The sequence below is a fragment of the Sphingomonas sp. genome, from assembly GCF_036387595.1.
In the GTDB taxonomy this organism is placed as follows: domain Bacteria; phylum Pseudomonadota; class Alphaproteobacteria; order Sphingomonadales; family Sphingomonadaceae; genus Sphingomonas.
The window spans coordinates 1-54,735 of record NZ_DASVTL010000033.1; the positions used below are offsets into that span (position 1 = coordinate 1).

A 54,735-nucleotide genomic window follows, 5' to 3' on the forward strand; every position below is an offset into this window, starting at 1 on the left:
GCGAACAGCGGTTCCTTGCCGTTCCAGATCGAGAAGTGCGTGTGCATGCCCGATCCGTTGTCTTCCTTGATCGGCTTGGGCATGAACGTGGCGGTCTTGCCATACGCATGCGCGACCTGGTGGACGACGTATTTGTAGATCTGCATGCGATCGGCGGTGACCGTCAGCGTGCCGAACGTCAGGCCCAGTTCGTGCTGCGCGGCGGCGACTTCGTGATGGTGCTTGTCGCAGGGCAGGCCCATCTCGATCATCGTCGAGACCATCTCACCGCGGATGTCGACCGCGGAATCGACCGGCGCGACCGGGAAATAGCCGCCCTTCGCGCGCGGGCGATGGCCCATGTTGCCGCCTTCGTATTCGCGGCCCGAATTGCCCGGCAATTCGATGTCGTCGATCTTGTAATAGCTCGTCGAATAGCTGTTTTCGAAGCGCACGTCGTCGAACAGGAAGAATTCCGCTTCCGGCCCGACATAGACGGTATCGCCCACGCCGGTGGTCTTCAGATAGGCTTCGGCACGCTTCGCGGTCGAGCGCGGGTCACGCGCGTACAATTCGCCGGTGACCGGATCGACCACGTCGCAGAACACGATCAGCATCGGTGTCGCCGAGAACGGATCGGTATAGACCGCGTCGAGATCGGGCATGAGCGTCATGTCGCTCTCGTTGATCGCCTTCCAGCCCTCGATCGAGGAGCCGTCGAACATCAGCCCGTCGGTCAGTTCGTCCTCGCCAATCAGGCCGGCGACCATCGTCAGATGCTGCCATTTGCCCTTGGGATCGGTGAAGCGCAGGTCGATCCATTCGATCTCCTGTTCCTTGACCATTTTCAGAATGTCGGTGGCCGAAGCTGCCATTGAAATGCCCCTTGCTCTGCTTGAAGGTGGTTCGGCCGAAGCCGGGAATCATGTTGCGACGCCGGCCGACTTTTCCACGCAATGTTGCGCCGCGTCAAACAACGTCGGTGTGATCGATCGAAGCGGGCGGTGCGTCAGATCGCGGCATCGTCGCGTTCGCCGGTACGAATGCGCAGCGCGGATTCGACAGGAATGACGAAGATCTTGCCGTCGCCGATGCGCCCGGTCTGCGCCGCGTTCGCGATCGCCTCGACCACGCGCTCCGCCAGCGAATCCTCGACGACGACCTCCAGCTTCACCTTGGGGAGGAAGTCGACGACATATTCGGCGCCGCGATACAATTCGGTGTGGCCCTTCTGCCGGCCGAAGCCCTTGGCCTCGGTCACCGTGATCCCCGACACGCCGATCTCGTGCAGCGCCTCCTTCACTTCATCGAGCTTGAACGGCTTGATGATCGCTTCGACCTTCTTCACGTTGGTGCTTGCCCCCGCTCGTTATGAAACCCTCGCCCGCCTGAAAGCCTTGCACCGAACGTGCCAGTCGCGCGCCGCTGGGGCAACCGTGAAGAAAGGGTAAATTTCGTGCTCGCGAATCGGGCAGATTGTCGCTCGATGCCCGCTGTAGCAGCACGCATGGCGATTTCAGCCGAGCACAGCAGCGAAGCCGTCTTCATCGCGATCATCATCGGCATCGAAAGTGAGCGCCTTGACCCTTGCGCCGAACACTCGCCGGAAACGCTGCATCTTGTCGAGCATCCAGGCATGCAGGGCCGCATACTGGTCTGGCGAGGCGGGATCGACGTCGTCGAGGAATAACGCGATTCGACTCGCTCGCTTCGTCGGCAGTTCTTGCCAGTCAAGCGCCTGGCCCATCTCTGCCTCGATCGTTTCACGCTCCGCCGCCAACTGGCGTATGCCGGACTTGAGGGGGTCTCGGCTCAAGTAGAGTTCGACCCCAACGCGCTTCTTCTGCGTGCTGATTGTGGCGCTGATAACTACCCCGCCACGGCCAATACGAAATTCGAACCAGTGATCCCGATTATCTCGACGGATGACGAAGCTGGGGTCATTCTGGCGCAGATATTCGGCAAAGGCCGACCAATAGGCAAGCCGTACCTTGTGTCGCTCGCCTTGTGAGCCATCGCTTGCGGCAGGGCCAGCCGATCGAACCGTTTTCGTCCATCTGTTCGGCTTCGCAACCACATTGAAGAACGGCGCCGGCTGGCTATCGCCGATCTTCAGTGCCTCAATCTCAACCGCAAAGAAGCTGTAGTCTTCTCCTGTAGCTGCATTCAGCCAATCTATTGCGGCACGGTGATCGTCCTTGAAGCGTTCGGCCACCCAGATCACCGTCGCCCGACGGTTCTGGCTGGCGACATAACTGATGAGCTGGCCGAGATGGCGGTGATCGGTAGCACCGAACTGGTTCTCTATGAGCACGGCGTTCCCGGCGCTGTCCTCAGCCAGAATATCAAGACGAAAGTCACCCGCAGGAACTTCCGTTCCTTGAAGTTCGAGTTCATCGATACCCAGCGGTTCGGCCAACAGGTCTAGATTGGCCGCAAGCCAAGGCGTGAACACCGCTGCTTCGTGACCCCATACCTGTTGCGCGGGAAGGGTAACGAGCTTGCCGAGAACGGGGTGAGTCAAGGCTCGTCCTGCTTGGCCAGCCATTCCTCCAGCCACTTGATGGTATACGCCCCCGCTTGGAATTCCGGGTCTTCGATCAGCGCGCGGTGCAAGGGGATGGTGGTCTTCATCCCCTCGATCACGAATTCCTCCAGCGCGCGGCGCAGGCGCGCGATGCAGCGTTCGCGGGTGGTGCCGTAGACGATCAGCTTGGCGATCATGCTGTCGTAATAAGGCGGCACCTTGTAGCCGGCATATAGCCCGGAATCCACGCGGACGTGCATGCCGCCGGGCGCGTGGAACTGCGTCACCTTGCCCGGCGAGGGCGCGAAGGTGCGCGGGTCTTCGGCGTTGATCCGGCATTCGATCGCATGGCCGTGGAAGCGGACGCGGTCCTGGGTGACCGAGAGGTCGCAACCCTCGGCGACGCGGATCTGTTCGCGGACCAGGTCGATGCCGGTGATCGCCTCGGTCACCGGATGTTCGACCTGAAGCCGGGTGTTCATCTCGATGAAATAGAATTCGCCGTCTTCCCACAGGAACTCGATCGTGCCTGCACCGCGATAGCCCATGTCGGCCATCGCCTTGGCGACGACGCCGCCCATCCGGTCCCGCTCGGCAGGGGTGATGACCGGGGAGGGGGCCTCCTCCAGCACCTTTTGATGGCGACGCTGGAGCGAGCAGTCGCGCTCGCCCAGGTGGATGGCGTTCCCCTTGCCGTCGCCGAATATCTGGAATTCGATATGGCGCGGGTTGCCGAGGTATTTCTCCATATAGACGGTCGCGTCGCCGAACGCCGCCTTCGCCTCGGTGCCCGCCTGCTGCATCAGCGTTTCGAGGCTGTCCTCGGACGTGCACACCTTCATGCCTCGGCCGCCGCCGCCGGATGCCGCCTTGATGATGACCGGATAGCCGATCGCCTCGGCCAGCGCCTTGGCTTCGGCCAGGTCGTCGATCGCGCCGTCGGAGCCGGGGACCAGCGGCAGGCCGAGCGCGCCCGCGGTGCGCTTCGCCTCCACCTTGTCGCCCATCGTGCGGATATGCTCGGGCTTCGGCCCGACGAAGATGATATTATGAAGCTCGACGATCTCGGCGAAGCGTGCGTTCTCGCTGAGAAAGCCGTAGCCTGGGTGGATCGCGTCGGCGCCGGAGATTTCGGCGGCCGAGATGATGTTGGGGATGTTGAGGTAGCTGTCGGTGGCGGACGGCGGGCCGATGCAGATCGCCTCGTCCGCCAGGCGCACGTGCATGGCGTCGGCGTCCGCGGTGGAATGGACCGCGACGGTCTTGATCCCCATTTCGTGGCAGGCGCGGTGGATGCGCAGCGCGATCTCGCCGCGGTTGGCGATCAACAGCTTCTTGATCGCGGCCATTATTCCACCACGATCAGCGGCTGATCGAATTCCACCGGCTGGCCGGCTTCGACCAGTACCGCGGTGACCGTGCCTGCCGAGGGCGCGAGAATCGGGTTCATCACCTTCATCGCCTCGACGATCAGCAGCGTGTCGCCCGCCGCGACCTTCTGCCCCACGCCTGCGAACGCCTTGGCGCCGGGTTCGGGGGCGAGATAGGCCGTGCCGACCATCGGCGACTTCACCGCATGCGCGGTGGAGGCGGGGGCGGACGCCCCCACTTCGGCAGGCGCGGCCGTGAGCGCCGGCAAGGGCGCAGCGACTGGGGCTGCATAATGCGCGGGCGCGGCGTTCACCGCCGCCGCCTTGCGCGCGACGCGGATTTTGCGGTCGCCATGCTCGACCTCGATCTCGGTCAAGGCGGTGGCGTCGAGCAATTCGGCGAGTTGGCGGACGAGGTCGATATCGACCTTCATCGCTTGGTCTGTCTGATCGGTCATGTCAGCGCATCTGTCAGATGCGCGCCGCGGCTTCAAGCGCGAGCATGTAGGACTGCGCGCCGAAACCGGCGATCGTGCCGCGTGCAGCCTGGCCGACCAAACTTATGTGGCGAAAGTTTTCGCGCGCGTGCGGATTGGACAGATGCACCTCGATCACCGGAGTCTTCACGCCCTTGATCGCGTCGTGAAGCGCCACCGAGGTATGGGTGAACCCGCCCGCATTCAGGAGTACCGCCTTCACGTCGCGCGCCTGCGCCTCGTGCAGCCAGTCGATCAGATGGCCTTCGTGATTGGACTGGCGCAGGTCGATCTCCAGGTCCAGTTCGCGCGCGCGATCGTCGAGCATGTTGGCGATGTCGTCGAGCGTGTCGTGGCCGTATATCTCGGGCTCGCGCACGCCGAGCAGGTTTAGGTTCGGGCCGTTGAGGACGAAGACGGTGGCGGTCATGGCGCACGGACCTTTCGGTTGCGGGGGTTCGCTGCGGCTACCTATATGCGACGCGCCGACGCGGCAAACCGCCTGCGCCCCCGGAGTATATATGGCCCACGCCGATGGAACCGTCTCGATCACCGTCAACGGCGAGCACAAGCGCGTCGCCGCCGGGCTGTCGATCGCCGATCTCGCGAACGAACTGGGGCTGATCCCCGAAAAGGTTGCGGTGGAGCGCAATCTGGAAGTGGTGCCGCGATCGACGCTGGCGCGGGTGCAGGTCGAGGATGGCGACGATTTCGAGATCGTGCATTTTGTCGGCGGCGGCGACCACGTGAAGCCGGTCGATGCGGATACCTGGACGGTTGCCGGGAGGACGTTCCGATCGCGGCTGATCGTGGGCACGGGCAAGTACAAGGACTTCGCGCAGAACGCCGCGGCGCTGGAGGCGTCGGGGGCGGAGATCGTGACGGTCGCGGTGCGGCGGGTGAACGTCAGCGATCCCAAGGCGCCGATGCTGACCGACTATATCGACCCAAAGCGCGTCACCTATCTGCCCAATACCGCTGGCTGTTTCGACGCCGAATCGGCGATCCGCACGCTGCGGCTGGCGCGCGAGGCGGGGGGATGGGATCTGGTGAAGCTGGAGGTGCTGGGCGAGGCGAAGACACTGTATCCGGACATGGTCGAGACATTGCGCGCGACCGAGGTGCTGGCCAACGAAGGCTTTCTGCCGATGGTCTATTGCGTCGATGATCCTATCGCGGCCAAGCGGCTGGAGAATGCCGGCGCGGTGGCGATCATGCCGCTGGGCGCGCCGATCGGATCAGGGCTGGGCATCCAGAATGCGGTGACGATCCGGCTGATCGTCGAGGGCGCGGGGGTGCCGGTGCTGGTCGATGCGGGCGTCGGCACCGCATCCGACGCGGCGTTCGCGATGGAATTGGGCTGCGACGGGGTGTTGATGAACACCGCGATTGCCGAGGCGAAAGACCCGGTGATGATGGCGGCCGCGATGCGCCTGGGCGTGGAGAGCGGGCGGCTGGCGTATCGCGCGGGCCGCATGGGCAAACGGCGCTATGCCGATCCGTCCAGCCCGCTGGCGGGGCTGATCTGATCCGGAACCCTGGTCCGGCTGATCCGTTTTATTACGCGAGATCAAGCCGACGTGACCCTCACGCCGGCAGCTCGCGTGGAGGTTATCATGGGTGAGCTCACCGACAAGATCAAAGGCAATGTCAACGAGGCGATCGGCAACGCGAAGGAAGCGGTCGGCAAGCGCAATAACGACCCCGACCTGGCCGCCGAGGGCGCCGCGCAGAGCACGGTCGGCAAGGGCCAACAGTTCAAGGGCAAGGTCAAGGGCGCGCTGGGGGATGATATCTGACGCGCAGCGTGCGAGAGCGCGGCGATGCCGCGCCACCCACGCAAGCGCGGCCGGCCTCGCTAGCGAGGTCCGACGACGCGGCTTCGCCGCGGCGCGTGTATGCGAGAGGGCCGCTTCGGGAAACCGGGCGGTCCTTGGTGCATCCGCCGTACACCGTCCTCACCCATCGCCGCTTCGCATCTCTCCCTCTCCCGTCGAGAGAGGGAAGGGGCCCGCCGCCCTAGGCGGTGGGAAGGGTGAGGGCGGCTAGTCTTAGCGGTTCTACGCCCGCCTCATCTTCACCAGCGCGGTATCCAGCGCCTGCAGGAACCGCGAGCGATCGGTCTTGGCAAAGGGTGCCGGGCCACCGATCACGTCGCCGCCCGCGCGCAGGTCCGCCATGATCGCGCGGGTGGCGATGGCGCCGCCGATCGAGGCGGTGGTGAAGGGTTTGCCGTTGTGCGCCAGCACGGTCGCGCCGACCTTTAGCGCGCGGTCCGCGAGCAGGATGTCGCCGGTGACGACGATGTCGCTGGGGCCTGCGGTTTCGGCGATCCAATCGTCGGCGGCGTCGAAAGCGTCGCTGACGATTGCGCGGGTGACGAGCGGATGATCGGGGATGCGCATCCGCTGATTGCTCACGATCACGACGGCCGCGCCGTGGCGTAGCGCGACACGGTACACCTCGTCCTTGACCGGGCAGGCGTCGGCATCGACCAGGATGCGCAGCGTCACCGGGCGCTGATCGCGGTCAGCGTCGTGGCGGGGGAGATCGTCTCGACATCGGTTTTCAGGTGGAGCAGCCGCACTCCCCGCTGGGTGAGTGCGCGGGCCAGGGCGGGGCCGAACTCCTCGGTGCGCTCGACCGTCTCGGCCCAGCAGCCGTAAGCGCGGGCAAGCGCGGCGAAATCGGGATTGTGGAGCCGGGTGGCGGAGACGCGGCCGGGAAATTCGCGCTCCTGGTGCATACGGATCGTGCCATAGGCGCTGTTGTCGATGACGAGCACGAGGATGTCAGCGCCGTGCTGGACCGCGGTCGCGAGTTCCTGACCGTTCATCAGGAAATCGCCGTCGCCGGCCAGCGCGACGACCTGGCGGTCGGGGTGGCGCAGCTTGGCGGCCACCGCGGCAGGGACGCCATAGCCCATCGCGCCTGCGGTCGGTGCCAGCTGGCAGCCGGGGCCGGCGTAGCGCCAATAGCGGTGCCACCAGCCTGAGAAATTGCCCGCGCCGTTGCAGATGATGGTGTCGGCGGGCATCGCTTCGCGCATCGCCGCGACGCAGGGGCCGAGGTCCATCGCGACGTCGGGGCGCGGTGTGGGGGTGGACCAGGTCAGGTATTCGGCGTGGGCTTCGGCGCCAGCACCCGCGGTCATTGGCTGGAAAGACGACAACGCGTCGGCAAACTCCTCCATCCCTGAACAGATAGCAAGATCGGTCAGGTAGGTTCGGTCGAACTCCTCAGGGTCGGGGTGGACGTGGACTAGCTTTCGTTCCGACCCATCAAGCGACACGAGCGTGTAGCCGTCGGTTGTTGCCTCGCCGAGCCGCGCGCCCACCACGAGCAGCAGGTCCGCCGCCTTTACCCGTTCCAACAGCTTTGGATTGGGGCCGTAGCCAAGGTTGCCTGCCCAGGCAGGACTGTCGTTGGCTATCGCATCCTGTCGACGGAACGCGGATGCGACCGGGATGCCTGCATCCTCGGCCCAACCGGCGAACATGTCTCCGGCTGCCGCGGTCCAGCCTGCACCGCCGACGATCGCCAGCGGGCGCTCGGCCGCAATCAGCATGGCTTCCAACGGGCCGAGATGTGCAGTCTGCCGGACCCGCTCCACCCGCGGACGATCCACCGCCTCCACTTCGTCGAGCAGCATGTCCTCGGGCAGCGCTAGTACCACCGGCCCCGGCCGTCCGTTCATCGCCGTCGCATAGGCGCGCGCGACGTATTCGGGGATGCGCCGCGCGTCGTCGATGCGCGCTGCCCATTTCGCGAGCGGCGCGAACATCGCCTGGAAATCGACCTCCTGGAACGCCTCGCGGTCGCGGGTGCCGCGGTCGACGTCGCCGATGAAGAGGATCATTGGCTGGCTGTCCTGCATCGCAACGTGGACGCCGATCGAGGCATTGGTCGCGCCGGGGCCGCGCGTGACGAAGGCGATGCCGGGGCGGTGGGTCAGCGTGCCGTCCGCGCAGGCCATGAACGTGACGCCGCCCTCCTGCCGGCAGGTCACCAAGTCGACCTGCGGCGTATCGTGAAGCGCGTCGAGGACGGCGAGGAAGCTCTCCCCCGGCACGGTGAAGATGCGGTCGCAGCCTTGGGCCACGAGAGTGTCGACGAGGATGCGGCCACCGGTTCTAAGCATGCGGGGGATGTACCGCGACCGCCCAGTCGCTACCATCGTGAAAAACGGGATATGGAGAGCCTGCATGATCGAGTGGACGACCGTCGCCAGCGGCCTGCGCTTTCCCGAAGGCCCGGTTGCGATGCCGGACGGGAGCGTCATCCTGGTTGAGATCGAGGCCGGCCGCATCACCCGCGTGGCGCCCGACGGGGTCTGCACCGTCGTGGCGCGGCCCGGCGGCGGTCCCAACGGGCTGGCGATCGGCCCGGACGGAAAGCTGTATTGCTGCAACAACGGCGGCTTCGACTACCGCGAGGTGAGCGGCTTGCTGGTGCCGCATGCCCAGGCGTCCGATTATTCGGGCGGGCGGATCGAGCGGATCGACATCGCGACCGGCGCGATCGAGACCTTGTACCGCGATGGGGATTTCGGCTGCACGTTGCGCGGCCCCAACGACATCGTCTTCGATGCGCACGGCGGTTTCTGGTTCACCGATCACGGCAAGACGCGCGAACGGACCCGCGATGTCACCGGCATCTTCTATGCGAAAGCCGACGGCAGCCATCTGGAGGAGGTAATCTTCCCGTCCGAGAACCCCAACGGCATCGGCCTGTCGCCCGACGGCGGGCGCCTGTACGCTGCCGAGACCTATACCTGCCGCCTGATGGCGTTCGACATCGTCGCGCCAGGCAAGGTCGACCCGACGAGCGGGATCGGCGGTGCGGGTACGCCGCTTTACCGGCCGGCGGGCTATAAGTTCTTCGATTCGCTGGGGGTCGAGGCGGGCGGCAACATCTGCGTCGCGACGATCGGCGAATGCGGCATCAGCGTCGTCTCGCCGCAGGGTGATCTGGTGGCGTTCGTCGCCACCGACGATCCGTTCACCACCAATATCTGCTGGGGCGGAGACGATATGACCACCGCCTGGGTGACGCTGTCCGGCTCCGGCCGGCTGGTGAGGGCGACATGGCCGCGCCCCGGTTTGCGGCTGGAACATCAGACACGAGGAACATCGGCATGAACCGCTGGGCCATCGACATCGACCGCGCGGCAATCGACCGGGCGGCGCTCGTGGACGATCCCGAGACCCCGCTGGCGGCGGGCGAGATCGAGGTCGCGCCGGTGCTGATCGCGATCACCGCAAACAACGTCACCTATGCGGCGCTCGGCGAGCCGATGGGGTTGCTGGGATCGGACGGCGGCTATTGGGACTTCTTCGGGCCGCGCGATGCGCCCGGGCGGTTGCCGGTCTGGGGCTTTGCGCGGGTGACGCGATCGGCGCATCCGGGCTTTTCGCAAGGGGACGAATTCTACGGCTATTATGCTTTGGCCAGCCACACCCGCCTGCTGCCCGAACGCGTCGGCGCGCATGGCTTCGTGGATGCCAGCCCGCACCGCGCGCACCTGCCGGCGCTCTATAATCATTATCAGGCGGTGAGCGGGCTGGCCGATTACGATGCGGCGGATCGCGACCTGTGGCCGATCTTTCGCCCTCTCTATCTCACCGGCTGGCTGATCGCCGACCAACTCGACGACGAGCGCGATCATGGCGCGGCGTCGGTGATCGTCACCAGCGCATCGAGCAAGACCGCCTGCGGCTTCGCGCATGCATTTCGCGAGCGCGAAGCCAGGCCCGAACTGGTCGGTCTGACTTCCCCGGCGAGCGCTGCTTTCGTCGGGGGCACCGGGCTGTACGACCGCGTCGTTACCTATGACGCGATCGAGACGCTCGATGCGGGCACGCCGAGCGCGTTGATCGACATCGCCGGCGATGCGGGCGTGGCCAAACGCATCCACGCGCATTGGGGCGAGGCGCTGAAACTCAGCATGGTCGTCGGCGCGACGCATTGGGAAGCGCGCGCGGGCTTCGGCGGGCAGGGCCGCACCGGCTTCTTCGCGCCTGCCCGCATGGCCAAGAGATCGGCGGAGTGGGGCGGCAGGGTGCTGAACGAACGCGTCGGTGCGGCCTGGCGCCGGTTCATGGCGGACGCGCGTGCGCTGTCGGCGATCGAGACCCGCGAAGGCGCGGACGCCGCGCTGGCCGCTTATGCCGAGGTCGTCGCGGGTCGGGCCGATCCGCGCGTGGGCACCGTCATCGCCTTGGGTCATCGCCCTGGCTTGACCGCGCCTGCGCCGTCCGCTTAGTCGCGCAGCATCCACATCAGCCAAGGGTTTGCGATGCAGAAGCTCTATCCGGATGCCGCCGCCGCGCTCGAAGGGTTGCTTCACGACGGTATCACGATCTGCGCGGGCGGCTTCGGCCTGTGCGGGGTGCCCGAGCGGCTGATCGATGCGATCCGCGCTTCGGGGGTGAAGGATCTGACGATCGCCAGCAACAACGCCGGCGTCGACGGCGAGGGGCTCGGCAAGCTGCTGCGCACGCGGCAGGTGAAGAAGATGATTTCCAGCTATGTCGGCGAAAACAAGGAATTCGAACGCCAATATCTGAGCGGCGAGCTGGAGGTGGAATTCTGCCCGCAAGGGACGCTCGCCGAGCGCTGCCGGGCGGGGGGCGCGGGGATTCCGGGGTTCTATACGAAGACCGGCGTGGGCACGCTGGTGGCGGAGGGCAAGGAGGTGAAGACCTTCGACGGTGAGGATTTCATCCTCGAACGCGGCATCCGCGCCGATCTGAGCATCATCAAGGGGTGGAAGGCCGACGAAAGCGGCAACCTGATCTTCCGCAAGACCGCGCGCAACTTCAACCAGCCGATGGCGACCGCGGGCCGGATGTGCGTGGCGGAGGTGGAGGAAGTGGTGCCGGTGGGTTCGCTCGATTCCGACTCGATCCATCTGCCCGGCATCTATGTTAAACGGATGATCGTCGGCGCGCCGTATGAGAAGAAGATCGAGTTTCGCACGGTGCGCGAGCGGGCGGCGGCTTGATCGTTCCGGCTGGCAAGACTAAGTGGCTTAGTCATGGCGACGGTTTCTGTTCACGAAGCGAAGACGCATCTGTCGCGGCTGATCGCTGCCGTGCTGGCGGGCGAGGAGGTCACGATCACGCGTGGGCGCGAACCGGTGGTGAAGATCGTTCCGCTCGAACCCATCGCCAAGCCGAAGCGCGTCGGTGGCTGGCTGGCGCATACGATCACGCCGGGCAAGGATCCGCTGGCGGACGGGTTCTGGGATCCGCTGCCGGACGAGGAGCTGAGGCTTTGGAACGGCGAAAGCCTGCCTACCGATCCGCTATATCGCCCGGACGACGATGCGGCTGCTACTTGATACGCACGCGCTGATCTGGTGGGCTGCTGATATCGGACAGCTGTCTGCCAGAGCGCGTGACGCGATCGAAAATGGTGAAAACGAGGTTTTCGCAAGCGCGATTTCGGCGATGGAAATCGCGACGAAGGTCCGTATCGGCAAGCTGGAAGAAGGCAGGCCGCTTGCGACCGACTTCATGGATCAGATACGGGCATGTGGCCTGCAACCGCTCGCCTTGACGGCAGGGCACGGGCAATTGGCGGGCTCTCTGACGATTGCCCATAAGGATCCCTTCGATCGCATGCTGATTGCACAAGCGATGATCGAGAACATGACCTTTGTATCCAACGAGCGCATTTTCGATGCGTTCGGTGTGATACGGCTCTGGTAAAGGAAGAGACGATGCCTTGGGACCGCAACCAGATGGCCGCGCGTGCGGCGAAGGAACTACGCGACGGCTATTACGTCAACCTGGGGATCGGCATCCCCACGCTGGTAGCGAACAACATCCCCGCGGGCATGACGGTGACGCTGCAGTCGGAGAACGGCATGCTCGGCATCGGGCCGTTTCCTTACGAGGATGAAGTCGACGCCGACCTCATCAATGCGGGCAAGCAGACGATCAGCGAACTGCCGCAGTCGGTGTATTTCAGCAGCGCCGACAGCTTCGCGATGATCCGCGGCGGGCATATCGACCTGACCGTGCTCGGCGCGATGGAGGTCAGCGAAGGCGGTGACATCGCCAATTGGATGATTCCGGGCAAGATGATAAAGGGCATGGGCGGCGCGATGGATTTGGTCGCTGGCGTCAAGAAGATCATCGTGGTCATGGATCACACTGCCAAGGACGGCAGCCCGAAGTTCATCCCGACCTGCACGTTGCCGCTGACGGGCAAGAACGTGGTCGACATGATCGTCACCGACCTGGCCGTCTTTCAGCGCGCCGATCACGACGCGCCGTTCAAGCTGGTCGAACTGGCGCCGGGGGTGAGTGCGGACGAGGTGGCGGCGAAGACGACGGCGGCGTATCAGGGCTGACTAAGGTAAAGGGCTGATCGGTCGGGCCGGGCTTGGGTTCGTCGCGACAATCGGTTAACGCCTCGGCGCATCATGGCCGCACCCCAAACCCTTTACGAAAAGATCTGGGCCGCGCACGTCGTTGAGCGGCGCGACGACGGCACCTGCCTGATCTATATCGACCGCCACCTGGTCCATGAGGTCACGTCGCCGCAGGCGTTCGAGGGGCTGCGGGTCGCCGGGCGGCGGGTCCGCCGGCCCGAGCTGACGCTGGCGGTGCCCGACCACAATTTGCCGACGACGCCGCGCGTCGATGCGCTCGGCCGCGCGCTGCCGATCGCCGATCCCGAGAGCGCGGCGCAGCTGGAGGCGCTGCGGCGCAACACCGCCGAATTCGGCATCGACTATATCGACGCGAATGCCGCCGAGCAGGGGATCGTCCACGTCGTCGGTCCCGAACTGGGCTTCACGCTGCCGGGCACGACGCTCGTCTGCGGCGACAGCCATACCTCGGCGCACGGCGCGCTCGGCGCGCTCGCGTTCGGGATCGGCACCAGCGAGGTCGAGCATGTCCTGGCGACGCAGACGCTGCTGCTCCAGCAGTCGAAGACGATGGAGATCCGCGTCGAAGGCACGCTGGGTTTCGGGGTCAGCCCGAAGGACGTGATCCTGTCGATTATCGGCCGGATCGGCGCGGCCGGTGGCACCGGCCACGTCGTCGAATATACCGGCGGGGTATTCCGCGACATGTCGATCGAGGGGCGGCTGACCGTCGCCAACATGTCGATCGAGGCGGGCGCGCGCGCCGGGCTGATCGCGCCGGACGAGACGACCTTCGCCTATCTGAAGGGCCGGCCGATGGCGCCGCAGGGCGAGGCCTGGGACCGCGCCGTCGCGTGGTGGCGCAGCCTGGCGACCGACGCGGGCGCGCGGTACGATCGCAGCGTCCGGCTCGACGCGTCCGATATCGCGCCGTCGCTGACCTGGGGCACCAGCCCCGAGGATGTCGTGCCGGTCACCGGCCATGTGCCGCACCCGGACAGCTTCGCCGATCCGTCCAAGCGCGATGCCGCGCGCAAGTCGCTGGAGTATATGGGGCTCGCCCCCGGCACCGCGATGCAGGATGTCCCCGTCCAGCACGTCTTCATCGGCAGCTGCACCAACAGCCGCATCGAAGACCTGCGCGCCGCCGCCGGCGTGGCGGACGGCCGCCGGGTCGCCGATGGCGTCCGCGCGCTGGTCGTGCCCGGATCGGGGCTGGTCAAGCGGCAGGCCGAGGCCGAGGGGCTGGACCGCATCTTCCTGGCGGCGGGGTTCGAATGGCGCGAGCCGGGCTGTTCGATGTGCCTGGCGATGAACCCGGACAAGGTGCCGCCGGGCGAACGCTGCGCCTCCACCAGCAACCGCAATTTCGTCGGGCGGCAGGGGCCGGGGGCGCGCACCCATTTGCTGTCCCCGGCGATGGCGGCGGCGGCGGCGGTGACCGGGCGGCTGGCCGATGTTCGCGATGTGATGGGGGGACGGATATGAAGTTCGTACTGGCGCTGCTGAGCGCAGGGTCGCTGGCCAGCGGCTTCGCGGCCTATGCGCAGAGCACCCCGGCGGTGCCGAAGGTGACGCTGACCCGGCTCGATTGCGGATCGGTGCGGGTCAACGACCTCGACCAGTTTTCCGACACTCGCGCCTATGTGGGGCAGACCAAGACGCTGACCGACAGCTGCTATCTCATCCGGCACGGCGACGAGGCGATGCTCTGGGACACCGGGCTTCCCGCGGCGCTGAAAGGCGTGGCCACCAACGCCGCCGATCCGATGAGCCCGAGCCTGCGCGCGACCCTGGTGGAGCAGCTCGCGCAGATCGGCGTCCGCCCCGATCGCATCGCCCGCATCGGCATCAGCCATTATCATTTCGACCATATCGGCCAGGCCGCGGCATTTCCGGGTGCGACGCTGATGATCGGCGCGGGCGATTGGGCCGCGCTGACCGACAGGAACGCCAAGCCCGGTTTCGCCGCGCCCGATTCCAGGCCGCTGGCGCACTGGATCTCGGGCGGCGGCAAGGTGGAGACGGTGGCGCGCGACAAGGACGTGTTCGGCGACGGGACGGTGGTGATGCTCGACATGCCCGGTCATACGCCGGGACACCATGCGCTGCTGGTGCGGCTGAAGGGCAAGGGCGCGGTTCTGCTGACCGGTGATCTGGCGCATTTCCGCGAGAATTACGCGTCGAACGGCGTCCCCGGCTTCAACACCGGCCGCGCCGACACGCTGGCCTCGCTCGACCGGTTCAAGAAGATGGCGGCGAATCTCAAGGCCAGTGTCATCATCCAACACGAAGCCGCCGACATCGCCAAGCTGCCCGCCTTTCCCGCGAGCGCCGAGTGATGGAACCGGTGACGATCGTATCGGGCACCGCCTATCCCTGGGGCGCCAAGAACGTCGATACCGACGTCATCATTCCGGCGCACTGGCTGAAGACGATCACCCGGACGGGGCTGGGCAAGGGCGCGTTCGAGACGGTGCGCCAGCAGCCGGGCAACATCTTCGACGATCCGCGCTACGCGGGCGCGCCGGTGCTGATCGCGGGCGACAATTTCGGCTGCGGATCGAGCCGCGAACATGCCGCCTGGGCGCTGGCCGACATGGGCGTGAAGGCGGTGATCGCGCCGAGCTTTTCGGACATCTTCTCGGGCAATGCGTTCAAGAACGGCATCGTCGCCGTCGTGCTGCCGCAGGAGGCGATCGACCGGCTGGTGGAGGTCGCCCGCGACCAGCCGATCACGGTCGATCTGGAGACGATGACGGTCACCACCCCCTATCAGGATCGCTTCGCGTTCCACCTCGATCCGTTCCGCCGGCGCTGCCTGATGGAGGGGACCGACGAGATCGGCTTGACCTTGGCGCGCGATACCGCGATTTCGAACTTCGAAGGGACGATGGCTGTCCATCGCCCGTGGATCGAGGGGAGAAGCGGCTATGCGGGCATTGCTGTCGAAGGCGCCGGGCGGACCTGAAACTCTGGAACTGAGCGAGGTCGCCGATCCGCAGGCGGGGGCGGGGCAGGTCGTGGTCGATGTCCGCGCCTGCGCGATCAATTTTCCCGACGTGCTCATCATCGAAGACAAATATCAGTTCAAGCCCGAACGCCCGTTCGCGCCGGGCGGCGAAATCGCGGGGACGATCGCGAGCATCGGGGAGGGCGTGGAAGGCTGGGCGATCGGCGACCGGGTGATCGCGATGCTGGGGCATGGCGGTCTTTCGGAAAAGGTGATCGCCGACCCGGCCAAGCTCTACCGCCTGCCGGAGGGGCGCAGCTTCGCCGAGGGTGCGTCATTGATCCTGACCTATGGCACGACGATCCACGCGCTGCTCGACCGCGGGCATCTGAAGCCCGGGCAGACTTTACTCGTACTGGGTGCGGCCGGCGGTGTCGGGCTGGCGGCGATCGAACTGGGCAAGGCGTTCGGCGCCACCGTCGTCGCCGCGGTCTCGTCCGAGGAAAAGGCGGCTGCTGCCAAGGCGGCCGGCGCCGATACCGCCATCATCTATGGCCGTGCGCCGTTCGACAAGGACGCGTCCAAGGCGCTTGCCGAGCAGTTCAAGGCGGCGGTCGGCAAGGCCGGTGCGCACGTGATCTACGATCCGGTCGGCGGCGACTATGCCGAACCCGCGCTGCGTTCGATCGCGTGGGAGGGGCGCTACCTCGTGGTCGGCTTTCCGGCTGGCATCCCACGGCTGCCGCTGAACCTCACGCTGCTCAAGAGCTGCAACGTGTGTGGCGTCTTCTGGGGTGCATTCGCGGCGCGCGATCCGGCCGCCAACCAGGCGAATATCGACCGGCTGTTCCAGCTGTGGGCGGAGGGCAGGATCGCCCCCAGGGTGACCGAGACCTTCCCGCTGGAGCGCGGCGGCGATGCCATCGCAAAGATGGCTGGGCGCGGTGCCATTGGCAAGCTGGTGGTGGAGCCGTAAGAGCTACGCCGCCTTCGTCAGGGTGAAATCGACGTGAACCGCATCGTGGGCGAAGACGACGCCCTCGGCGGTACGGTCGATCACCCCGGCTGCGGCCAATGCGACGATGTCGCCGTGGACCGATTTGACGTCGCGGGCGACGTGCCGCGCCAGCCCGCGAATCGACATCGCCCCGCGCCCGGTCATCGCCTGGAGCAAGTCCCAACGCTTTGGCGTGAGCGTCTTCCAGAGCAGTTCGGGCGTCGCAAACGATATGTGCGTACCCTGGGCGTCGCCGCGCAGCGCTGCCGTTGCCCGGTGAGTCACCGCATCGCGGGTTACGACGGACAAGGTCACAACGGTCATTTACTCCTCCATTGATCGACATCATGCCAGAAGTCGGCGAGCAGCCGATCCGGCGTGGTGAACGCATAATCACTCTCGCTCAGGCCCAGATGACGGTGGTCGCCCTTGCCTGCCTCGTTGTCGTAGCGCAGCACGCACTCGCCGCCGACGATGTACGCGAGCGAGTATTTCAGATCGTGCACGGACCCGCGAACCGGAACAGGAACGCGCCAGACTCGCAGGCGGACAAAACTGGTGGGAGCGATCTGATGACGTTCATCGAGAAGCAAATCCGCTTTCACGTTGGCTTCAATGACAACAGCTGTTGCTGTTGTCAATTGGCCCAACGCTGCGGCCGACCCGCCGTTGCGCCCGGCGAGACGACCGCCTATCTCGTGCACCGAGCAACCGGGAACCGCGCATGACCACTTTCGACGACCGGCAGCGCGCCTTCGAGGCGCAGTTCGCGCGCGAGCAGGACATGGCGTTCCGGATCTCCGCGCGGCGCAACCGGCTGCTCGGCCATTGGGCGGCGCAGCTGATGAAGCTGACGCCCGAGGAAACCGATTCCTATGCCAAGGCGGTCGTCCAGGCCGATTTCGAAGAAGCGGGCGACGAAGACGTCATCCGCAAGCTGCTAGGCGATATGAACGCGGCGGGCGTCGAGATCGACGAGGGCGTGGTCCGCCGCGCGCTCGAGGAGCAGACCGTCGAGGCACGGCGCCAGCTGATGGAGGCGCACTGACATGCCGATGGCCGCAGACGACATCGCCGCGCTGATCCGTGCCGCGATCCCCGACGCCGAGGTCGAGATCACCGATCTGGCAGGTGACGGCGATCATTATGCGGCACGCGTCACCGCCGCCAGCTTTGCCGGCATGAACCGGGTGAAGCAGCAGCGCGCGGTCTATGCCGCGCTCGGCCACCGCATGGGTGGCGAGCTGCACGCGTTACAACTGACTACCGCCATTCCCACAGGATCGTGACCCATGACTGACGAAGCCCACAGCCGTATCGACGCACTGGTGAAGGAAAAGCCCGTGCTGCTATTCATGAAGGGCACGCCGCTCTTCCCGCAATGCGGATTCTCCAGCCGCGCGGTCGCGATCCTCAATCATCTGGAGGTGGAGTTCGACAGCGTCGACGTGCTCCAGGACCAGGGCATCCGCCAGGGGATCAAGGCTTATTCCGACTGGCCGACGATTCCGCAGCTCTATGCCCACGGCGAATTCATCGGCGGTTCCGACATCATGATGGAAATGTACGAAAGCGGCGAGCTGGCCGAGGCGCTCAAGCCGGTCTGACCGGGTTGGGGCGGCCGGTTTCCCGTGCCGCCCCGCTGAAGCGTCCGGGGACGCATCGGTATGCGGATGACATTGCAGGCTGCGTGCCAAGTGGCTCTGCTGACGTAAATGCGCCGCTCCTGTTGGTTAACGGGGTGAGCGGTAAGTTTGCAGGCGTAAAGAACGCCGACACCGCTGCGGCGCATTTCGTGGCACGGCCTTATTGACTACAAACGTAATCAGGACGATTACAGGCGTAGTCAGTAGGAGCGACTCGTGGCCGAACGGATCAGCGAAGCCGAACATGCGGTCATGGAGGTGCTCTGGGATCAGGCACCGCTGACCGCGCAGGACGTGGCCGAGCGCGTCGATCCCCTGCGCGGGTGGAGCGCCACCACCGTCAAGACCTTGCTCGGCCGGTTGCTGGCCAAGACCGCGATCGCGCACGAACCCGATGGGCGGCGCTATCTGTATCGCCCCCTCGTCGCGCGGGAGGATTATGTCGCGGGCGAATCGAAGCGGCTGATCGACCGCCTTTTCGGCGGCAAGCTGACTCCGCTGGTCGCGCATCTGGCGGAGCGCGATGAACTCACCGCCTCCGACATTGCCGAGATCGAGGCGCTGCTGAAAGGTCTGAAACCGTGATCGCGTGGGCGATCGAGGCGCTGATCGCGTCGGCGCTTTTGATGATCGCGGTGCTCGTCGTCCGCACGCCCGTCCGCCGTGCGTTCGGTGCGCGCGCGGCTTATGCGCTGTGGGCGCTGCCCGCGTTGCGGATGGTGCTGCCGCCGCTTCCTGCCTGGCCGGCGGACGCGACGCCGGTGACCCTGGGGCGGGAGACCATCATGGTGCTCGTCACTGCGCAACCCGCCGCCTCTGCGCCCGCCTGGCCGACCATGGCGATCCTTGCCGCGCTGTGGGGCGCGGGAGCAGTGGCCTTCCTGACCTGGCACATCGTTCGCCATGCCCGCTTCTGTCGCGTGGTCGTCCGTCACGGCGGCATGGTCGATACGGTCGACGGCATCCGCGTGATCGAAAGCGACGCCGCGCCCGGACCGATCGCCTTTGGCCTGTTTCGCCGCCATGTCGCGATCCCGGGCGCCCTGTCGGCGCGCTACGATGCCGACGAGCGCGCGCTGGCGCTGGCGCATGAGTTCGCGCACCATCGGGGCGGCGATCTGTTCGCCAATTGGGCGGCGCTGGTCGTGCTGGCGCTCCATTGGCCCAACCCGTTCGCATGGCGGGCTTTCCGGGCGTTTCGCGCCGACCAGGAACTTGCCTGCGACGCGCGGGTGATTGCCGAGCGCGGCCCGGTTGCGGCGCATGCCTATGCCCGCGCGATTCTGAAGGCCGCGCATCCTGGACCCGATTGGAGCGGGGCGGTTTCTGCGGCCTGCCACCTCCACACCATTGCCGATCTGAAAGGGAGACTGAAGATGTTGCACCCGTCACCTGCCTCGCGCCGCCGTCTTGCCGCGGGGGGAACGATGGTCTCGCTGCTGGTCGTGGGCGGCCTCGTCATCACCGCCTCGGGCACCGGCGCGACCGCGGCGATGACCGGCGGCCTGGCTGCGACCGCTGCGCTGGTGGGTCAGGTCGCGCCGCCCGTGCCACCGACGCCCCCCGCGCCGGTCGCCGGGGCAGGCGCCGTGAAGCGCGTCATCATCGTCAAGGACGGCAGGACGACCACCTACGAGGGCGCGCAGGCCGATGCGTATATCGCCGAGCACCCGGCGCCAGCGCCGCCGGTGCCTCCCGTGCCGCCCGTCGCCGCGGTGCGTGTTCCGGCGGTTCCGCGGGTCGTTTCGATGGAGTGTCCGGGTGCCGACGCGCGCGACATCGTTCGTCAGGATCGGGCGGGCGGCGATCAGCGCATCGTGATCTGCTCCAACCGCATCCGCGAGATCGCTGCGCAAGGGGCCGCCCAGGGCGTGGCGATCGCCGCCAATGCCAAGACCATCGAACGCGACGCGCTGGTCGCCGCGGTGAGCGGCTTGCGCGCCGCGCGAGCGGGGCTGCTGGAGGGCAAGGGGATGGCCGACCGTGGCAATCGAGACGCGATGCCGGCGATCGAGGAGGCGCTGGCGGAGGTCGAAGCCGATCTCGCGGCGCTGGACTGAGGAGTGCGCCGGCTTCCCCGGTGCGGGGAGCCGGCTTGCCATTCGCGTCGCCAGCCGCCATCTCGCGTGGCATGGCCGAGCATCCGACCGGTATTCCGATACAGCTCGAGCCGCTGGTCGCGCGCGTCCTGGCGCCGAACCCGTCTCCTTATACCTTCACCGGCACACAGGCGCATGTCGTCGGCACCCGAGATCTTGCGGTGATCGACCCCGGTCCTGACGCCCCCGAGCATCTTGCCGCCCTTCTGGATGTCATCGGGGCGCGGCCGGTGCGCGCCATCCTGGTCACTCATCATCACCGCGACCATAGCCCGGCCACCCGCGCGCTGGCGGCGGCGACCGGCGCGCCCATCATGGGTGCGGCGCCCACCCATCGCAGCGAGGGCGGGCAGGGCGATGCCGCCTTCGATGCCGATTATGCACCCGACCGCGTGTTGGCCGACGGCGAGGTCGTCAGCGGCGACGGGTGGAGCCTTCAGGCGATCGCGACCCCCGGCCACACGTCGAGCCACCTGTGCTTCGCGCTTGGCGATACTCAGGCGCTGTTCTCGGGCGATCATGTGATGGGCTGGTCGACCTCCGTCGTCTCTCCCCCCGACGGCGAAATGGGCGATTACATGCGCAGCCTGGCGGTGCTGATGGCCCGCGAAGACCGCGTCTATTATCCCGGTCACGGCGAGGCGGTGGAGAACCCGCGCCGGCTGGTGCGCGGGATGATGGGGCATCGCAAGCAGCGTGAAGGCCAGATCCTGCGGTTGCTCCGCGACGCTCCGCATGACGTGCCTGCGATGGTCGCGCGCATGTATGCCGGCGTCGACCCGCGGCTTGCTCCGGCTGCCGAGCGATCGGTGCTGGCGCATCTGATCGACCTGGCGGGGCGTGACCTGGTGCGTGAGGAGGCGACGACATGGGTGATCCGGTGACGCCAGAGCCGAGCAACGCAATCTCGTTCATGGCCAAGGCCGCGGGAGTCGTCGCGATCCTGGGCCTCGCGGTGCTGCTCGCGATGTGGGGGGTGCAGCGTTACGTCGCCGAACGGCTCGCGCCCGATCCGACGACGATCGCGAGCGCCAGTCTGGAGGGACTGCGTGAGCAGAACCGGCTGTCGGCCTTTGCCGCGCGATTCGTGGCCGTCGTCACCTCGCGCCAGACCGCGCTCGGCTTTTCGACCGAGAAGACGCTCATCATGCCGGGCATGGTTCGCTACGAGGTCGATCTCGCCAAACTCACCCAACGCGACGTTGCGTGGGATGCGGCCACGAAGACGCTGTCGGTCACGCTGCCGCCCGTGCAGATCGACGGCCCGCAGGTCGATCTCACCGCTATTCGCGAATATGGCGGCGGCGGCGTGCTGACCACCTTCACCGATGCCGAACGAAGCCTGGATGCCGCCAACCGTCGCGCGGGTCAGGCGCAGCTCGTGGCGCAGGCGCGCGGCGCGATGCCGATGCGGCTCGCCCGCGACGCCACCAAGCGGGCCGTCGAGCGCAGCTTCGCGATGCCGCTGCGTGCGGTCGGCGTCCCCGCCACCGTCCGCGTCCGCTTCGCCGACGAACCGCGCCCGAGCAGCGAACGCTGGGACACCACGCGCAGTCTGGAAGAGGTTCTGGGTAACCGCGGCTGACAAGCGGGTGCCGACCTCCTATGTGGTGAGGCGGTGTGGCCTGGTGATCCTGTCCACCTCCGTTCGTCCTGAGGAGGGGCTGAGCGAAGTCGAAGACCCGTCTCGAAGGACAGGCCGCGCGCCCCAACCTGTCCTTCGAGACGCCATTTCGACTTCGCTCAATGGCTCCTCAGGACGAACGGGCGGGTGGATGTCAGGGCCGGGCTAACAGCGCGATTGGAGATGCAGGCGATGACCATGAATCCGGGCAGTCTGAAGGGCGTCGATCTGCGCGTCGAGATCGACCGGCTGCGCAAGGAGCGCAATGCCGTCATTTTGGCGCATTATTACCAGCGGCCCGAATTGCAGGACATCGCGGATTTCGTGGGCGACAGCCTGGACCTCAGCCGCAAGGCGCAGGCGACCGATGCGGACGTCATCGCCTTTTGCGGGGTGCGCTTCATGGCGCAGACCGCCAAGATCCTGTCGCCGCAAAAGATCGTCGTGCTTCCCGACATGGATGCCGGTTGCAGCCTGGAGGACAGCTGCCCGCCCGAGCAGTTCGCCGCCTTCCGCGCCGCGCACCCCGATCACATCGCGCTGACCTATATCAATTGCTCGACCGAGGTGAAGGCGCTCTCCGACATCATCGTCACCAGTTCGTCGGCCGAGAAGATCCTGTCGCTGATCCCGCCCGAACAGAAGATCATCTTCGGCCCCGACCGCAATCTGGGCGGCTATCTGGTGCGCAAGACCGGGCGCGACATGCTGCTGTGGCCGGGCGTGTGCATCGTCCACGAGGCGTTCAGCGAGACAGAGCTGATGAAGCTGAAGGCGCAGAACCCAAGCGCCCCCGTCGTCGCGCATCCGGAATGCCCGGCGGTCATCCTGGATCACGCCGATTACGTCGGATCGACGCGCGGTATCCTGGAATATGCCAATGCGTTCGGCGGCGACACGCTGATCGTCGCGACCGAGCCGCACATCATCCACCAGATGGAAAAGGCGATGCCGGGCAAGCGCTTCATCGGTGCGCCGGGCGCGGACGGCAACTGCAATTGCAACATCTGTCCGTACATGGCTCTGAACACGATGGAGAAGCTCTACGTCGCGCTGCGCGATCTGGAGCCGCGGATCGAGATCGAGGAAGGGCTGCGGCTGTCGGCCAAGAAGAGCCTCGATGCGATGCTGGCGATGGCGAGCGGGACGGTGGGGCAGGGCAACCTGGGGCCTGCGCGGGTGACGGGGGACTGATGCGGCTGTCCTACAGGTGCGGCTCAAGCCAGGGCAGACGCGACCAAGTTGATTCGATAGCCCCTCCCCTTAAGGGGAGGGGAGAGCAAGCCTGGTCGAGTTCAACTCTAGCTCCTGCCGGCAAAGCTCAACCGGCGCTGCGTTGAACGGCTCGTCACACTTTTTATGGGAATTCGCGTGACCTTCGTTACCTTCGACCCCGATCAGCTTGTCGGCGGAGGCTTTGACGCCGCCGCCTTCGTCACGTCGACGTTGGCCGAAGACCTCGGCGACGCGGGCGACATCACGTCCGCCGCGGTGATTCCGGCGGACGCCCGCTTCACCGGCGTCATGGATTCGCGCGATGCGATCACGGTCGCCGGACTGCCGCTCGCCGAAGCATTCTTCCGCGCGCTCGATCCGGACGCGGTGATCGAACGGCTGGTCGAGGACGGTGCGCAGGTTGCCGCGGGCACCGATCTGATGCGCATCGCCGGAAACGCGCGCGCGCTGCTGACCGCGGAACGCTCGGCACTGAATACCGTCCAGCATCTGTCGGGCATCGCGACGATGACGCGCGCCTATGTCGATCGCCTGACGGGCACCGGCGCGACCCTGCTCGACACGCGCAAGACCATCCCCGGCCTGCGCCTGCTGGAGAAATATGCAACGCGAATGGGCGGCGCGCAGAACCACCGCATGGGATTGTGGGATGCGGCGATGATAAAGGATAATCATGTCGCGGTGGCCGGCGACGTCGGGGAGGCGGTCGCGCGCGCAAAGGCGGCGGGGATCGCGCGCATCATCGTGGAGGTGGACCGCGTCGATCAGATCGAACCCGCGCTCGCCGCCGGGGCCACCCACCTGCTGCTCGACAACATGGACGCGCCGACGCTGCGCAGGGCGGTGACCCTGGTCGGCGGGAGGGTGCCGACCGAGGCGTCCGGCGGCGTGACGCTGGAGACGATCCGCGCGCTGGCGGAGACCGGCGTCACCTATGTCTCGGTCGGGCGGCTCACCCAATCGGCGCCGGCGGCCGACGTCGGGCTCGACTTTGCGAATGCCTGAGTCCGCGGTGCTTGAGTTGGCGCAGGAGCATGCGATAACGCCGGCAAGACCAGGGGGCTATTGATGACCAGACCGATTTCCATCGTCCGCTTCGACTATTGCTATCTCGGCGCGCTCGTCGTCGGGGCGGTAAATGCGGCACTGAACTGGCAACGCTATACCGCGATGCCCGCGGTTCGCGACGCGCAGGTGATGTTCGGCGCGTGGTATCTGCCGACGGTGACCGCGATCGGTTATCTGATCCCGCTGCTGCTATGGTATTTCGTCGCGCGGCGGGGCAGCGTGGTCGCCAAGTGGATCGTCGTCGTGCTGTTCGGTCTTGGCATGGTGGGACTGCTCATCGCGCTGGCGATGGGGACGATGGCATCGGGGCTGGGGGGCGTGCTCAGCGTCGTCGCGATCGTCCTGAATGCGGTGGCAGTGTGGCTGCTGTTCCGGCCCGATGCCCGTGCCTGGTTCGGCGAGAAGGCCCATGACGATCGAGACGCGGCATGATCGCCCGGCTTGCCGCTGCCGCCGCGCTGCTGGCGCCGGCCGCCGTGCAGGCGCAGGCCTATAGCTGCGCAATCCCTGCAAGCATCCCGCGTGCACGGCCCGATCTCGCTTCGGCCGATCAGCCGCGCCGCGTCGTGCCGATCGGTAGTTATACGCTGGCGATTACCTGGGCGCCGCAATTCTGTCGCACGGGTGGCAATCGTCCTTCGGCACGGTTCCAATGCGGGTCGGGCAACCGCTTCGGCTTCACCCTGCATGGCCTGTGGCCGGACGGCGTGGGCAAGGAGTGGCCGCAATATTGCAAGCCCACCGGGATCGTGCCGAGGCCGGTCGTTCGCGCGACCCTGTGCGCGACGCCGTCGCCGCAGCTGATCCAGCACGAATGGGCCAAGCACGGCACATGTATGCCCGGCGAGCGCCCGGCGACCTATTTCGCACGCGCCACGCGCGCCTATGCCAAGCTGCGCTATCCGGACATGAACGCGCTGTCGCGATCGGCGCTGACCGCGGGCCGCTTTGCGCAGGCGATGGCGGCGGCGAATCCGGGGCTGCGTGCGGATATGATGCGCGTCACCGCCGACGGTCAAGGCTGGCTCGATGAGGTCTGGCTCTGCATGGACACCCGCTTTCGCTACCGCCGATGCCCCGCGCATCAAGGCGGGTTGGCGAACGGTGCCGCGCTCAAGATCTGGCGGGGTCGGCGTTAGGGTCGGCAGGACAGACTCTTAACCCTCCAGCGTGACCGTCGCGGGATGGTGGCGGTCCAGGTGGCGGCGGACCATGCGCAGGTTGCGCGTGTTGGATTTGAAGAAGAAGTCGGGGATCGCGCCGACCAAGGGGATCATCCCCAGCAGCCAGTCGGTGCCGACGTTGCCGGCCATGCGCGTCATCTGCCACTTGGACATATTGAGGTTGCGCGCTTCCCACAGCAGCCACGATCCCATCGCGGCGGCCATCGTCGGCCCGACCACCGGGATCAAATCGAGTGCGACGTCCAGTCCCACCTTGCGCCGGGTGCCGGGGATCGTGAACAGCCCTTCGAGCACATGCTCGATCGCCTCGATCCGGCGACGGACGGAAGTGGGGTCGCGTCCGATCGGCAGGCGGTCGGCGAAGGCGGCAAGATCGGGGTTGGCCATGCGCATCATTTGGTGACGCGAGGCATGGGGTTCAACGGCGGTTACGGCGCGCGGCGGAGCCGGTTCAGCGGATGCCAGGCGCGGGCGTTGGGTTGCCATTGCACCAGCCGCCCGGCGACCAGCGACCAGCGCAGCGGCCGGGCGAGGGTGATGAACGCGCCATCGGCGTCCAGCGCCCGATCCGCTGTCGCGATCGCGCTGGCGCGTGCGGCCAGCGTCGGCGCCGTCCGCGCCGCCTCCAGCGCGGCCTGCGCTTCTTCGCCACACGCGGCACAGGCGGTCGCCAGATACCACCGCGCGCTGTCATAGGGCGCGACCGCGTCCACGAGGCGGAGGTCCGCAGGCGCGTTCAAGTCCACGCGCTCGGGCGAGATGCGGATGGCGATCAGGGCCGCCGCGATGTGCGCATATACCAGGGTCGCCCCCGACCCGCGAGGCATCGCGATCCGCAGCCGCAGCGGCTGCGCCCAGCGAGCGACCTGCGCGCGCGCGCCCGCGACGCGCTGCGCCTGGGTCAGCAGCGTCCACGCTGGGGTGACGGGGGGTGCGGCCGAGTCGAGCGCTTCCGGCAGGATGTGATCGGCGGGTTGCCACGCGGTTCCCATCGCCGCTGCCAGCGCGGCGCGGTCGATAGCCTGCGCCACGATCAGCCGGTTGCCTGCCTCTCCCAGAAAGTCCGACCGATCGACGACGGCAAGGCCGAACAGGCCCGCGGCGGGATCGGTGCGGATATTGGCCGGGGCGATGGCGGCGGCGGCGACGAGCGGCCAGTCGGCAAAGGTGCCGCCTGCAACCAGATCGGACTCGCGTGCGGCAAAACGCGCGACCGCGGTAGCCGCGCGCTCGCCGATCAGGCGGACGTCGTCGGCGGGAAGGGACTCGGACACATCGTCTTCGGCGGCGCGGCCCGGCTCGGGAACGGGGCGAAGCAGGGGTGCGCGACCTTCCCCGATAATCCGCATCGGCCCCGATCCGCCGGCCTTCGCAGCACGAATCAGCGTGAGTTCGGGCTGCGCGAACAATTTGAGCAGATCGGGTCGGGGCCGCGAGAGCCGTACCTCGATGACCTGCGGAGTCATCACGACGATCTCGTCGATCGCGCTGAGGAACGGCAGCAACGGGTTGCGGGCCGCGACGCGGAGCTGACGCTTGAGGATCGTGACCACCTGTTCGGCGGTGACCGGCTTGCCATCGGCCCAGGTCGCCTCGTGCAGCTTGAAGATATAGCTGCTCCCGTCATCCAGGACGGCCCAGCGCTGCGCCAGCCCGGGTTCGATCTGCCCGCCGGCGTCGAAGCGGACCAGCCCTTGCGCGGTGGCATCGGCCAGCAGGCGCGAGGCGGTGTCGAGCGCATTTCGAGAGCCGTCGGGAAGGGCCGGCGGGTCGCCGATCGCGCTCACCACCACCACACCCGTATCCGGCCGTCGATAGCATGATCCGAGCGACAGCAGCGCGGCGGCCGCCAGAAGGATGCGTCGGGTCCGAGCGGGCGGGATCATGGCACGCCCGCCATCAATACCGGCCCCAGGTGAAGCGCGACGACAGCGCATAGTTCCACACCGCCCCGACCAGCACTCCGGCCAGCGCGGAGGCGGCCCAAGCGCCGTCACGCATGTCATGGAGGAACGCCGCGATGCCGATGTTGGCGAGCGCCCCGACCGAGCAGACCAGGCAGAACGACGCCCAGCCGTCGAGCAGTGCGCGCCATCCCTTGAGCCGCCGGTCGCGATAGGTGAGGGCGTTGTTGAGGTAGAAGTTGAAGGTCATCGCGGCCGCCGTCGCGACGATGGTGGCACCCAGGAAGGTGACGCCGATCGCCCGGAAGAACAGCCAGACGACCGAGAGATGGACCGCGGCGCCCAATGCGCCGATTGCCGAGAACATCGCGAAGCGCACCGGCACGATCCGCCCGAACATGCGGTCGTATAGCGCGATCAGATATTCCATCGCGACGACATGATCGAGCTTCGATTCCCCCGCGATTCGCATTCGGAAGGTATAGGGCAGTTCGACGAAGCGGAGCGGACGCGGGCCGCTCGTCATGATGTCGAGCAGGATCTTGAAGCCGATGGCAGACAGGCCGGGGACGATGCCGCGGAGGATTTCGGTGCGGATCATGAAGAAGCCGCTCATCGGATCGCTCAGATCGGCCTTGAGCACGCGGCGCGCGAGCCGGGTCGCCAGCGCCGATTTCGCTACCCGGTCGCGGTCCCAGTCACCCGTCCCGCCGCCTGCGACGAAGCGTGAGCCGATGACGAGATCGAGAGCGGCATCATCGCGCAATGCCAGGAGCATCCGGGGCAGCAGCGCCTCGTCATGCTGGAGGTCGCCGTCGATCACCGCGACCAGCGGCGCCGCGGTCGCGCACATGCCCTCGATACAGGCCGACGACAGCCCGCGCCGCCCGATCCGCTGGATGATTCGCACACGGCTGTCGACAAGTGCCAGGTCGCGCACCGCATCGGCGGTGCCGTCCGGGCTGTCGTCATCGACGACGATCGCCTCCCAGCGCGCCGCCCCGAGCGCATGATCGAGCTTCCCTATGAGCAGCGGTACGTTGGCGCGCTCGTTGAAGGTGGGAATGACGACCGCGAGTGCCAGCGGCGCGGAGGTCACCCCAGCCCCGCCAGCACCGCTTCCGTCATCGCGCCAGTCGTCATCGTGCCGCCCAGATCGGCGGTACGCGCGCCGCCCAGGATCGCGGCCGCAACCGCGGCTTCGATGCGATCCGCGGCCTCTGGCATGTGCAGCGAATGGCGCAGCATCATCGCGGCCGAGAGGATCGCGGCGCACGGATTGGCCTTGCCCTGTCCAGCGATGTCGGGCGCGGAGCCGTGGATCGGCTCGTACAGCCCACGCCCTTCGCCATCCAGCGCGGCCGAGGGCAGCATGCCGATCGATCCGGCGCACATCGACGCCTGATCCGACAATATGTCGCCGAACAGATTGCCGGTGACGATCACGTCGAACTGGCCGGGATCGCGCACCAGCTGCATCGCGCAATTGTCGACGTACATATGGGTCAGCGTCACATCGCGGTAATCGCGCGCGACCTCGTTGGTCACGTCGCGCCACAGCTGCGACGTTTCCAGCACGTTGGCCTTGTCGACCGACAGCAGCCGGCGCTTGCGCGTCAAGGCCATGTCGAAGCCGACGCGGACGATGCGTGCGACCTCCACCTCGTCATACCGCATCACGTCGTAACCTTCGCGCAGGCCCTTCTTGGTTACCCGGTGTCCTTTTTCGCCAAAATAGATGTCGCCGGTCAGTTCGCGCACGATGACCATGTCGATCGCGCGCGCGACGGCCGGCTTGAGCGCCGAGGCGTCCTCCAGTCCTTCGAACAGGCGGGCGGGGCGCAGATTGGCGAACAGGCCCAGTTCCTTGCGCAGCCCCAGAATGGCCTGTTCGGGGCGTAGGGCGCGTTCGAGCGCATCGAAGGCGGGATCGCCGACCGCGCCGAAGAGCACCGCATCCGCGCGCTTGGCCAGAGCGAGCGTGTCGGGGGGAAGCGGCTGGCCTGCAACCCGGTACGCTGCCCCGCCGACCGGCGCCTCCTCGAACGCCAGTCCGAGCGCCAGCGCATCGAGCACCTGACGCGCAGCGTTGGTGACTTCGGGGCCGATGCCGTCTCCGGCTAGGATCGCGATCAAGGGCTGGGCCATCAGATGCCGTCTCCGTTACCGGTCTCTGCTATTGTGGCGCGCCTTGCCGTCCTGCGCGCCGTCACGCAACCGCTCTCTTGAGCCGATCGACCAGCCGGTCGCGCGCCGGCAGCACGTCGGCGGCGCGACCGACCAGCAGATCGCGCGCCAGGAAGTGCCCGGTGATCCGCAGCGCTGCGAAGATGTCGTCCCAGGACGCCGCGCCGCCGTCGCGCAGGAACGCGGGCAGGGGCATCAGCCACGCTTCATATCCCGAGGCCGCTGCGCGCGACACCGCTGCGCCGCTGCGTGGGCTGACGAACGCCAAATCGTCCGCAGCGCCACCCGAGACGCAGCGTTCGAGGTCCAGTCCGAAGCCCAGCTCGGCGAGCAGCAGCAGCTCGTACAACGCAAACGCCGCCGCCCACCCGCGCGCCGACGGCGCCGCGACGATCGCATCCAGCAGGCCGCCGAGCGCGTCGTGGATACGAGGGTAGGCCTGCGCCTCCGGCAGCACCGTTGCGGTCAGCGCGGTCGCCCAGGTGATCGCCGCGGCCGCCAGCGGCTCGGCATGCAGCGGCGCGAGCGTGGTGGCGAGTTCGACGGTGAGCGCGGGCAGCTGCTCGGCGGTGCGCGCCCGCCATTCGCCCGCCACGCTGTTGCCCGGTTGCAGCACCGGCCGCAGCGTGCGGGAACGTCCGCCGCGGACATAGCCCGGCTGTACGCCGTCATCGCGCGTCAATGCGCGGACGATCGCACCATGTTCGCCATGGGCGCGGACGGCCAGGATGATAGCGGGGGCCGACAAGTGCATCGGCGGACTGTCCCCGATGCGGACGACGATCGCAACTCAGGCGCGGCGGACGCGATCCGCGATGCGCTTGGCCATGCCGCCCCGCGCGACACGTTTGGCGAATGCGATCGTGCGATCGAACCCGGCGAGCGCTGCGAGGGTAAGCCGGTTCGTCAGCGTCGGGCGCAGCAGGATAAGGTCGACGCAAGGCACCCCGCCGGTGGCGAACTGGCGCTTGTGCTGGCCATCGCCCTCCGTGAAGTCGAAGTGCGTGAACCGGTCGTCGAACAACTGCCGCATCGCTTCTGCATGCAGGACCGTTCCCGGCGAGAGGTGCGCGAAGGCGGGGTCGTGGCCGACATGGTCGTAGCGCAGCGTCGTCCCAGCGGCGGTGCAATGGAGGTAAGCGACCGCTGATTCATCAAGAAACAATAGCCACGCGCGCACCTGATCGCAGGCGGCGAGCACGTCCAGAACCGCGGTAGACGCCGGATCGTCGGGCAAGCCCGATCCGAGCAGCCGCTCCTGATAGGTCAGGGCCGACAGGGGCCGCGCGAGCGCGTGGAACTGGGCGATCTCGCCTGGTGTGCGATAGCTGCGGACGTCGAGTGCGCCGCCCTGCGCCAGACGCTTCGTCTTGCGGCGCAGCGCCGAGCGGGCGTTGGCCGAAAGGCCGTCCAGCCAGGCGGCGTGGCCGATCGTCAGGTCGGTATAGTGACGGACGTAATGCTGGCGCACCTGCGCCACGAAGCCTTGGGTCTGGACGCCATCTGCCTGCGCCAGGGGAACCGATGTCAGCAGGTATCCGTCGGCGTCCCCCAACGCCGGGCGCGCGTGCGTGTGCCCGGCCAGTACGTCGTCGAGAGACCAGGCGATTCGGATGAGCCGGCGCGGTATCGCAGCGAGCGTTCGCGCCCCGACCTGAAACCGAACCGGCGCGTCCACCGCGAACGCGGCCGGCGCATTCACCAGCTGCGTTCCTCGACCATGTTCGACCACAGCTGCTCGGCCTGGCGCCAGCTGGTGCGGAGCCTGTTCGGCCCGAGCGGCGTGTTCTTCTGGCGCAGCGGCAGCGCGGGGCGATCCGCGAAATGCGTGGTCGGCAATGCGTCGCGCCGATCCTCGAGCATCTCGCACAGCCGTTCGAAACGACGGACGTGGACCCCGTTGGGCGCGGTGCCCGACCGGTTGGCGAGTTCGAAGCCGTGGCTGACGATCGTCACCGCTGCATGGCCGTGCGCCGCAGCATGCTCCAGCGCATCGCGCGCCTCGGCAGCCGACAGCGCACAGAGTTGGAAGGTGCGCAAGCTGCCCGGCGCGTCCTCGATCACCGTTACCGGCACCTCGATCACCCCGCGCTGTACCGGCGCGATCTGGCGCGGGGGCAGCCCGATCTGGCTCGGCCACGGCATCGCTGCACCATTGTGGCTGCTGTCGTAGGCGAATCCAAGCTGAGCGAGCGCCGCCAGCGTGTCGTCGTTGGCGGCATACGACCCCGCGCGAAACGCGATGGGCGTCGGCGCCCCGGCGGCCACCAGCAGCTCTGCGGCGCCGGCGAGCAAGGCACGCTGCGCGTCGAGATCGTATTCGACCAGTTCGAACCGTGCATGTGCGGCGCCCAGGTCGCCGGCCTTTGCCGCGGCCCAATTGGGGTGCAGGTGAAGCTGCACCTCCTGCCCGGCATCGAGGATGGTGCCGACCATCCGCCGGAACGGCTCCAGGCCGAAGACCATCGCGGGCATCGGATCGACGAAGAAGCACGCCTTGAGTGCATGCCGCCGCAGCAGATCGAGCTGGTACGACAGCCCGACGCCGGCAGGTTCTATGGAGCGGGCGTACATGCCGACGGCATCGTGTCCGGCGACGTGATGCCGCCATGCGAATTCGGTGTCGACGGTGAGGAAGACGCAGGTCATGCGATCGGTGCTACCCCGACAGGGTGAACAAACCCCTTACGCGCAGCGTGGAACACCATTTTAAGCCTCAAAGCCGCGGCTCAGTGAACCGATGCGGTTTCCGCTGCGGCGGCGATCAGCGACCAGACACCGTCGTCGGCCAGCGGCAGCAACGGCATGTGCCCACCGGGACCAGCCATGTCGATCAGCCAGCCCGGCCCTTCGGACGGGAGGTCCGGGATCAGCGCGACGCCCGTACCATCGGTCACGACGCACAGTTTGTGGGTATCGGCATGTGACCAGCCCCAGGCATGCAGCCGTTCGAAGAGTGCGTCGGCCGCGAGGCACAAGGCATCGAGCGCGGGAGCGAACATCGGCGTTTCGCACACCGTTCTTCCGCGCGTTTCGCATACCGAAAGCCGCTGGTCCCAGAGCATGATCGGGGTTCCGTCGTCCCAGCCGTCGCTCGGCACCGCCAGCGCGAGAAGGGGAGCATCGGCGCCAGCGATCAACCCGGAGGACAGCAACGCAATGTCGCGGGCGGCCCGGCACAGGTGCGGGTCGTCGAGGGGCAGGGCGACGATCGGCGCCAACGCGGTCGTCCTGTCGAAAGCCATGCACAAACCTTTCCCGAATCCCTTCTCATTCTAGGATGGTTTGTTCACCTTTGGGCGCGGCAGGCGTGCGCCGCGTGAAAAGAATGACCGCCAGGTTACCGGGGAGGGGGAGGACCGACGCTTCACGCGCCGGGTTTCAGTCGTGAGCAGCCTGGAGTTCGGGCTTCGCGGGGCGGCGCCAGCGCGGCTCGGCGGGTGCGCGCAGGGCGGTGGCGAAGCGTGGGGCGCGATCGGCCAGGTCCGCCATGGCCGCGGTTGCGCGACGGGCCACCTGACGCGTACGCTCACGCGCAGCCTCGTCGGCGATCGTCTCTTCGGTCTCCACATCGCTCGACAGGCGGCGCTCGATCGCTTCGCGGTGAAGCGCGATCTTGTCTTCGAGAGCGGCGAGTTCTGCGGCATCGACGGTGCGCAGCCGGGGTGCCGCGGGATCGGTGCGCAGGGCCGGCACCGGCTTGGTACGTGCCCGGCGATTGATCTGCTCCAGCCCGACGGTGCGCAGGTGATCGACATATTCGTCGATGAGCTTGGTGCGCGTGGCATCGGCCATATAGGCGGAGGCCGCGGCCTCGGTCCGCTCCAGCGCGTCTTCGTCGACGATCATCGATTCGAGCGAGGTCTCGCCGTCTTCGGAACCCGATACGGCGTGGAGCGATACGGTGACCGCTGCGACCTTCTTGGCCGAAGGGCGCTGATCGGCCATGAGCCGGAAGCGCAGTGCCTGAAGCTCGCCACGGATCTGCCAGTTCACGAAGGTGGTGAACTGCGCCTTGGCCGGGTCATAAGCCTCGATCGCGCGATGGACGCCGATCGCGCAGCATTGCTCGGCATCGTCCCAATGCGCGATCAGGCCGTATTGGCGGATGAAGTGGCGGATGCGCGGTGCGATCAGCTTGAGGATCGAAGCGAACGCGCGGTCCGAATGGACCCGCTGGCGATTGCTCTGGCGCTCGTCGCCCTGGGGCGCGTTGGCGATTACGATGGCAACGGCAGCTTCCAGTGCCGCGGTGGTCTTGGACATCTTCGGCCCCCCAAAATCCCGTGAAGTGAACGTCACTTCCGAACAAGGCCGGTATAGGGGGAGATAGTTAACAAGCCGTTCGCGGACCGAACCGCCAATATCATTCTATAGGAGGGTTTCAGGCCATCGCGCCGAAGCGAGCGGGCTGAATTTTTCGATCGAGGTAGCCGAGAAGCCAATCGCGGTGTGCCGCGGTCGCATCGCCACTGGTCGCGATGCGCCGCTGGCTGCTGTCGCTGCCCACCTGTGCGGCCAGGACGGTGCGCGCGCGCGACTCGCCCAGACCACCGTTGCGCAGGAAGCGCGCCGCGTCGCCAAGGCCGAGATGATGGCCCAGATAGGCCAGCCTAGCCGTCGCAGTCACGTCACCGTCCACCGAGACACCCTGCCGGCGCAGCCCATCGAGATTGTGGCGCGCATAATCGGCGATGCCGTTGATGGCGGCGGTCGGATCGTAGCGCGCGGACAGCAGCGCGGAGCGCGCGCCGGGCAGCACCTTTCCGCCCCCGTCCAGCCAGCCTTGCGCCCGCGCGAACTGATTGAGCCAGGTTCCCTTGATCGTCGCCATGCCTTCCCAGGTCCGGCTGAGGAACTGGCCAAGCCCGGCGGCGCTGGAGCGCGGATTGCGGGAATAGACCTGCCAGCTGCCGTCGCGCCCCTTGCCGGCCTCGGCATCGACGATCGCGGCGAGCGCCGAAGCGGGCAGATTGGTGCGCGCGGCTGCGGCTTGGAGCGTGCCGCGGTAGCGACTGTTGGCGCCCAGGCCATCGAGGCTGGGGCCTGCGACCGTCGCAGGCGCAGGCATCGCGCTTTCGGTATAGAGGACCGCAGGACGCATCGCGGGTGCCGCACCGGTGGCTTGCTGCTCGCCGGTCATCGCGGCGATCAGCGCGTCGAGCTGCTGGGCACGAGTGGTGGGGGCCGCGGGCGCGAACACGCTGTCGGACGAGTCCTGCGCGCGGTCGTTGGAACCCAGCGCCGCCTGCCACAGCCGCTGCGACAATTCCGACTGCGCCGCGCCGTAGATCACCTCGGCGCGCTTTGCGGGGGTGAGCGCCGCGAGTGCGCCGCGGTCGATCCCGGAGGCGATCACGGGGGAGATCCTGCGGTGCTGCGGCGCTGCGTGCGCGCGCGCCGCGCCGCCAGCGCGCCGATCAGATCGTCGATCGCGGACTGATCTGCTGCGGCGGCCGAGCGCTCCGCATCGGCGCGATAGCCGGCAGCGGCGGTTTCTACCGCGGTGCGCGATCCGTATTGTTCGATGGCCTTCAGCCGCAGTTCCTCCAGGCGATCCTGCGCCTGCACGCGCTCAGCGGCCAACCGTTCGCGCCGTTCGCGCGTCTGCCGGAAGAAGCTGTCGGAGGTCAGACGTGGGTCACCGGCGGCGACCATAGATTCGCGCGCCAGCACGGCATCGTTGTTGCTGTGCGCCGCCTCGGTACGCTGAAGGTCGTCCACCGCCTGGCCGATCCGCGCGCGCAATTGGTCGAGCCGGCGCTCGGCAATGCGCAAGGCGGTGTCGTAAGGCGTCGTCATGCCGCGGCCATCAGTTCGGGTGCCAGATCTTCAGGCACCAGCATGGCGGCAAGCGCGGCGAAGGTCGCTTCGGCACCGGCCTGGTCTCCCTTGCCCTGCGTCAGCAGCCGCTCGATCTGCGGCGCGAGGCGGATAGCCTCGTCCACTTCGGCGCTCGATCCGGCCTTGTACGCGCCGAGCCGCACCATTTCCTCCATGTCGCCGAACGTCGAAAGAACGCGGCGGGCGGCGATCCGCACCGCGTTCTGATCGGCCGTGTGGCAATGGGGCAGGGTACGCGACACCGATTTGAGCACGTCGATCGCCGGATAGCGGCCGCGCTCGGCTATCTTGCGGGTGATGACGACGTGCCCGTCGAGAATGCCGCGCACCGCGTCCGCTACGGGCTCATTGTGGTCGTCGCCGTCCACCAGCACCGTGAAGACGCCGGTGATCGATCCGCCGCCGACGCGTCCGGGACCGGCGCGCTCCAGCAGGCGGGGCAGTTCGGCAAAGACAGTGGGCGGATAGCCCTTGGTCGCGGGCGGTTCGCCGCTGGCCAGGCCGATCTCACGCTGCGCCATCGCGAAGCGGGTAACCGAGTCCATCATGCACAGCACGTTGAGGCCCTGATCGCGAAAGTGTTCGGCGACGGCCATTGTGGTCCACGCAGCCTGGCGGCGCATCAGGGCAGGCTCGTCGGAGGTCGCCACGACGACGACGCTGCGCGCGCGCCCCTCCGGCCCCAGATCGTCCTCGACGAATTCCTGGACCTCGCGTCCGCGTTCGCCGATCAGCCCGATCACGGCCACGTCGCATTGCGTCCAGCGGGCAAGCATCGACAGCAGCACCGACTTGCCGACGCCGGAGCCAGCGAACAGGCCGAGGCGCTGACCGGCGCACAAGGGCGCGAATACGTCGAGCGCGGCAACCCCGGTCTCCACCTTGGCGCCGACGCGCGCACGCGACGCCGCGGGTGGCGGATTGGCGCGGATCGGCCGCGCGGTCATCCCCACCGGCAACGCGCCGAGTTCATCCACCGGACGGCCAAGGCCGTCGATCATGCGCCCGAGCCAGGCGTCGTTCGGCCGGATCGTGAATTCGCCCGCAGACAGCACCGCGCGGGCGCCGGAGGCCAGGCCCTGCGATTCGCTGAACGGCAGACACTGCGCCAGACCGCCGTCCAATCCCGTCACCTCGGCGTCGATCGTGCGATCCTGGAGCGCGATGCGGATGCGCGACCCGATCTGCGCGGCACCGGCAAGGCCCGCGACCTCGATCAGCGCACCGCGTGCGGCGACCAGCGTGCCATAGCGTTCTTCGCGCGGGAGGTCGGCCAGTTCGGCCGCAGCGGCGGCGAAGGCTTGCGACGCGCGCATCTCAGGCGGCTTGTCCGGCCGTCCGGGCGAGCGCGATGTCTTCATATTCGATCAGCGCGCGGCAGACCCCGAGCGCACGGTAATAGTCACCAAGCGCCGCGTAGCGCGCGAATTCCATGCAGTTCGCACGCGCTTCGTGATCCTCGATCGCGCCGATCAGCTCGCCGAGGAGTTCGACGATGCGATCCTGATGCGCGGTGCGCCCCGCCTCATCGACATAGGCCATCATGGCCGCCAGATAGAGGCGCCGGGCCGGGGTCGTCGCTTCGGCGGGCGCCATCACTTCGCGCCCCCGAAGCACCGCGACGCGGTTTTCGATCACCAGGTCGGCGCGGCCGTTGGCCCGCATGACGGCACCGTTGACGATCATCTTCTCGCCGCTGCGCAGGCTGATACACAAGGTCATGTGACTTGATCCCATATGACTGACCCGATCATGATAGGAAGAAGTTGCCGGGTGCGGCGCCCGAACCGGTATTTCTTGCCGCCGATCGCACGCGAACATGCCGCCGGCGCCCGAACCGCCCGCGCACCACCTATAAGGGATCATGCCGGGTCAAGGCCCGCGTCACCTTGGTGGAGACACAAGACCATGAGCCTCTATTCGGCCCTCTTCTCAGGCGTTAGCGGACTTTCCGCCGAATCCACCGCAATGGCTTCGGTTGCGGACAACATCACCAACATCAACACCGTCGGCTACAAGGCGACCGAGACCCAGTTCAGCACGCTGGTCGGCGATGGCCGCGCGGGAGGCCGCTATGTGGCGGGCGGCGTGACCGCGGCGCCCAAGTCGCTGGTCGCGAACCAGGGCTTGCTCCAGACATCGGCAAATCCGACCGATCTGGGCATCGCGGGCCAGGGGTTCTTCGTCACCCGCGCCGGTATCGATGAAGACAGTGCGGTATCGTTGACCCGTGCGGGGTCTTTCGCGCCCGACAAGGAAGGCTTTCTAAAGAACAGCGCCGGGCTGTATCTACAAGGCTGGCGGCTGAACGCGCAGGGCGAATATCTGAATACCGGTAGCGTCGATGCGCTGGAGCCGGTTCGCGTCAGCGACCTGACCGGCACCGCAGCGCCGACGACCAAGGTCGCGATGCGCGCGAATTTCCAGAGCACCTCGCCGACGTATACCGGTGCCTATGCTCCCGGCAACATGGCTACGTATTCCGCCAACCCGACGGCAACAGGTGCCGTGAAGCCGACCTTTACCCGCCCGATGGACATCTTCGACGCACAAGGTGGCAGCCACCGCGTGACGCTGAGCGTGCTCAAGACTGGACCGAACACGTGGCAGGGCGAGCTCTACGCGCAGCCCGCGAGCGACGTGACACAGGCCAACGGTCTGCTGGCGAGCGGCACGATCACGTTCGACGGCAACGGCCGCCTGGCGCTGACGGCCGCCAATCCCACCGCCACGCCCCCCGTCGTTCCGTTTCCTGCCACGATCCAGCCGGGCTGGACCAACGGCGCCAATGCGCAGCCGATCAAGCTCGAATTCGGCACCGCGGGATCGCAGGATGGCTTTTCGCAGTCCGAGGACGATTCCTCGGTTCTCACGTCGTCGATCAACGGCGGGCTGCTCGGCAACGTCGCCTCGATCTCGGTCTCGAAGACGGGCGAAGTCAGTGCGGTGTTCGATGACGGATCGCAGCGCGCCGTATTCCAGCTGCCGATCGCGACGGTGCCCAATCCCAACGGGCTGACACGCTCGACCGGCAACGGCTACACCATCTCCGACCTTTCGGGCGCCTATGCGATCAATGCGCCGGGCTCTCTGGGGGCCGGCGAGATCAGTTCTTACACGCTCGAAGCCTCGACGGCCGACCTGGCGCGCGAGTTCACCAACATGATCCTCTTTCAGCGCGCGTACAGCGCGTCGTCCAAGATCATCACGACGGTGGACGACATGCTCCAGGAGGTCAGCAACCTCAAGCGATGACAAGGGGCGTTTGAACCGTGTCGCTCAGCGATATCCTATCGTCCGCGCTCAGCGGCCTGGGCGCGTCCCAGGCCGGCATGCGCACGGTCTCGAACAATATCGCCAACGTCAACACGCCCGGCTATGCGCGCGAGCGGGTATCGCTGGAGACGGCCGTCACGGCCGGCCGGACGAGCGGCGTCAAGGTGGGCGAACCCAACCGCGTCGCCGACCGGTTTCTGGAAAGCACCGTCTATGCGCGCGCCACCGACGCGGGCCGGGCGGAGGCGACCTCCGACTATCTCGATCGCCTGCAAACCTTGCTTGGAGCGTCTGGCGCAGAGTCGGGATTGCCCGCGCGCCTCGATGCGGTCTCCAGCGCGGCCACCGCGATGGTGGGCACCGCCGGTGGCGGACAGACCGGCGCTGCTTTCGTCGGCGAGGTTGCTGATGCGCTGGAATCGATGCGCCAGCTCGACAAGGACATCGATGGCCTGCGCATCGATGTCGAGGGCGAGGTGGGTTATACCGTGGAGCGCGTCAACACGCTGCTGCGCAACATCTACGACCTCAACGATGCGGTGTCGCGGCTGGACGGGCAGGGCCGCAGTTCGGCCGGTTCGGCCGACCTGCGCGTATCGGCGATCGAGGAACTGAGCGGCCTGATCGGCATAACCGCGCGCGAACAGGCCGACGGGCGGATCAACATCGACACTACGGCGGGGCTGCAACTCGTCGACAAGCGGCTGCGCCAACTGACCTATGCGCCGGAGGGAACCGGCGTCGCGCAGCCCGTATATCCGTCGATCGACGTGCGCTTCGCCGATCCGGACGGAAAGATCGGCGCCGCCACCGGCGAGAAGATTGATTCCGCCGGCGTCAACGGCAAGCTCGGCGGGCTGATCGACTTGCGGGACCGACAGCTGCCCGCGGTCGCCGAGCGGCTTGGGACGTTGTTCGGCGGGTTTGCGCGCGCGCTCAATACGGCTTCCAACAACGGCACTGCGGTGCCCGCCCCGAGCACGCTCGAAGGGCGAGCGACCGCGCTGACCGGGGCCGATCGACTGGGCTTCACGGGCGCTGCGACCTTTGCGGTCACCAAGGCGGACGGCACGCTGGTCGCCAAGACCCGTGTCGATTTCTCGAATCTGGACCTTTTGGCCGGGCCACCGGGCGTCACCGTCGACGATGCGGTGAGCGCGATCAACACGGGCCTGGGGGGCGCCGGAACCGTATCCTTTTCGGCCGGCAAGCTGGTCTTCAGCGCTGCCGCTGCGGGTAATGGTGTCGTGGTCGCGCAGGATGCGACTGCTCCGAGTGACCGTGCCGGAGCGGGCTTCTCGCAGTATTTCGGGCTGAACGATCTGGTGCGCAGCGACAGTTCGACGCTGACCTCCTCGGGCTTCACTACGGCCGATCCGCACCGCTTTGCGGCAGGCGAGGCCGCGGAGATCGCGTTGCGCGACACGAGCGGCAAGATGGTCGCGCGTTACACGCTGAGCGGCGGCACCGGCACCAGCTTCGGCGATCTGAAGACCGCGCTGAACGGCAGCCCGCTGGCCGCTTACGGTGCGTTCGATTTCGACGATAAGGGCCGTTTGCAATTCGAACCGACTGCACTGGCGGCGGGATCGACCTTGTCGATCCTGTCGGACGATACCGATCGCGGCGGCACAGGCCGCAGCTTCTCGGCCATCGTCGGCCTGACCGGCGACGAAAGCGGACTCCAGGCCTCCGAGGTTCGCCGCGACATCAACGCGAGTCCAGCCAAGCTGCCACTCGCATTGTTGCAGGATGTCTTGCCTGGCCAGAAGGCGCTCGGCACCGGCGATCGTCGCAGCGCCACCAACTTCGTCGATTCGCTCACCGATCCCTTCGACCTGGGCAAGGACGGTTTCAATTCGATCAGCCGCTTCGCCAACGTCGTTCTGGGCGACACCGGCACCTCTGCGGCGCGTGCGCAGGTCAAGCTGGCCGAAACGACCGAGCGCCGCGACGACGCGATCGCTCGCCGTGACAATTTTTCCGGCGTCAGCATCGACGAGGAGTTGGCCCAGATGGTCGTGCTCCAGAACAGCTATTCCGCGGCAGCGCGGGTGATGACCAGTGCCAATGCCATGTACGACACCCTGCTCGGCATGCTGGGCTAAAGGAACAACGCATGATCCGCGTCGCCACCATCCCGCTCCAGCGCACGCTGTCGAACTCCATCCAGAAAGCGCAGAAGAAGCTGGGCGAGACCCAGATCCAGCTCGATTCGGGCAAGAGGGTGTCCGACCTGGCGGGGTTGGGCTCCAAAGCGGTTCGGACGCTGTCCACGCGAAGCCTGCTGGCCAGGCAGGAGGCTCAGGTCAGCGCCGCAAACCAACTCGGCACGACCTTGTCGCTCTACGACGCGAACATCACCGCCATCGACAACAACGCCGCCGAACTGCGGGAGAAGTTAGTAAGCGCGCTCGGCACCGGCCAGACCCCAGGGATGCAAGGTGCGATCGAAGGGGCGTTCGACCTTTTTCGCGGCGCGATCAACGGTCGCGACGGCGAAGCGCCGATGTTCGCGGGCGCGCAGACCGATACGCCGCCCTTCAACCTGCTGACGCTGAACGATGCCATCGGCGCGACGCCCGCCACCGCATTCGCCAACGACGGCGTGCGTGCGGCGGCACGCGTCGGCGACGGTGTCGACGTCGTCTATGGCGTCACCGCAAACGAACTCGGCAGCGGCCTGCTTTCCGCGTTCCGTACCCTGGCGGAGGCCGGCCCCTATGGCGCCACCCCGACGGTCGCACAAACCGATGCAATGAGGGCGGCGATCGCCCAGATCGATACCGCGCTGCCCCAAGTCCGCGCGATCAACGCCGAGAACGGCCGCAAGCAAGAGCAGGTCGAACGCCTCGCCGTTCGCGGTGAGGACCGCGCGGTGCTTCTCAAGGACGTGATCTCGCGTAACGAGGATGCCGATTGGGGCCAGATCTCGATCGATCTGGCGCAGCAGAAGACGGTCCTGCAGGCGAGCTATTCGGTCTTCAGCCAGCTTTCCGGCCTCAGCCTGGTCAACTTCCTGCGCTGATCTTGCCGGCCGGACGCTGCATCGCCGCGCTGCCGTTTTCCAGAAGATCGCCGAAGGCACCGGACGGGCTGGCGGATGGCAACGCCGCCATTGCCTTGCCCAGCGCCGTGGGATCGGTCGCGCCGGCATCGCCGGTCAGCAGCGCGAAGGCGGGTGCGGTCGGCAGAGACGCGAACCCCGCGGCATACCGCCCCCGCAGTCGGGCCAGCGCCTCTTCGCGGCCGAGCATTGCCAGCGCGATCGCATGGCGCAGCACGACGGCCTGGCCGATCGGGCTCAGCCGCCCGGGCGCCGGCAGGGCAGGGCCGCCGACCTCCGCCAGATGCGCCCAGTCACGCGCACGCCAATAGATTTCGGCACGCAACGGCCCCGCGTCGGGCACGTCAGACAATGCCGCCAGCGCCTCGCTGGATTTGCCCAGCAAGTCGAGCGCGGCGGCCTCAACGCGGCGGCGATCCGCGCGCATGTCGGCCGGGTAGGGTGTGGCGTCTGTCGATCGGATGACGCGCACCGCGGCGGCCGGCGTTCCCGCCAGGATGCGCAGGCTGGCGATTCGTACCGATAGCGGTCCCTGTTCGACGTCCAGAGCGCGCGCGGCGAGGCGGAACTGGAGGAGGTCCGCGGCGCGTGCGTATAGCCCGGCGTCCATCAGCCGGTTGACCAGCGCTTCGGCCAGCCGGTCACCATCGCTGCCCGCAGGCGCCAGGTCGCGATAGTCCCAGAACAACCCTGCCGCCTGATCGACGGGCATCCGCGACGTCGGTGCAAGCGCGGAAGCCAGCGCGGCCTGGAGCCCGGTGACCAGCTTGGCCGTGCCGTCATCGGCAGGTACGTAGCGGAACAGCGCCGCCCCCGCTGCGAGGTGGCGCGGCGTGTCGTGTGCTTGCTCGGCGAGGCGCAGCGACAGGCGGAGCGCCTGGTGCTCCACCGCGCCGCCGCGCCAGCTGAAGATCAGATGATCGAGCTGCTTGAGCGTCTCCGGATCGGCTCGGCCCTTCGCCGCGATCCGTGTCTCGATCAGCCCGAGCTGCGCGGCGGCGCGTTCCTCGGCGTTGCCGCTCACTGCCGCGCGTGCGAGCCGTAACCGGCCCTCTTGGGGGTTGCCGAGCGCGATCGACGCCTTGCCGCGCAGCAGGTTCGCGGCGGGATCGCCGTCGCGCGCGGCGGCAAGCCATGCGAGCGCTTCCCGGTGCAGCCCGAGCGTCACCGCAGCCGTGCCCACATCGGTGACGAATGCGCGCTGCTGACCGGGATCGCGCCCGCCAAGCGCGGGCCGCGCGCAACGGAACTGAGCCAGCGCGGCGCGCGGCTGATCGCTCGCGACCAGCATCCGCAGCCGCCAGAAGCACGATTCGGGATCGCGCAGCAGCGCCGGATCGCCGAGCGCGGCCAGCGCATCGGCAGCATGACCGATCTGTGCGGCAGCGACGCCGCGCGCCCGCCGCCACGCCGGCACCAGTAGAAGGTCGTCGTCGTCGTCGTGCATGACCTGAAGAACGCCGAGCGCTTCTGCACCGCGCCCCTGCGCGATCAGGCTGCCGGCATAGGACCAGCGGCGATCCTGTCGATCGTCGGGCGACGACGCCATGATCGCTGCCCAGGCCTTTTCCTCGGGAATGCGGTGCCACGCGGCTGGGCCGGAGGCGAACGGGCGCTCGGCCAGCACCGCGGCGAAGCCGGGCGCGATCGGCGCGGGTGCGGTTTGCGCCGGGGCGGGGGGTGTCGCATGATGCTGATCGCCGGCCGGGGGCGTCGCCGCCGCAGCGCCCGCCATGACGATGGTGAGGCCGAAGCGGATCACGCCAGCACCATGGCGTAACCCGCGCCGCCGGCCGCCGCGCCGAGCAGGAACAACAGCGCCAACATCAGCCTGGCCCCGCGCTTCTTCGGCTGCCTATTGTCGAGTACGATCGGCACGGCATCGCCGCGACGGCGCCGGGGCGCCGCGTTCAGCGCGACCAAGCGCGCGCGTGCGGGCTTTTGATCGTGGCTCATCGTTCGTTCACCTTGGTCGTTCATCCGAATTATAGGCGCATCGCCTTATCTGCGGACGACGAGGCGCCCGGAGTTCTGCCCAGCGCCCCTCTATTCATGGAAATTCGATGCCAGCGATCCGCCTGCCTCTGCTTCTCGCCGCCGCGCTCCTCGCCGCGACGCCGGCAGGCACGGCGTCCGCCTCCGAAGGCGGCGGTGGCGCGCTCCACCTGGTCGAGTTCACCGCGCTGGTGGTGCCGATCATCGAGGGCGACCGCATGTCCGGGCGGCTGCGCGTGAAGCTGATGCTCAATGCCGCCGATGCGGCCGCCGCCGAGCGGATCACCCTCGCGCTGCCGGCTCTGCGCGAACGCGGGCTGGCCGCGGTCAGCGAATATGCGCGCCTTTATGCGTCGCCATTCGTGCCGGTCGATGCGGCCCGTCTGGCGGCCGAGATCGGCGATGGGCTGCGTGCCAGCGAGCCGGCGATCGGCAAGGTCTTGCTGGTCGAGGTTGCCGCAACCCCCACCTGACCTGGTCCCGAAGAAGGTCCGCGGCCGATGTGGCCTCGATCGTCCTATAAGGATGGATTGTCGATCCCGATCGTGAGGCCGATGCACCGCCTGAACCTATTGATGCGCTGGTTGAAGTTCGGCGGCACGCCGGGCGACGTCGCAGTCGCGCAATTCCGTGCGGTCAGCCGCCAGGTGCCGTTCCTGTACCTGGTGATGGCGCTGGGCGCCGTGGTGACGGCGGCCATCTATTTCGAAAGCATGCCGTTATACCTGACCCTGGGCGTGGTCGCGGTGGTCGTTCCGTTCTGCCTGGCGCGCGCTATCGTGTGGCTTCGTTGGTCGGACTTGCCCGACATCGCCCCGGAACTCGCCTTGCGTCGCCTGCGCAGCGGCGTTCTTACCGCCGGTCTGCTGGGAGCGATTGAGGGCGCCTGGAAGATAACGCTGGCCTCCTACGGCGATCACCAGATGCTGCCGCTGATAACCGTTTTGCTGGCGACCAGCGAAATCGGCTGCATCTTCTGCCTGATGTACCTGCCGCAGGCCGCCGTTGTCGTCGCGCCGGCCGTGTCCGTTCCCTATATCGTGTTTCTGGCATCCGGTCGCCAATGGCTGCTGACGGGTGCGATGATCGAGGTCGCACTGCTGGCCGCGCTGCTGCTGTGGCTGCTCAACCGCAATTTTCAGACGTTCGTCAGCCTGGTGCGCTCTCGCTCCGCGCTTCAGGAGGGCCGATGCGAAGCCGAGAGGCTGGGGAGCGACAATGCGCGGCTCGCCTATACCGACAGCCTGACGGGCTTGCCCAACCGCCGTTTCTTCTTCGCACAGCTCGATGCGACCGTGGCGAGCCGCACCGAGAGCGCAGAACGATTTGCGGTGGCACTGCTCGATCTCGACCGGTTCAAGCCGATCAACGACAATTACGGCCATTCGGTCGGTGACCGGCTGCTTGCCGAAGTGGGCGCGCGATTGCTGGCGATTTCGGACGATCAGATGGTGATCGCGCGTCTCGGCGGAGACGAGTTCGGTGTCCTGATCCTCGACGGTCAGGCAGATGCCGTGGCGCTGGGCCAGAGCCTGTGCGATCTGGTGTCCCGCCCGGTGCAGGTCGACGACGCGCGGATGGCGGTCGGCTGTTCGTGCGGGATGGCGATATTTCCCGACGCTGGCGGCAGCAGCCGCGAACTGTTCGACCGCTGCGACTATGCGTTATACCACGGCAAATCATCCCAGCGGGGCAGTTGCACGCTGTTTTCGGCCGAGCACGCACTCGACATCCGATCGGGCCAGGTTATCGAGGCGGCATTGCAGACGGCGGATATCGACGTCGAGATGGACCTCCATTTTCAGCCGATCATCGACACCCACGCCATGACCGTGGTCGCAGTGGAGGCACTTGCCCGCTGGAACAGCCCGGTACTCGGCCGAGTACCCCCGGATCGCTTCATTCCTGTCGCCGAAGGGCTGGGAATGGTGGGTCTCCTGACTCGCGCCCTGTTCGGCAAGGCGCTGGAGCATGCCGTCCAGCTGCCCCCCGGAGTGCGCCTGTCGTTCAACCTGTCGGCGCTCGACATCGGCACGCCCGATACGGTGCAGGCGCTGATCGACCTGATCGCGCTCAGTGGGTTCCCGCACAATCGCATCACCCTGGAGATCACCGAGACCGCGGTGATGACGGACTTCGACGTGGCCGTCGCGGCGATCGAGCGTTTGCGTGCGTTGGGCATCGGCGTGGCCCTGGACGATTTCGGCACCGGTTTTTCCAGCCTCACCCATCTGCGCCGCCTGCCGCTGGACTGCGTCAAGGTGGATCGCAGCTTCGTCGCGGCGCTCGACGATCCGTCGGGCCACAAGATCGTCAGCGCGATCGCGGGCCTGTGTCGCAATCTGGGTCTGGCCTATGTCATCGAAGGCATCGAGACGACCGAGCAGTTGCTGCGCGTTCGCCAATTCGGCTACCGGCTGGTGCAGGGATATCTCTTCGCGACGCCGATGCCGATGCCCGAGTGCGTCGCCTGGATCGAGACCTGGACGTCGGACGCCGAGCGCACCGAGCAACGCCGCATCGCGTGAAGCGTAGGCGTGGGTGACGTCGGGCAACGCATAATGGCCGCGGCTCCGGCCGCGGCGCATTCCTGGCTTCAGGCCGCGGCGCGGTGCTCGGGAATCTTGGCGCCGAGTTGAGCGACCTGAGTGTGTCCGTCGTCGATCAACTGGCGGATCTCTGCCACTGCCTCGGCGGACTGAGACGCGAGTACGCCGACCTCGGTCGCGACGACGTTGAAACCGCGCCCCGCCTCGCCCGCGCGGGCCGCTTCCACCGCGGCATTGAACGCGAGCAGGTTGGTGATGCGGGCGACCTTGTCGAGGGTGGAGCACACGGTGCTGACCCGGCCGAGCATTGCCTTCATCGCGCCCGACGTCTCGGCAATCGCCTGCTGTCGCGGGGTGACGTCGACAGCACACATCACGATCTTTTCCGCCTGACCTTCCAGATCGGTCATGACCGTGAACATCGCATCCAGCACGATCGGGGCGCGGTCCTTGGCACCCGGCCATGTGACTTCGCGCCGAACCGGCCGACCGCGTAGCAATTCGGCGATAGATTCGGGTTGCAGCAGCGCCTGAAGTTTCGGCGCCGGACGACTTTCGAGGAAAGCGTTGGAGGCCAGATGCAGCCCCTCCACACCCCATTCGGCAATCGCCATCGACGTGCCGATGGCGTCGAGCTTGGCATTATACTGCAGAGAGGCCAGCTTGGTCGGGGTGATGTTCGCCTGGATAGAGATGAAATTTTCGATCCGTCCGGACGCATCGCGCACGGGATTGATCGCGAGCGAGATCCAATAGGGTTCGCCCGAACTGTTGTAGTTGAGAATTTCGTCGTAGATGGGTTTGCCCGCCGCCAGACGCTCGCGAATGCGTGAAACGGTCGCCTCGTCGGTCCTGGCACCCTGCAGCAGCCGGCCCGGCACCTTCCCGCGCACCTGTTCCATCGTGTACCCCGTCAGACGCTGAAAGCCATCGTTGACGTAGATGATACGCTGGTCGCGGTCGGTGATGACCACCGAATTGTCCGTACCGTCGGCGACCAGCGACAACAGATTGAATTTCTGCTGCTGCTCGACACGTTCGGTGATGACCGTTGCGTATTTCACGACCTTGAACGGGTTGCCGTCCGGATCGAGGATGGGGGTGTACGACGCCTGCAGCCAAATCTCCCGGCGGTTCCGATCGACACGGCAGAATTCCCCGGCCATACATTGTCCGGCCTCCAGCGCCTGCCAGAACTGGCGGTAGGCGGCACCGGTACGTTCCTCGGGACGCACGAAGATGCTGTGATGCTGGCCCACAATCTCGCCCTCGGCATACCCCACCGCTTGGCAGAACAGCGGGTTCGCCGAGATGATATGGCCATCGAGCGTGAACGTGATGACCGCCTGCGTCGTGCCGATCGCGGCGAGTTGCCCGCGATCGTCGGCGCTCTGCATCTTGTTGGCCGTGATGTCGGTGGCGAATTTGATGATCTTGAACGGACGACCTTCGGCGTCGAAGACGGGGTTATAGGCGCCCTGTATCCAGATCTGCTTGCCGCCTTTTGCAAGACGCTTGAACTCGGCGGCGAAGAACTCTCCAGCGCTTAGCCGCTCCCAAAATTGCGCATACTCCAAGCTACTTGCAAGGATAGGATCGACGAAGATGCGGTGATGTCGACCCACCACTTCATCGAGGCGATACCCCATGACCGCCAGAAAGTTGTCGTTCGCATCGAGGATGGTGCCGTCCAGCGCAAATTCGATCACTGCCTGGGAACGCCGAATGGCGGCAAGTTCAGGGGACGCAAGCGGCGCGACCGGCGTGACCGGCGCAGGCTTCTTCTTCCAGACGAACATCCGCATTCCTTCGCATTAAACTGCAGCCGACGGATTCGCTGCCACCCCTCTGCAAATAAAAGCAAATATGAAGCGATCGGTTAACGCGCGGTGCTAGATCGCTCCGAAACCGCATCTATTCCGAGCATCGCCCGCCGCCGGATGGACACCTTTCCAAAATATTTTTATATAGATTGCACATGAGCCGCTACCCTCTGCCACGCGATGAAGCGCAGCGATTGGCAGTGCTTCCCGATTACGAGGTCTGCGGCACAGAAGCCGAAGGTCTGTTCGACGAGATCACCGAATTAGCCGCGGCTCTCTTCGACGCTCCGATCGCGCTGATAACCATCATCGGCGCGGAGGAGCAGTGGATCAAGGCGCGTTATGGCCTGACGATCGCGAGTACGTCGCGAGACGTGTCCTTCTGCACGCATGCCATTGCCGGCGACGATTCGCTGGTGATTGCCGATACCCTGCGAGACCCGCGCTTCCGGGACAATCCGCTGGTGACCGGGGAGCCGCACATCCGCTTCTACGCGGGGGCGCCTGTTCGCAACGTCCACGGTATAGCGGTCGGCGCGCTCTGCATCATCGATCGCGCGCCCCGCGCGGTATTTTCCTCCGTCGATCGCGCGCTACTCGTCAAGCTGGCTGACCATGTCGCGAGAAAATTGGACAGCCGTCGCGCGAACGTGCTTGAGGCGAGAATACATCGCCGGCGGGCAGATCGCGCGCGGACGGCCGCCGGTGCCGCGCTTGGGGCGGAGGGCGCGGGCGTTTGGCTTGCCGGTCTGCGCGACGCGTTATCGAGACTTGGACAGCAACTGGATGGCGAGCGTGCCACGTCGCCGGCGGCCGACATCTTGCTTGCGCTGTTCGTCGCAGGCGAGGAGGGCATCACGCCTTCCATTGCCGAATGCTGTCGCGCCGCGGCGCTGACGGCCAGCACCGGGCTTCGCCACGTCGTGGCTCTGCGAGATACGGGATTGGTCGTGCAGGGGGGCGCATCGTCCGACCGCCGCCGCACGACCGTGGAACTGTCACCGCGCGCGTGGACGGCGATTTCGGACTGGGTGCGGCTTGTCCGCTCGTTGCAGCCCGATGATTACGCGAGCGTGCGCACAGCCCGCTGAACCGATTGCGAGCTATTCCGGATGGTTCCAAACGTGCGAGCGTTACGATGCCGATGCAGAAGAGCCGGAACGGACGGGCATCCATTCCGGCTCGAAGAACCATGCCGTTGCTTGGGGAACGTCCCCCCGGACGCCTGCTCTTACTGGAAGAGCGACGTGATCGTCTGAGGCGCCTGGTTGGCGATCGAGAGGGCCTGCACGCCAAGCTGCTGCTTGACCTGCAACGCCTGCAGCTTTGCCGATTCCTTGGCGAGATCGGCGTCGACGAGATTGCCGATGCCGCTTTCGATCGTGTCCGACAGCTTGCTGGAGAAGGTGAGCTGGTTGTCGATGTTGCGCGATGCCGAACCCAGCGTGCTGAGTTTGGTGCCCAGATCCTTGGAGAGCTTGTCGAGCGTGCTGACCATGGCTGCGGACTTGGCGGCCTTCGTCGTCGGTGTCGTTGCGGCGGGATCGATCAGGTCGGAGTCGGAATACAGCGTCTGGGCGACAGGCGTACCTGGCGCTGGAACGAGATCGAGAGCCTGATTGGCAACGCTCAGCGAATCCGGCACATAAGTTGTTGTCGGCGTCGCACTCTTGTTGCTGAGCGACTGAAGCGCGCTGACATTGCCGCCGCTGGTCTTCAACAGATTGGTTCCGTTGAATTCGGCCGAATTGACGATCGTGCCGATCTGATCGCGCAGCGCCTTGAAGTCGTTGTTGTAGGCAGCGCGGGTCTCGTCCGAGATACCCTCGTCGGCCGATTGCTTTGCGAGCGTCTTCATCTGGTTGACGACGTCGGAGATCTGCTCGGCGCCGGCCACCGCGACGTCGGTCACGCTCTTGGCCCGGTTGAGCGAGGACGTCACTGCTCTCAAGCCACCCAGATCACCGCGCAGGTTCTGGGCGATCGTATAGGACGCCGAGTCGTCCTTCGTGGAGGTGACGTTCAAGCCGCTGTTGATGCGGCTTTGCGTGGTTGCAAGGCCCTTGTTGGTGGCGTTCAGCGCCTGGAGGGCCGCCATTGCGCCGACGTTGGTGTTTACGGACATACCCATGACAATCGTTCCTTCTGCAAGGTGGCGGCTGCTCCAGCGGCGCGGGTCAACCCCGCTCTCGCAGGACGAACCGTCCAAAGGTGCTTGCTACCATCATGGGAAGAAAACGAGGGCCGTGGTCGAACATGGCAAAGATTTTTGGTTATCGCGCTTTTAAGGCCTTCGGGATCGACTTCCCAGGGCCGCTCGTCTGCGAATTGGCTGAGCAACCGCGCTCAAGCGATCAAAAAGAAAAGCCGGGATGGACGTCTGGTCCATCCCGGCTTTTGCCCTGCCTTAACGGAAGAGCGAGGTGATCGTCTGAGGCGCCTGGTTGGCGATCGACAGAGCCTGTACGCCAAGCTGCTGCTTGACCTGCAAGGCCTGAAGTCGCGCCGATTCCTTGGCCAGATCGGCGTCGACGAGATTGCCGATTCCGCTCTCGATCGTGTCCGACAACTTGCTCGAGAAGGTGAGCTGGTTGTCGATGTTTCGCGACGCCGAACCCAGCGTGCTGAGCGAGGTACCGATCTTCTTGCTCAACGAGTCCAGCGTGGTGACCATGGCCTTCGCCTTGGTCCCGTCGGCATCGTCGATGTCATCGCCCGCTGCCGTGCTGAGGACACCTGCTGCCGCCGTCGTGGCGAGCGTGAACCCACCATCCGTACCCTGGTTTGCGACAGTCAGCGAGTCCGGCGTGTACGCCGTTGCTGGTGTCGCATTCGTGTTGGTCAGCGACTGCAATGCGCTGACGGTGCCGCCGCTGGTCTTCAGCAGGTTGGTGCCGTTGAACGACGACGAATCGACGATGGTGCCGATCTGCTTGGTCAGTGCTTTGAAGTCCTCGTTGTAGGCCTTGCGCGTTTCCGAGCTGATGCCGCTGTCCGAGGCCTGCTTGGCGAGCGTCTTCATCTGGTTGACGACGTCGGAGATCTGCTCCGCACCGGCAACCGCCACATCGGTCACGCTCTTCGCCCGGCTGAGCGAGGAGGTCACCGCCTTCAGACCACCCAGGTCACCGCGGAGGTTCTGGGCGATCGTGAAGGCCGCCGAGTCGTCCTTGGTGGAACTGACGTTCATACCGCTGTTGATGCGGTTCTGCGTGGTCGCCAGGCCCTTGCTGGTCGAGTTGAGGGCCTGGAGGGCCGCCATCGCGCCAACATTGGTGTTTACAGACATACCCATGATGAATTTCCTTCTGGAATTTATCGGCTGCTTCTGCTGCCGCAGCGGACCCGCCGCCTTCGGACGGCCCACTGAAACGCGGGCCGCTTTTCATCATGGGAAGGAAATCGCCTGGGTGGGCGTGGGTGCGAAAACTTTGATGGTTAAATAATGGTTTATCAAAACCGCCGGGGCGGAAATATTTTCCGCTTGTGCGTAAAAGGCTCGGCAAGTCTTGCCGGAAGGCTTTGATATTGACTTACGCCGGGGCGGAGCACGAAAACTTTGATGCTCGGATCACGGTTTGCGGAGATCGTTTTCGCCCCTCCCCTTCAGGGGAGGGGTTGGGGTGGGGCGCTTCCGCCGGCGTATGGCTCGCGGAGAGGCCCCACCCCCGGCCCCTCCCCTGAAGGGGAGGGGAGGGATCAGCATTGCGCCGACCCGTCCCCTCAGAACGGAAACAGCGCGTCGTAGATCTGCTGGCCCCAGCGGGCCTGCTGGGCCTGGGTCAGCTGGCCGCGACCGCCGTAGCTGATGCGCGCCTCCGCGATCTGTGTGTGGCGGACCGAATTGTCGCGCGCGATGTCCTGAGGACGCACGATGCCGCTGACGATCAACTCGCGCAGTTCGTAATTGACCCGGATTTCCTGGCGGCCGCGGATCAGCAGGTTGCCGTTGGGCAGGACGTCGGTGACGATGGCGGACATCGTCATGTTGATCGTCTCGCTGCGGCTGATCGAGCCGGTGCCGGTGTAATCCGAATTGGAATTGCCCGCGACCAGCTTGGACGGATCGCTGCCGGGCAGCTTGGTTTCCAGGCCCAGCAGCGAGGAGATCCCGGCGCTTTCCGAACCGCCGCGGGTGCGGGCCGAGCTGTTGCCCAGGTCGGCCTTGTCCGCGACGTTGATCTTGACGGTCAGGATGTCGCCGGTGCGCGCGGCGCGCTGATCGCCCAGGAACGCACCCGCGCCGGCGCGAAAGAGCGACGCGCTCGGCGGCTGCGCGGCGTCGGCGGTCCGCGCCTGGCGGCGTTGGGTAGGCCCCGCGCTGCCCAGCGATTCCTCGATCGCGGGCGCATCGGTGGCGTCCGCGGCGCTAAGCGCGGGCGTCTTGCCGACGGCTTTCAACCGACCGACGGTGCCGCAGCTCGCCAGCGAGGATGCCGCAGCGGCCAGGAGGAGGATACGATAGGGGATCATGCCATTGGTTCCAGGATCAATGCGCGGCGATGCGGACGCGGCCGGAGCCTTCGACGACGCCATCGAGGGTGCGATTGGTGGAGGCGGTGACGACGCGGACGAGGTCGCCCATGCCGCCGGCGGACAGCGCCCGCCCGCCGGTGGCGATCGACAGGCCGCCGCTGCGCAGGGTGACGGTCACGGGTTCGCCGCGCCGCACGAGACGCGGTGCGACGACGTCGCCGGCGCGCACCACCGCGCCCGCAGGCAGGGTGCGGACGAGTTCGCGTCCGGCGGCCGCATCGGCGCCCAGCGCGCCGGCGGCCATGCCCGGAACACGTGGTTGCGCCTCGAAATCCGCGGCAGACAGGATCGTGCCGCGTTCGGCCATATGCGCCAGGACCGGCACAGCCACCGGTTCTCCCGCGACCGCCGGAGCGGCCGCAAACAGCGCGGCGAGGGCGAGAAGTGGGCGCATCACCGCAACTGACTCGACGTGGCGAGCATCTCGTCGGCGGTCTTCACGACGCGGCTGTTCATCTCGTACGCGCGCTGTGCGGTGATGAGCGCGGTGATTTCGGACACCGGATTGACGTTCGACGCCTCGACGAAGCCCTGCATCATCGTGCCGAGCCCCGGATCGCCCGGTGCCCCGATCGTCGCGGCGCCGGAGGCGGAGGTCTCCAGGAACAGGTTGCCGCCCTGCGCCTCTAGTCCCGCCTCGTTGACGAAAGTCGCGAGCTGAAGCTGGCCGACGGTCTGCATCTCGACCTGCCCTGCGGTTTTCACCTGCACCTGGCCGGTCTTGCTGATCGCCACGTCAACCGCATCGGGCGGAATGGTGATGCCCGGCTGGACGGAATGGCCGTCGGAGGTGACCAGTTCGCCCTGATCCGAGAGCTGGAACGATCCGTCGCGGGTATAAGCGGTCTCGCCCGAGGGCAGGGTGACCTGGAAATAGCCGCGGCCATCCACGGCCAGGTCGTACCGGTTGCCGGTCGACTGGGGCGCGCCCTGTTCGGTGATGCGGTAGACGCCGCCGGTCTTCACGCCGGCGCCGATCTGGATGCCGGTTGGCACCTTGGCCTGGTCGCCACCCGCCGACGTGCCGGCCCGTGTCTCCTGCTGATAGAGGAGATCCTGGAACGCCGCGCGCTGACGCTTGAAGCCGGTGGTGTTCATGTTGGCGATGTTGTTGGAGATGACGTCGACATTGGTCTGTTGGGCCAGCATGCCTGTGCTGGCGATCGAAAGAGTCCGCATGGAACCAGTCCTTTCCTTAAACGAATGAAGTTGCTCAGCCCATCTTGCCGAGGCGGTCGAGTGAACGGCGGCGCAGGTCGTCGATATCCTGCGCCATCTTCATGCTGCTCTGGTAAGCTCGCAGTATCTCGACCATTTGGGTGGTCTCGACGATGGGATCGACGTTCGATCCCTCTATCCCACCCGTCTTGATCCTGGTTTCGGCGGCGCCGAGTTCGCGCCCGCCGGTCCCGTTCATCATGCCGTCGCCGCGCGGGGTGACCATGCGCTCGTCATCGAAGACGGTGACCGCGATGCGGCCGAATACGTTTTCGCCCGATTGCACGGTGCCGTCCTTGCCGATCGTCAGATTGGCCATCTGATCGACGGGAACCGCGATCGGCGCACCGCCTTCTCCCAGGATGCGCTGCCCGCCGGCGGTAGTCAGTTCGCCTGCCTCGTTGGTGCGCACGAAGCCTGCACGCGTGAAGCCGGTGCCGCCCCCCGGCGCCTCGACCGAGATGTAGCCCGGACCGTCGATCATGAAATCCATCGCGTTGCCCGTCGCCTGGAACGCGCCCGCGGACGCGTCGTGCATCGCGCCGTAATCGAGCACGAACGACGTGTTGCGCGTCAGATCGGGAGTCGCCTCCGTCGCGCGTTCCACATATTCGCGGAAGATCGGGCGTTCGCGCTTGAACCCGGCGGTGCTCATGTTGGCCATGTTGTTGGCCGCTACGTCCAGCTTGCGGCGCAGCGCCTGCTCCTGGCTCAGCAATACGTAGGAGGAGATATCCATCGCTTTTCGACCCTGACCATTTTTTCCGCTTGCTTGCCGCCGCTAGGCAAATTCT

General features: G+C 66.6%; 61 protein-coding genes. 29 read left to right on the plus strand and 32 right to left on the minus strand.

The window, feature by feature from the left end; all coding sequences use genetic code 11:
• The 6 genes from VF643_RS02585 to aroQ all read right to left on the minus strand — a co-directional run.
• A partial coding sequence (locus VF643_RS02585) for a glutamine synthetase beta-grasp domain-containing protein (RefSeq protein ID WP_331041804.1) occupies positions 1 to 854 on the minus strand: 854 nt, incomplete at its 3' end.
• A gap of 134 nt (positions 855 to 988) precedes the next feature.
• A complete protein-coding gene (locus tag VF643_RS02590; RefSeq protein WP_331041805.1) occupies positions 989 to 1,327 on the minus strand; it encodes a P-II family nitrogen regulator in 339 nt (112 codons plus the stop codon).
• 168 nt (positions 1,328 to 1,495) lie between these two features.
• A complete protein-coding gene (locus tag VF643_RS02595; RefSeq protein WP_331041806.1) occupies positions 1,496 to 2,503 on the minus strand; it encodes a DUF4268 domain-containing protein in 1,008 nt (335 codons plus the stop codon).
• Positions 2,500 to 3,855 carry an acetyl-CoA carboxylase biotin carboxylase subunit gene (accC, locus tag VF643_RS02600; protein ID WP_331041807.1) on the minus strand — a complete coding sequence of 452 codons (1,356 nt, stop codon included), beginning with the start codon at positions 3,853 to 3,855 and terminating at the stop codon, positions 2,500 to 2,502. The genes VF643_RS02595 and accC overlap by 4 nt, the downstream gene beginning before the upstream one ends.
• Positions 3,855 to 4,334 (minus strand): acetyl-CoA carboxylase biotin carboxyl carrier protein, encoded by a 480-nt coding sequence (gene accB / locus VF643_RS02605; protein WP_331041808.1) that lies wholly within the window; start codon positions 4,332 to 4,334, stop codon positions 3,855 to 3,857. Before accB ends, accC begins: the two co-directional genes overlap by 1 nt.
• A 13-nt stretch (positions 4,335 to 4,347) precedes the next feature.
• On the minus strand, positions 4,348 to 4,782 hold the full coding sequence (aroQ, locus tag VF643_RS02610; protein ID WP_331041809.1) for a type II 3-dehydroquinate dehydratase: 435 nt from the start codon (positions 4,780 to 4,782) through the stop codon (positions 4,348 to 4,350).
• A gap of 91 nt (positions 4,783 to 4,873) precedes the next feature.
• On the opposite strand from aroQ, the gene thiS reads away from it, so the two are divergent.
• Positions 4,874 to 5,881 (plus strand): sulfur carrier protein ThiS, encoded by a 1,008-nt coding sequence (gene thiS / locus VF643_RS02615; RefSeq protein ID WP_331041810.1) that lies wholly within the window; start codon positions 4,874 to 4,876, stop codon positions 5,879 to 5,881.
• An 87-nt stretch (positions 5,882 to 5,968) separates the two neighbouring features.
• A complete protein-coding gene (locus VF643_RS02620) occupies positions 5,969 to 6,151 on the plus strand; it encodes a CsbD family protein (protein ID WP_331041811.1) in 183 nt (60 codons plus the stop codon).
• Positions 6,152 to 6,412: 261 nt separating this feature from the next.
• Here the strand turns inward: VF643_RS02620 and VF643_RS02625 are convergent, their stop codons facing one another.
• Together VF643_RS02625 and VF643_RS02630 are read right to left on the minus strand one after the other, a co-directional pair.
• On the minus strand, positions 6,413 to 6,859 hold the full coding sequence (locus VF643_RS02625) for a YaiI/YqxD family protein (RefSeq protein ID WP_331041893.1): 447 nt from the start codon (positions 6,857 to 6,859) through the stop codon (positions 6,413 to 6,415).
• Between the two features lie 2 nt (positions 6,860 to 6,861).
• Positions 6,862 to 8,493 (minus strand): thiamine pyrophosphate-binding protein, encoded by a 1,632-nt coding sequence (locus VF643_RS02630; RefSeq protein WP_331041812.1) that lies wholly within the window; start codon positions 8,491 to 8,493, stop codon positions 6,862 to 6,864.
• A gap of 64 nt (positions 8,494 to 8,557) precedes the next feature.
• Here VF643_RS02630 and VF643_RS02635 point away from each other — a divergent pair, with 64 nt between their 5' ends.
• The 10 genes from VF643_RS02635 to VF643_RS02680 all read left to right on the plus strand — a co-directional run bounded on the left by VF643_RS02635 (position 8,558) and on the right by VF643_RS02680 (position 16,664).
• Positions 8,558 to 9,493: an SMP-30/gluconolactonase/LRE family protein gene (locus VF643_RS02635; RefSeq protein WP_331041813.1), complete on the plus strand. Its 936-nt coding sequence runs from the start codon at positions 8,558 to 8,560 to the stop codon at positions 9,491 to 9,493.
• Positions 9,490 to 10,617, plus strand: a complete 1,128-nt coding sequence (locus tag VF643_RS02640; protein WP_331041814.1) for a DUF2855 family protein — start codon at positions 9,490 to 9,492, stop codon at positions 10,615 to 10,617. Before VF643_RS02635 ends, VF643_RS02640 begins: the two co-directional genes overlap by 4 nt.
• 33 nt (positions 10,618 to 10,650) lie before the next feature.
• Entirely contained in the window at positions 10,651 to 11,358 is a 708-nt protein-coding gene (locus tag VF643_RS02645; RefSeq protein ID WP_331041815.1) for a CoA transferase subunit A, read from the plus strand.
• 33 nt (positions 11,359 to 11,391) lie between these two features.
• A complete protein-coding gene (locus VF643_RS02650; RefSeq protein WP_331041816.1) occupies positions 11,392 to 11,697 on the plus strand; it encodes a type II toxin-antitoxin system prevent-host-death family antitoxin in 306 nt (101 codons plus the stop codon).
• Positions 11,681 to 12,067 carry a type II toxin-antitoxin system VapC family toxin gene (locus tag VF643_RS02655; protein WP_331041817.1) on the plus strand — a complete coding sequence of 129 codons (387 nt, stop codon included), beginning with the start codon at positions 11,681 to 11,683 and terminating at the stop codon, positions 12,065 to 12,067. Before VF643_RS02650 ends, VF643_RS02655 begins: the two co-directional genes overlap by 17 nt.
• 11 nt (positions 12,068 to 12,078) lie before the next feature.
• Positions 12,079 to 12,714 (plus strand): 3-oxoacid CoA-transferase subunit B, encoded by a 636-nt coding sequence (locus VF643_RS02660; RefSeq protein ID WP_331041818.1) that lies wholly within the window; start codon positions 12,079 to 12,081, stop codon positions 12,712 to 12,714.
• Between the two features lie 72 nt (positions 12,715 to 12,786).
• Positions 12,787 to 14,223 carry a 3-isopropylmalate dehydratase large subunit gene (gene leuC, locus VF643_RS02665; protein WP_414713778.1) on the plus strand — a complete coding sequence of 479 codons (1,437 nt, stop codon included), beginning with the start codon at positions 12,787 to 12,789 and terminating at the stop codon, positions 14,221 to 14,223.
• A complete protein-coding gene (locus tag VF643_RS02670; RefSeq protein WP_331041819.1) occupies positions 14,220 to 15,077 on the plus strand; it encodes an N-acyl homoserine lactonase family protein in 858 nt (285 codons plus the stop codon). Before leuC ends, VF643_RS02670 begins: the two co-directional genes overlap by 4 nt.
• Entirely contained in the window at positions 15,077 to 15,706 is a 630-nt protein-coding gene (gene leuD, locus VF643_RS02675) for a 3-isopropylmalate dehydratase small subunit (RefSeq protein ID WP_331041895.1), read from the plus strand. The genes VF643_RS02670 and leuD overlap by 1 nt, the downstream gene beginning before the upstream one ends.
• The gene (locus VF643_RS02680) at positions 15,669 to 16,664 is read left to right on the plus strand and encodes an NADPH:quinone oxidoreductase family protein (protein WP_331041820.1); all 996 of its coding nucleotides are present in this window, start codon (positions 15,669 to 15,671) and stop codon (positions 16,662 to 16,664) included. The genes leuD and VF643_RS02680 overlap by 38 nt, the downstream gene beginning before the upstream one ends.
• 3 nt (positions 16,665 to 16,667) lie before the next feature.
• Here the strand turns inward: VF643_RS02680 and VF643_RS02685 are convergent, their stop codons facing one another.
• The gene (locus VF643_RS02685; protein WP_331041821.1) at positions 16,668 to 17,009 is read right to left on the minus strand and encodes a transcriptional regulator; all 342 of its coding nucleotides are present in this window, start codon (positions 17,007 to 17,009) and stop codon (positions 16,668 to 16,670) included.
• Positions 17,006 to 17,389, minus strand: a complete 384-nt coding sequence (locus VF643_RS02690; protein WP_331041822.1) for a toxin-antitoxin system TumE family protein — start codon at positions 17,387 to 17,389, stop codon at positions 17,006 to 17,008. The genes VF643_RS02685 and VF643_RS02690 overlap by 4 nt, the downstream gene beginning before the upstream one ends.
• 20 nt (positions 17,390 to 17,409) lie before the next feature.
• Here VF643_RS02690 and VF643_RS02695 point away from each other — a divergent pair, with 20 nt between their 5' ends.
• The 11 genes from VF643_RS02695 (at position 17,410) to VF643_RS02745 (ending at position 25,497) form a co-directional block, all read left to right on the plus strand.
• A complete protein-coding gene (locus VF643_RS02695) occupies positions 17,410 to 17,733 on the plus strand; it encodes a DUF1476 domain-containing protein (RefSeq protein WP_331041823.1) in 324 nt (107 codons plus the stop codon).
• 1 nt (position 17,734) lies between these two features.
• Positions 17,735 to 17,974, plus strand: coding sequence for a BolA/IbaG family iron-sulfur metabolism protein (locus VF643_RS02700; protein WP_331041824.1), 240 nt, complete (start codon positions 17,735 to 17,737; stop codon positions 17,972 to 17,974).
• A 3-nt stretch (positions 17,975 to 17,977) separates the two neighbouring features.
• Positions 17,978 to 18,292 (plus strand): Grx4 family monothiol glutaredoxin, encoded by a 315-nt coding sequence (gene grxD / locus VF643_RS02705; protein WP_331041825.1) that lies wholly within the window; start codon positions 17,978 to 17,980, stop codon positions 18,290 to 18,292.
• A 255-nt stretch (positions 18,293 to 18,547) separates the two neighbouring features.
• The gene (locus tag VF643_RS02710; RefSeq protein ID WP_331041826.1) at positions 18,548 to 18,916 is read left to right on the plus strand and encodes a BlaI/MecI/CopY family transcriptional regulator; all 369 of its coding nucleotides are present in this window, start codon (positions 18,548 to 18,550) and stop codon (positions 18,914 to 18,916) included.
• On the plus strand, positions 18,913 to 20,391 hold the full coding sequence (locus VF643_RS02715) for a M56 family metallopeptidase (protein WP_331041827.1): 1,479 nt from the start codon (positions 18,913 to 18,915) through the stop codon (positions 20,389 to 20,391). Before VF643_RS02710 ends, VF643_RS02715 begins: the two co-directional genes overlap by 4 nt.
• A 71-nt stretch (positions 20,392 to 20,462) precedes the next feature.
• On the plus strand, positions 20,463 to 21,314 hold the full coding sequence (locus tag VF643_RS02720) for an MBL fold metallo-hydrolase (RefSeq protein ID WP_331041896.1): 852 nt from the start codon (positions 20,463 to 20,465) through the stop codon (positions 21,312 to 21,314).
• The gene (locus VF643_RS02725; RefSeq protein ID WP_331041828.1) at positions 21,299 to 22,015 is read left to right on the plus strand and encodes a DUF4230 domain-containing protein; all 717 of its coding nucleotides are present in this window, start codon (positions 21,299 to 21,301) and stop codon (positions 22,013 to 22,015) included. Before VF643_RS02720 ends, VF643_RS02725 begins: the two co-directional genes overlap by 16 nt.
• A gap of 231 nt (positions 22,016 to 22,246) precedes the next feature.
• Positions 22,247 to 23,248 carry a quinolinate synthase NadA gene (nadA, locus tag VF643_RS02730; RefSeq protein ID WP_331041829.1) on the plus strand — a complete coding sequence of 334 codons (1,002 nt, stop codon included), beginning with the start codon at positions 22,247 to 22,249 and terminating at the stop codon, positions 23,246 to 23,248.
• A 177-nt stretch (positions 23,249 to 23,425) separates the two neighbouring features.
• A complete protein-coding gene (gene nadC, locus VF643_RS02735; protein ID WP_331041830.1) occupies positions 23,426 to 24,295 on the plus strand; it encodes a carboxylating nicotinate-nucleotide diphosphorylase in 870 nt (289 codons plus the stop codon).
• Positions 24,296 to 24,358: 63 nt separating this feature from the next.
• Complete coding sequence (locus VF643_RS02740; protein ID WP_331041831.1) at positions 24,359 to 24,790, plus strand: hypothetical protein; 432 nt, start codon at positions 24,359 to 24,361, stop codon at positions 24,788 to 24,790.
• Positions 24,787 to 25,497 carry a ribonuclease T2 family protein gene (locus VF643_RS02745; RefSeq protein WP_331041832.1) on the plus strand — a complete coding sequence of 237 codons (711 nt, stop codon included), beginning with the start codon at positions 24,787 to 24,789 and terminating at the stop codon, positions 25,495 to 25,497. Before VF643_RS02740 ends, VF643_RS02745 begins: the two co-directional genes overlap by 4 nt.
• Positions 25,498 to 25,515: 18 nt before the next feature.
• On the opposite strand, the gene VF643_RS02750 is transcribed toward VF643_RS02745, so the two are convergent.
• The 13 genes from VF643_RS02750 to VF643_RS02810 form a co-directional block, all read right to left on the minus strand.
• The gene (locus VF643_RS02750; RefSeq protein ID WP_331041833.1) at positions 25,516 to 25,929 is read right to left on the minus strand and encodes a DUF4112 domain-containing protein; all 414 of its coding nucleotides are present in this window, start codon (positions 25,927 to 25,929) and stop codon (positions 25,516 to 25,518) included.
• A gap of 41 nt (positions 25,930 to 25,970) precedes the next feature.
• The gene (locus VF643_RS02755; RefSeq protein WP_331041834.1) at positions 25,971 to 27,428 is read right to left on the minus strand and encodes an ABC transporter substrate-binding protein; all 1,458 of its coding nucleotides are present in this window, start codon (positions 27,426 to 27,428) and stop codon (positions 25,971 to 25,973) included.
• A 13-nt stretch (positions 27,429 to 27,441) separates the two neighbouring features.
• Positions 27,442 to 28,545 (minus strand): glycosyltransferase family 2 protein, encoded by a 1,104-nt coding sequence (locus VF643_RS02760; protein ID WP_331041835.1) that lies wholly within the window; start codon positions 28,543 to 28,545, stop codon positions 27,442 to 27,444.
• Positions 28,542 to 29,594, minus strand: a complete 1,053-nt coding sequence (gene leuB / locus VF643_RS02765) for a 3-isopropylmalate dehydrogenase (protein ID WP_331041836.1) — start codon at positions 29,592 to 29,594, stop codon at positions 28,542 to 28,544. The genes VF643_RS02760 and leuB overlap by 4 nt, the downstream gene beginning before the upstream one ends.
• Before the next feature lie 61 nt (positions 29,595 to 29,655).
• A complete protein-coding gene (gene recO / locus VF643_RS02770; protein WP_331041837.1) occupies positions 29,656 to 30,387 on the minus strand; it encodes a DNA repair protein RecO in 732 nt (243 codons plus the stop codon).
• Positions 30,388 to 30,423: 36 nt separating this feature from the next.
• On the minus strand, positions 30,424 to 31,335 hold the full coding sequence (locus VF643_RS02775; protein WP_331041838.1) for a GNAT family N-acetyltransferase: 912 nt from the start codon (positions 31,333 to 31,335) through the stop codon (positions 30,424 to 30,426).
• Positions 31,332 to 32,282 carry a polysaccharide deacetylase gene (locus VF643_RS02780; protein WP_331041839.1) on the minus strand — a complete coding sequence of 317 codons (951 nt, stop codon included), beginning with the start codon at positions 32,280 to 32,282 and terminating at the stop codon, positions 31,332 to 31,334. Before VF643_RS02780 ends, VF643_RS02775 begins: the two co-directional genes overlap by 4 nt.
• 80 nt (positions 32,283 to 32,362) lie before the next feature.
• Complete coding sequence (locus tag VF643_RS02785; protein WP_331041840.1) at positions 32,363 to 32,878, minus strand: hypothetical protein; 516 nt, start codon at positions 32,876 to 32,878, stop codon at positions 32,363 to 32,365.
• A 136-nt stretch (positions 32,879 to 33,014) separates the two neighbouring features.
• Positions 33,015 to 33,899 carry a sigma-70 family RNA polymerase sigma factor gene (locus VF643_RS02790; RefSeq protein WP_331041841.1) on the minus strand — a complete coding sequence of 295 codons (885 nt, stop codon included), beginning with the start codon at positions 33,897 to 33,899 and terminating at the stop codon, positions 33,015 to 33,017.
• A gap of 118 nt (positions 33,900 to 34,017) precedes the next feature.
• Positions 34,018 to 34,992 (minus strand): peptidoglycan-binding protein, encoded by a 975-nt coding sequence (locus VF643_RS02795; protein ID WP_331041842.1) that lies wholly within the window; start codon positions 34,990 to 34,992, stop codon positions 34,018 to 34,020.
• Positions 34,989 to 35,435 carry a hypothetical protein gene (locus VF643_RS02800; protein WP_331041843.1) on the minus strand — a complete coding sequence of 149 codons (447 nt, stop codon included), beginning with the start codon at positions 35,433 to 35,435 and terminating at the stop codon, positions 34,989 to 34,991. Before VF643_RS02800 ends, VF643_RS02795 begins: the two co-directional genes overlap by 4 nt.
• A complete protein-coding gene (fliI, locus tag VF643_RS02805) occupies positions 35,432 to 36,793 on the minus strand; it encodes a flagellar protein export ATPase FliI (protein ID WP_331041897.1) in 1,362 nt (453 codons plus the stop codon). The genes VF643_RS02800 and fliI overlap by 4 nt, the downstream gene beginning before the upstream one ends.
• A 1-nt stretch (position 36,794) precedes the next feature.
• On the minus strand, positions 36,795 to 37,199 hold the full coding sequence (locus VF643_RS02810) for a flagellar biosynthesis repressor FlbT (protein ID WP_331041844.1): 405 nt from the start codon (positions 37,197 to 37,199) through the stop codon (positions 36,795 to 36,797).
• A gap of 186 nt (positions 37,200 to 37,385) precedes the next feature.
• Between VF643_RS02810 and VF643_RS02815 the strand changes: the two genes are divergently transcribed.
• The 3 genes from VF643_RS02815 to VF643_RS02825 are packed head-to-tail and all read left to right on the plus strand — an operon-like array spanning position 37,386 to position 41,781.
• Positions 37,386 to 38,732, plus strand: coding sequence for a flagellar hook protein FlgE (locus VF643_RS02815; protein ID WP_331041845.1), 1,347 nt, complete (start codon positions 37,386 to 37,388; stop codon positions 38,730 to 38,732).
• Positions 38,733 to 38,749: 17 nt separating this feature from the next.
• Complete coding sequence (locus VF643_RS02820) at positions 38,750 to 40,861, plus strand: flagellar hook-associated protein FlgK (protein WP_331041846.1); 2,112 nt, start codon at positions 38,750 to 38,752, stop codon at positions 40,859 to 40,861.
• A gap of 11 nt (positions 40,862 to 40,872) precedes the next feature.
• Positions 40,873 to 41,781 (plus strand): flagellin, encoded by a 909-nt coding sequence (locus VF643_RS02825; protein ID WP_331041847.1) that lies wholly within the window; start codon positions 40,873 to 40,875, stop codon positions 41,779 to 41,781.
• Here the strand turns inward: VF643_RS02825 and VF643_RS02830 are convergent.
• Both VF643_RS02830 and VF643_RS02835 read right to left on the minus strand, forming a co-directional pair.
• Positions 41,765 to 43,582 carry a hypothetical protein gene (locus VF643_RS02830; protein WP_331041848.1) on the minus strand — a complete coding sequence of 606 codons (1,818 nt, stop codon included), beginning with the start codon at positions 43,580 to 43,582 and terminating at the stop codon, positions 41,765 to 41,767. The two genes, VF643_RS02825 and VF643_RS02830, sit on opposite strands and share 17 nt — an antisense overlap.
• The gene (locus VF643_RS02835) at positions 43,579 to 43,776 is read right to left on the minus strand and encodes a hypothetical protein (protein WP_331041849.1); all 198 of its coding nucleotides are present in this window, start codon (positions 43,774 to 43,776) and stop codon (positions 43,579 to 43,581) included. Before VF643_RS02835 ends, VF643_RS02830 begins: the two co-directional genes overlap by 4 nt.
• A gap of 107 nt (positions 43,777 to 43,883) precedes the next feature.
• Here VF643_RS02835 and VF643_RS02840 point away from each other — a divergent pair, with 107 nt between their 5' ends.
• Positions 43,884 to 44,288: a hypothetical protein gene (locus tag VF643_RS02840; protein ID WP_331041850.1), complete on the plus strand. Its 405-nt coding sequence runs from the start codon at positions 43,884 to 43,886 to the stop codon at positions 44,286 to 44,288.
• Positions 44,289 to 44,369: 81 nt separating this feature from the next.
• Positions 44,370 to 46,343 carry a putative bifunctional diguanylate cyclase/phosphodiesterase gene (locus VF643_RS02845; protein ID WP_331041851.1) on the plus strand — a complete coding sequence of 658 codons (1,974 nt, stop codon included), beginning with the start codon at positions 44,370 to 44,372 and terminating at the stop codon, positions 46,341 to 46,343.
• A gap of 68 nt (positions 46,344 to 46,411) precedes the next feature.
• On the opposite strand, the gene VF643_RS02850 is transcribed toward VF643_RS02845, so the two are convergent.
• Entirely contained in the window at positions 46,412 to 48,163 is a 1,752-nt protein-coding gene (locus VF643_RS02850) for a PAS domain S-box protein (RefSeq protein ID WP_331041852.1), read from the minus strand.
• A gap of 179 nt (positions 48,164 to 48,342) precedes the next feature.
• On the opposite strand from VF643_RS02850, the gene VF643_RS02855 reads away from it, so the two are divergent.
• Complete coding sequence (locus VF643_RS02855) at positions 48,343 to 49,278, plus strand: GAF domain-containing protein (RefSeq protein WP_331041853.1); 936 nt, start codon at positions 48,343 to 48,345, stop codon at positions 49,276 to 49,278.
• Between the two features lie 140 nt (positions 49,279 to 49,418).
• Here the strand turns inward: VF643_RS02855 and VF643_RS02860 are convergent, their stop codons facing one another.
• The 6 genes from VF643_RS02860 to VF643_RS02885 form a co-directional block, all read right to left on the minus strand.
• Entirely contained in the window at positions 49,419 to 50,318 is a 900-nt protein-coding gene (locus VF643_RS02860) for a flagellin (protein ID WP_331041854.1), read from the minus strand.
• A gap of 276 nt (positions 50,319 to 50,594) precedes the next feature.
• Positions 50,595 to 51,482 (minus strand): flagellin, encoded by an 888-nt coding sequence (locus VF643_RS02865; RefSeq protein WP_331041855.1) that lies wholly within the window; start codon positions 51,480 to 51,482, stop codon positions 50,595 to 50,597.
• 428 nt (positions 51,483 to 51,910) lie between these two features.
• Complete coding sequence (flgH, locus tag VF643_RS02870) at positions 51,911 to 52,660, minus strand: flagellar basal body L-ring protein FlgH (RefSeq protein ID WP_331041856.1); 750 nt, start codon at positions 52,658 to 52,660, stop codon at positions 51,911 to 51,913.
• Between the two features lie 16 nt (positions 52,661 to 52,676).
• Positions 52,677 to 53,054, minus strand: coding sequence for a flagellar basal body P-ring formation chaperone FlgA (flgA, locus tag VF643_RS02875; RefSeq protein ID WP_331041857.1), 378 nt, complete (start codon positions 53,052 to 53,054; stop codon positions 52,677 to 52,679).
• 62 nt (positions 53,055 to 53,116) lie between these two features.
• Positions 53,117 to 53,902: a flagellar basal-body rod protein FlgG gene (gene flgG, locus VF643_RS02880; RefSeq protein WP_331041858.1), complete on the minus strand. Its 786-nt coding sequence runs from the start codon at positions 53,900 to 53,902 to the stop codon at positions 53,117 to 53,119.
• A gap of 34 nt (positions 53,903 to 53,936) precedes the next feature.
• Positions 53,937 to 54,680 carry a flagellar hook-basal body complex protein gene (locus VF643_RS02885; RefSeq protein WP_331041859.1) on the minus strand — a complete coding sequence of 248 codons (744 nt, stop codon included), beginning with the start codon at positions 54,678 to 54,680 and terminating at the stop codon, positions 53,937 to 53,939.
• Between the last annotated feature and the right edge of the window lie 55 nt (positions 54,681 to 54,735).

Coding starts and splice junctions, on each gene's coding strand:
- VF643_RS02860 (WP_331041854.1), bottom strand. CDS start 50,318: ATGGGTATGTCCGTAAACACCAACGTCGGCGCAATGGCGGCCCTCCAG.
- VF643_RS02855 (WP_331041853.1), top strand. CDS start 48,343: ATGAGCCGCTACCCTCTGCCACGCGATGAAGCGCAGCGATTGGCAGTG.
- VF643_RS02720 (WP_331041896.1), top strand. CDS start 20,463: ATGGCCGAGCATCCGACCGGTATTCCGATACAGCTCGAGCCGCTGGTC.
- VF643_RS02655 (WP_331041817.1), top strand. CDS start 11,681: ATGCGGCTGCTACTTGATACGCACGCGCTGATCTGGTGGGCTGCTGAT.
- VF643_RS02785 (WP_331041840.1), bottom strand. CDS start 32,878: ATGGCTTTCGACAGGACGACCGCGTTGGCGCCGATCGTCGCCCTGCCC.
- VF643_RS02745 (WP_331041832.1), top strand. CDS start 24,787: ATGATCGCCCGGCTTGCCGCTGCCGCCGCGCTGCTGGCGCCGGCCGCC.
- VF643_RS02695 (WP_331041823.1), top strand. CDS start 17,410: ATGACCACTTTCGACGACCGGCAGCGCGCCTTCGAGGCGCAGTTCGCG.
- VF643_RS02640 (WP_331041814.1), top strand. CDS start 9,490: ATGAACCGCTGGGCCATCGACATCGACCGCGCGGCAATCGACCGGGCG.
- leuD (WP_331041895.1), top strand. CDS start 15,077: ATGGAACCGGTGACGATCGTATCGGGCACCGCCTATCCCTGGGGCGCC.
- VF643_RS02620 (WP_331041811.1), top strand. CDS start 5,969: ATGGGTGAGCTCACCGACAAGATCAAAGGCAATGTCAACGAGGCGATC.
- VF643_RS02780 (WP_331041839.1), bottom strand. CDS start 32,282: ATGACCTGCGTCTTCCTCACCGTCGACACCGAATTCGCATGGCGGCAT.
- VF643_RS02750 (WP_331041833.1), bottom strand. CDS start 25,929: ATGGCCAACCCCGATCTTGCCGCCTTCGCCGACCGCCTGCCGATCGGA.
- VF643_RS02790 (WP_331041841.1), bottom strand. CDS start 33,899: ATGTCCAAGACCACCGCGGCACTGGAAGCTGCCGTTGCCATCGTAATC.
- VF643_RS02630 (WP_331041812.1), bottom strand. CDS start 8,493: ATGCTTAGAACCGGTGGCCGCATCCTCGTCGACACTCTCGTGGCCCAA.
- recO (WP_331041837.1), bottom strand. CDS start 30,387: ATGCACTTGTCGGCCCCCGCTATCATCCTGGCCGTCCGCGCCCATGGC.
- VF643_RS02835 (WP_331041849.1), bottom strand. CDS start 43,776: ATGAGCCACGATCAAAAGCCCGCACGCGCGCGCTTGGTCGCGCTGAAC.
- VF643_RS02645 (WP_331041815.1), top strand. CDS start 10,651: ATGCAGAAGCTCTATCCGGATGCCGCCGCCGCGCTCGAAGGGTTGCTT.
- grxD (WP_331041825.1), top strand. CDS start 17,978: ATGACTGACGAAGCCCACAGCCGTATCGACGCACTGGTGAAGGAAAAG.
- VF643_RS02680 (WP_331041820.1), top strand. CDS start 15,669: ATGCGGGCATTGCTGTCGAAGGCGCCGGGCGGACCTGAAACTCTGGAA.
- VF643_RS02650 (WP_331041816.1), top strand. CDS start 11,392: ATGGCGACGGTTTCTGTTCACGAAGCGAAGACGCATCTGTCGCGGCTG.
- VF643_RS02815 (WP_331041845.1), top strand. CDS start 37,386: ATGAGCCTCTATTCGGCCCTCTTCTCAGGCGTTAGCGGACTTTCCGCC.
- VF643_RS02755 (WP_331041834.1), bottom strand. CDS start 27,428: ATGATCCCGCCCGCTCGGACCCGACGCATCCTTCTGGCGGCCGCCGCG.
- VF643_RS02685 (WP_331041821.1), bottom strand. CDS start 17,009: ATGACCGTTGTGACCTTGTCCGTCGTAACCCGCGATGCGGTGACTCAC.
- VF643_RS02810 (WP_331041844.1), bottom strand. CDS start 37,199: ATGACCTTGTGTATCAGCCTGCGCAGCGGCGAGAAGATGATCGTCAAC.
- VF643_RS02800 (WP_331041843.1), bottom strand. CDS start 35,435: ATGACGACGCCTTACGACACCGCCTTGCGCATTGCCGAGCGCCGGCTC.
- VF643_RS02670 (WP_331041819.1), top strand. CDS start 14,220: ATGAAGTTCGTACTGGCGCTGCTGAGCGCAGGGTCGCTGGCCAGCGGC.
- VF643_RS02850 (WP_331041852.1), bottom strand. CDS start 48,163: ATGTTCGTCTGGAAGAAGAAGCCTGCGCCGGTCACGCCGGTCGCGCCG.
- VF643_RS02885 (WP_331041859.1), bottom strand. CDS start 54,680: ATGGATATCTCCTCCTACGTATTGCTGAGCCAGGAGCAGGCGCTGCGC.
- VF643_RS02635 (WP_331041813.1), top strand. CDS start 8,558: ATGATCGAGTGGACGACCGTCGCCAGCGGCCTGCGCTTTCCCGAAGGC.
- VF643_RS02865 (WP_331041855.1), bottom strand. CDS start 51,482: ATGGGTATGTCTGTAAACACCAATGTTGGCGCGATGGCGGCCCTCCAG.
- fliI (WP_331041897.1), bottom strand. CDS start 36,793: ATGCGCGCGTCGCAAGCCTTCGCCGCCGCTGCGGCCGAACTGGCCGAC.
- flgH (WP_331041856.1), bottom strand. CDS start 52,660: ATGATCCCCTATCGTATCCTCCTCCTGGCCGCTGCGGCATCCTCGCTG.
- accC (WP_331041807.1), bottom strand. CDS start 3,855: ATGGCCGCGATCAAGAAGCTGTTGATCGCCAACCGCGGCGAGATCGCG.
- VF643_RS02700 (WP_331041824.1), top strand. CDS start 17,735: ATGCCGATGGCCGCAGACGACATCGCCGCGCTGATCCGTGCCGCGATC.
- thiS (WP_331041810.1), top strand. CDS start 4,874: ATGGCCCACGCCGATGGAACCGTCTCGATCACCGTCAACGGCGAGCAC.
- VF643_RS02825 (WP_331041847.1), top strand. CDS start 40,873: ATGATCCGCGTCGCCACCATCCCGCTCCAGCGCACGCTGTCGAACTCC.
- nadA (WP_331041829.1), top strand. CDS start 22,247: ATGACCATGAATCCGGGCAGTCTGAAGGGCGTCGATCTGCGCGTCGAG.
- VF643_RS02840 (WP_331041850.1), top strand. CDS start 43,884: ATGCCAGCGATCCGCCTGCCTCTGCTTCTCGCCGCCGCGCTCCTCGCC.
- VF643_RS02725 (WP_331041828.1), top strand. CDS start 21,299: ATGGGTGATCCGGTGACGCCAGAGCCGAGCAACGCAATCTCGTTCATG.
- VF643_RS02660 (WP_331041818.1), top strand. CDS start 12,079: ATGCCTTGGGACCGCAACCAGATGGCCGCGCGTGCGGCGAAGGAACTA.
- accB (WP_331041808.1), bottom strand. CDS start 4,334: ATGACCGATCAGACAGACCAAGCGATGAAGGTCGATATCGACCTCGTC.
- VF643_RS02740 (WP_331041831.1), top strand. CDS start 24,359: ATGACCAGACCGATTTCCATCGTCCGCTTCGACTATTGCTATCTCGGC.
- leuB (WP_331041836.1), bottom strand. CDS start 29,594: ATGGCCCAGCCCTTGATCGCGATCCTAGCCGGAGACGGCATCGGCCCC.
- flgG (WP_331041858.1), bottom strand. CDS start 53,902: ATGCGGACTCTTTCGATCGCCAGCACAGGCATGCTGGCCCAACAGACC.
- aroQ (WP_331041809.1), bottom strand. CDS start 4,782: ATGACCGCCACCGTCTTCGTCCTCAACGGCCCGAACCTAAACCTGCTC.
- leuC (WP_414713778.1), top strand. CDS start 12,787: ATGGCCGCACCCCAAACCCTTTACGAAAAGATCTGGGCCGCGCACGTC.
- VF643_RS02845 (WP_331041851.1), top strand. CDS start 44,370: ATGCACCGCCTGAACCTATTGATGCGCTGGTTGAAGTTCGGCGGCACG.